This is a genomic window from Picosynechococcus sp. NKBG042902, from assembly GCF_963864045.1.
Taxonomy (GTDB): Bacteria; Cyanobacteriota; Cyanobacteriia; order Cyanobacteriales; family MRBY01; genus MRBY01.
This window is the reverse complement of sequence record NZ_CAWLTV010000076.1, coordinates 1-57671: the sequence shown is the minus strand read 5'-3', so window position 1 is coordinate 57671 and position 57671 is coordinate 1. Positions and strand designations below refer to the sequence as shown.

The following is a 57671-nucleotide window of genomic DNA, read 5'->3' as shown; positions in this document are numbered from 1 at the left end:
CCAACTGAGAACCGAGGTACACAGACATAATGGCTGGGGGGGCTTCATTGGCACCAAGGCGGTGGTCGTTACTGGCATTGGCAATTACCGCCCGCATTAAAGGCCCAAACTTATGGACACCACGGATTACCGCCCCACAGAAGACGAGGAACTGAGCGTTGTCATGGGGAGAATCGCCCGGATCCAGCAGGTTACCCTGGGTTGCATTCCCCACAGACCAGTTCACGTGCTTACCAGAACCATTGATCCCGGCAAAGGGTTTCTCGTGGAGCAAGCACATAAAACCGTGCTTTTTCGCCGTGGTCTTGAGGGTGGTCATGATCAACTGTTGGTGATCGCTGGCCACGTTTGCCGCTTCAAACACAGGCGCAATTTCAAATTGACCCGGTGCCACTTCATTGTGACGGGTTTTTGCGGGGATACCGAGCTTATACAGTTGCGCTTCCACATCCTGCATAAAGATTTGTACCCGCTCAGGGATGGCCCCAAAGTAATGATCATCAAATTCTTGGCCCTTAGCCGGAGACTTACCAAAAAGGGTACGACCAGCCAAGAGAAGATCCGGACGTTGGTGGGCGAAGTTAGAGTCAACGAGGAAATATTCCTGTTCTGCCCCACAACTGGAATTGACCCGGGCGATTTCGGTGTGACCCAACAGTTTTAAAACTTTCTGGGCTGCCTTATTCATGGCATCGATGGAGCGCAGTAGGGGCACTTTTTTATCGAGTGCTTCCCCGGTCCAGGAGACGAAAACGGTAGGAATACAAAGGGTCGAACCATTTTCGGTTTCCATGATGTAGGCCGGACTGGTCACGTCCCAAGCCGTATAACCCCGTGCTTCAAAGGTGTCACGGATCCCACCGTTGGGGAAGGAAGAACCATCGGGCTCCCCTTGTACCAGTACCTTACCGGAAAATTCGGAGATGACTTTTCCATCGCTCTGGACAGAGACGAAACCATCGTGTTTCTCTGCGGTGAGGTTGGTCATCGGGTAGAAGACGTGGGCGTAGTAGAGAGCGCCCTTAGACATCGCCCAATCGCGCATCGCTGTGGCCACAGCATCGGCCACGGAAGGGTCTAGTTTTTCACCAGAAGTGATGGTGTTTTTGATAGATTTAAAAACGGCCTTTGGGAGACTGGCCTGCATCTTACTCAGATCAAAAACATTAGTAGCCCAAGCTTCTTCGAGCTTAATGGGCGGTTCACACTTGATGGGGGTACGATTGGTAATTTGCTGAATCGCTTGAACACGGGCGGCGTTTCCAGTCATAGGTTTTTCCGTAGATCTAACCGCACCATACTACCCAAGACTAATCCTAAAAACAGATAAGATCTATACAGAAATCGAATTCACTTTTGTTTTTTCATCTGCTTTTTGGGGGATTTTTCCAAGCCCAATACCACTGGATCACAAGTTTTTCTAATTCTACCCAAACAAAGAGTAGGGTACTGACCCCCAAACAAATTAACAGTTGCTGGCCAGAGAGACGTTGGGTATCGAAAAATAGCCGTAGGGGTTCGACATAGATCAGCATGAGTTGGAGGATTGTTGTGGCGGCCACGGCAATGATTAGGTAGGGATTCCTTAGGGGATTACTGGTTAGGGTCAGTTGGGTGCGGGAACGGACGGCGATCGCATGGCCCATTTGCGAAAGACAGAGGGTCGTGAAGACCATGGTTTTCCAATTATCGGGGTGGGCATTGTAGCTATAGGCCATGAGAGCAATGCTGATCACGGAGAAAATCAAGCCAATGCGCAGAATATAAGCGCCTAGCCCCCGCGCAAAAATACTTTCCTGGGGATTAAAGGGACGGCGTTGCATCACATCAGGTTCAGCGGGTTCGATGGCGAGGGCCAGGGCGGGTAAACCATCGGTGACGAGGTTCATCCAGAGGATTTGCAGGGGAATGAGGGGCACTTCGGATAAACCGATCAAGGGAGCAGCGGCAATGGTAATTACTTCGCCAATGTTGCTACCGAGAATGTATTGGATAAAGTGACGAATATTCGTGTAAACGACCCGGCCTTCTTCGGTGGCGGCGACAATGGTGGCGAAATTATCATCAAGGAGCACCATGTCACTGGCTTCTTTACTGACATCGGTGCCCGTGATGCCCATGGCAATACCAATGTCAGCTTGCTTGAGAGCGGGGGCATCGTTGACCCCATCTCCGGTCATGGCGACAAATTTACCGCGACTTTGGAGAGCCTGGACGATGCGCAGCTTATGTTCTGGGGCCACCCGTGCATAGATACTCACGGTTTCGACCATGGCTTCTAGATCGACCTGGGAAAGTTTACTAAGCTCTAACCCTGTGAGGGCCTTGGCGTCTGGGGTCGCAATGCCCAATTGTTGGGCGATCGCCTGAGCCGTAAGTTGGTGATCACCGGTGATCATCACGGGCCGAATCCCGGCGGCACGACATTTCGCCACGGCCTCTTTGACTTCCGGACGGGGCGCATCCATCATCCCCACTAGGCCCAGCCAAACCATTTCCTGTTCCGCATTTACCTCGGCTTGGGCTTCTGGTACATAGGTTAAGCAACGTTGGGCAAAGCCCAAAACCCGTAAACCTGCCTGGGCCATTTCATTGTTGCGCTGGAGAATCGCGGCCCGGTCTTCTGCTTGGAGGGGAAAAATACCTGTGGCGGTTTGGTAGGTTTGACAGCGCTCCAGCACCAACTCCGGCGACCCCTTGCAGCAGAGCAAATAAGCTGCCGTTGATTCAGCTTGGTCAGGGTTTGGCATGGCGCAAATAACGCTCATACGTTTGCGTTCCGAGGAAAAGGGAAATTCTCCCAAGCGGGGCCATTCTTTCTGGAGAGCTTCAGCAAAAAGATCCCCTTTGCCAGCCAGACTCAGTAAAGCCCCTTCTGTGGGGTCGCCAATAATCAGCCAATCCTGGTCGTCTTGTTTTAAAACGGCATCATTGCAGAGGACACAAGCCCGTAATAATTGCTGCACTTCGGGATGTTGAGTTGGATTGAGGTTTTGATCCTGGGACAAAAATTCGCCAATGGGGGCGTACCCTTCCCCGGTAACCCGGAGGGACTGGTCTTGGGTTTCTAGGCGCTGTACCACCATTTTGTTCTGGGTGAGGGTACCCGTTTTATCGGAGCAAATGGTATCGACAGAACCAAGGGTTTCAACGGCAGGCAGTTTTCGGATCAGGGCCTGGCGTTTCACCATGCGCTGGGTGCCAATGGCGAGGGTAACGGTGATAACAGCGGGCAGACCTTCTGGGACGACGGCCACGGCCATACTCAGGGAAACTTCGATTAATTCTTTGATGCGACTAAAATTACCCACCTGGAGGCTACCGAAAACCACCACCAAAATCACGAGGATAAGTGAGCCGGTGACTAGAATTTTGCCGAGGTGGGCCATCCGCTTTTGGAGAGGGGTTTGGCTAGCTTTGACGCTTTGGAGCATTTGGGCAATCTTGCCGAGCTCGGTGCTCATTCCAGTGGCAGTGACCAAGATCTTGCCCCGGCCTTGGAGGACTTCTGTGCCTGAAAAAACCATATTTTGGCGATCGCCTAGGGGCGTATCCGCCGCGAGCCCCACTGGACAAATCCTTTTGGTGACGGGGTTGGCTTCTCCGGTTAAGGCTGACTCGCGCACTTGGAGCTGGGCCGCTTCGAGGACGAGACCATCGGCACTGAGTTGGGAACCAGCTTCGATAAACATCAGATCCCCGGGCACCAACTGGGCCGCTTTGACTTCAGAAAATTGCCCCCCACGACACACCCGCACCTGGGGAGAAGACATTTTCTTGAGGGCGGCCAGGGCTTTTTCGGCGCGACTTTCCTGCATGAATCCCAACAGTCCATTGAGAACCACAATGGCCATAATGGCGATCGTATCCTTGAAGGGAACCGTTCCTTCCGGTAAGGCATTGGCACGGAGTTCCACAAAATCAATTACCCCAGAAATTAGGGCCACGACAATCAACATGATCAGCATCACATTTTTAAACTGATCGAGGAAAATTTCCCAAGTATTACGCCCCCGACCAGCTTCGATTTCATTGGGGCCATAAAACTGTTGACGTCGTTCTACCTCTGGCCCTTCTAGGCCCTGTTGTTCATCTGTTTGAAATACTTGGAGGACATGGGCGATCGCCTGATGGTGCCAAGGGGCCGCTGGGTCTGGTAAAGAAGTCTTTTCGTGGAGATCACTCACAATCACAATCCAAAAAAAATATCGCTCAAATATTATCCGTAATCATAAAGGTTATCGCTCGAATATTGCTTTAAACTGGCAAAAATTATGAATTTTTGTTATACTATTAGTAGCGGTCATTTTTCGACAGTAGCAAGACAAAATGTAACGGCTTTTGGCGAGAGTCAAGCAGGTAATAGAAGTTGTGAAATAATAAAAGTAAGGGACTTTGTATTCTGTATCAGAATTGATTTTTCGCTAAATTTTTTGGGGCAATAATCGACTGTGACGTCAGCTCCAATGATGTGAACAAGTACCCGCCGAAAGCCGATGACCTAGGCAACAAAAAGACCGTCGAAAAACTGGCTCGGTTTTGTGCAAAATTGGCAGGAGGAAATCAATATGAAACGCCTATTATTAGCCCTCGCAACCCTCACAATGCTCTTGGTAATCGCCAAGCCAGCTAGGGGCGAGAACCCAGACCATGTCAAACGTCTGTTGGAAACAGGTGCCTGCCAAGGCTGTAACCTCATTGGCGCGGATCTCAGGGAAGCGCACTTAATTGGGGCCGATCTGCGGGATGCGAATCTCAGTTATGCCAACCTCGAAGGGGCCAACCTCGAAGGAGCCGATTTAACTGGCGCGAACCTTTATGGGGCCGACTTTACCGATGTTTTTCTGACTAACGCGGTCTTAAACTATGCGCGAATCAACCGGGTAAATTTCACCGCAGCACGGATGTATGACACCCATGTTTTTGGGGCTGTAATGGAAGATTTAACCTTAACCGATGCGGAATTGTTTAATACCGATATCAGCGTTGGTGGTAGCTACGAAGACTTTGAATTGCCCGAACAACAATAAAGAGTAATCTGCTATTGTCCTTTCAAGGCTGATCGGCGAAAGGCACCATGGCAAGCTCCCGAATATTTTCTCAGAAAGATTTTTATCTACTCGGCATTTGGGTGGGGTTAGGAACGTTATTGCGCTTCTGGAACCTCACCCTTAAGTCTGTGTGGGGAGATGAGTGGGCCACTTTAGTCTTTAGCTTGGGCCATGGTTTCCGGGAGATCGCCTTAGACCAGTTAATTTCTGCGGATCTTCTCCTGGCACCACTCCGCTATGAAACTGGTACGAATCTTGCGACAGTCAGCGAGATGCTCCTCAGTGAGAGTAACCATCCGCCTTTGTACTACTGGCTGACCCACCTCTGGCTCGATTTGTGGAGTACAGATGGGGAATTAATCAGTATTTTTGTGGGGCGATCGCCGGCTGCTTTTTTTGGGGTTTTACTCATTCTGGTGGTGTTCGGGGTGAGTGCTTGGGTTTTTAAAAATAAATGGGCGGCCCACGGTGGGGCGATCGCCATGGCCCTGTCCCCCTACGCCGTTTATCTTTCCCAGGAGGCCCGTCACTATACCCTGGCCATGATTTGGATGACCCTGTCCTATGGATGCGTTGCGAAAATCATTCAAGCTCAACAACGATCACAAAAAATTCCGTTTCAAGTGTTATTAGGCTGGCTAATTGTAAATACTTTAGGGGTAGCCAGTCATTATTTCATGGTGCTATCGCTCTTTGCGGAAGGACTCGTTTTACTCTTTTGTTATGGTCAGGATTTAAGAAAAAATTGGCCCCAAAAATCTCTTGCAAAAATCTTTTTCCCAGGCTATTGGCAACGGATTTTTTGTGGGGCGATCGCCTCGGCAATTGTCGTTTTTCTGCTGCTCAACCACTGGCAAAGCCAAAATAATGACGAACTGATTTCCTGGCTCAATCAAGACTACGGTTGGGGGTTGGAAAATCTGCTGCCACCGCTCCGTTCCTTGGGGTGGGCCTTGGGGATGATTTTTATGCTACCCATCGAAGCAGATCAAACTTGGTTAGTGGTGGCCGCGGCGATCGCCCTTTTGCTGATTTTGCTCTGGTTTATTCCTAATCTGACGGCGGCATTCCAACAAGGCTGGGCACATTTAGAAGTCAAAATTTTTACAGGCATTATTATTGCGAATCTGGTCACAATTCTTGGCATTACCTATGTTCTGAAATTGGATATTACCCTAGCTCCCCGCTACCATTTCATTTATTTCCCAGCGTTAACGATTCTATTGGGATTTTTCCTGGCGCAGATGGGGCAAAATATTGCCTGTTCTAAGTTATTCTGGCCCCAAAATTGTCGTCTCAGTGCCCTAATGATTGTGGGTTTAATGGGTTTAAGTAGTTTGTGTGTCAATGTCGATCTTGCTTACCGGAAACCCGAAAATAATCAGGCGATCGCCCAAATCCTCCAACAAAATTTAGACTGGAATGACCCTCAAATTTTTGCGACCCATTACTACGAAATTGCCGTAACCCGCACCCAGATGGGCCTTGCCTGGGCTTTGCATCACCTCGATCCCAGCCTGCAACCCCGGTTTTTAATTCTCGATAACTTTTTCAAACAGGATACAGCCGCCAAAGTCCTTGCTGAAACTGCGACTCAGCTCACGACACCAACCCAGATCTTGATGTTTAATACGCATTTTGCGCCCCCAGAATCCATCTGTCCGTTGCAACCAGAAGCAGGGCAAAAAGTGACTGGATATCGCTATCGTTTGTATTTTTGCGATCCTTCTTCTAATTAATTTCCCCATCACCAAAAAAAAGAGACCTACCCGTGGTAAGTCCCTTGTCAGTTAAGTTAGATATTTTGAAAAACCAAATGAATCTTAGGATTCAAACAAGACGTTAGGCTGCCGCTAGGTTAGCCGCCACAAAATCCCAGTTCACAAGACTGGTGAGGAAGGTGTTGATGTAATCGGGGCGACGGTTTTGGTAGTCGAGGTAGTAGGCGTGTTCCCAAACGTCCATGGTGAGGAGGGGAGTTTGGCCTTCGGTCATGGGGTTGCCAGCGTTGCCGGTTTTAGTGACCTTGAGGGTGCCATTGTCGAGGACGAGCCAAGCCCAACCACTACCAAACTGGGTGCCACCAGCGGTTTTGAAAGCCTCAACGAATTTATCGAAACTACCGAAGTCGGCGTTGATTTTGTCGGCGAGGGCACCAGTGGGTTGACCACCGCCACCGGGCTTCATGCAGTTCCAGTAGAAGCTGTGGTTCCACGCTTGGGCAGCATTATTAAACAAACCTGCTTTGGCGGGATCTGCAGCTACGGCTTTGATTACGTCTTCGATACTTTTGCTATCCATGTCGGTGCCAGCTACGGCATCGTTGTACTTGGAGACATAGCTCGCATGGTGCTTATCGTGGTGAAATTCTAAGGTGCTCTTCGAGATGTGGGGTTCGAGGGCAGTGTAATCGTAGGGTAATGCAGGTAGTTCGTATCCCATGGTGGTGTTTTCCTCGTTGGAGTTTGCAGGATGCTTCAGAGATTTCCTATCTCAGGAAGATTCTGAAGTGAGAGTTGTTCGTAGAACGTACTGATTGAGATCTTAGCATGAACATTTACCGACCCTGGGTAGAGACATCCGCACCCTGATCCGCTGTGGGGCGATCGCCAAAACCTGATTTTTTACTGCGACAGTTGGGCACAATGCACCACGACAAAAGACCCCTGGGCGATTGGGCACCAGAGGTCTTGGATTTTCTGAAGATAGTTTTTTCGATGGAGATAACCGGACTCGAACCGGTGACTTCTTGCATGCCATGCAAGCGCTCTACCAACTGAGCTATACCCCCTTAGGCACGGATAATATATTGCCCTAACTATTTTAGGCTTGTCAAGCTTTGGGGGAAAAAGTTTTGGCTCGCCCTAGCTCATTTGGGCTTCGGGGACGGTTTGCTGATGGTTTTGGGTGATTTCGACATAGATATGTTCGAGCTGAATGCCTTGGCGGGCAATGGAATCGATGGGAATGCCCTGAAAAATATCGAGAATGTCTGAAAGTTCTAGGGCTTCTGGTAGCCAAAAGGCGAGATCGCCACCATAGTCCCGTTGGGTAAAGCCGGCGGCGGTGCCTTTGGCGATCGCCCCTTCTCTGTCCGTCGTTTGCAGCAGGACAACTTCCTTGGCGGGAATCCGTTGGCGTAGTTCCGGAAGCGTCCCCTCGGCGATAATTTGTCCCCCTTTCAGAATGCCAATGCGCTGGCAGAGTCGCTGGGCTTCGTCTAAAAGATGGGTTGTCAGCAAAATCGTCATGCCTTCATCCCGGAGCCGCTGGATCAGTTGCCAAATTTCATAGCGGGTTTCGATATCTAGGCCCGTGGTCGGCTCATCTAAAATCAGCAATTGGGGTCGGTGCATCAGGGCAATGGCAATGTTCATCCGCCGTTGCATTCCCCCACTGAGGGTTTCTACGGGGGCACCGTGGCGATCGCCAAGTCCTACAGCCTCTAGACAAGCGCCGATCTGCGCCTGACAATCCTGTTTCGACAGCCCATAGATGCGACCATAAAACCGGAGATTTTCTGCACAGGTCAGGGTTTTGTAGAGCAAATTTTCTTGGGGGGCGACACCGATAATCTTTTTCGTGGCTTCAGAAAGGGGAGAAGCGGCGATTTCAATGGCACCACCGTCAGCCTGGAGTAAATTACACAGGATATTAATGGTTGTGGTTTTCCCGGCTCCGTTCGGCCCCAGGAGGCCATAAATTTCCCCGGTGTCGATCCACAAATCGAGGCCCTGGAGCACCGGGCGTTGGCCATAGGCTTTTGTGAGGTTGTTAATTTTCAACATAGGCGATCGCCTTTTTTCCCAATCTTAACCGTTGGGGAATTTGAGGGGCTATAAGTCCCGCGCTCTATCGCTTCGATGAGCGCCGGAATACTTCGGCAAGAGTTCGGCGAGGCTCGCTCACTCGAGCTGCTCAGTAACAACATGGACTCCTCAAGGTTGCTGAGTGGGGTTCGATGCCCTCGAAGCAGCCAGATTCGGTAGCCTTTTGATATGGTCTCGAATCAGTTCAGCGCTAGAACTCCCCCGTTCTTCTGGATTTCGCTCTAATTTGTCCAATTCTTGCTGAGTCAATCGAACTCGAAAAACTTTATTTCTTGCTATTGTTGCAGTCTCCTTGTACTACAATGACTGTATCAGCTAACCACTGACTAGATTGACTCAAACAAACACGTCTTAGTAGCGTGGTGAACAGCGCAAACTCTAGGAACGGTATTGAACCTTGATAATTGGTAGGGCGTTGCATCAGGAAGAATGACAATACTGTCTGAAGCCACTGATGCGTAAAACCAATTTGGTTGCGTTGTACAGAACTTTGGTTCCTTGTACATAGTCTCCGTGGGGCATCAGGAGACTCTAAACTGCCTGTGGACGTATCCATAACGGAGAATGGCAACATTCTAGGGAGGACGGATGAAGCAGGAAATTGATCGAGAGCGATCTTGAGAAGCCCGCTCTGTATGCGTAAGCATCAGAGTCGGGAGTATGTCACCCTTGCTCTGGTACACCGAGGGTTGTGACATAGAGCACCGCCTCATCATCGGGAATGCCGAGCACCTCATTAACTTGATCATCAAAGAAGCCTCCAATGCCACTGACCCCCAAGTCTAGCTGGATTGCGGCAAGGTTTAAACGTTGTCCCAATTGGCCTGCATCCATGTGTAAGTATCGATAGGCGCGATCGCCATAGCGACTGACTGCTGCCCCTAAATCTGCCGTGTGAAAGACCAAGGCCGCCGCATCTCGACCTAAATCTTGACCTAAACAAAGGTAATGCAACTCTTCGCGAAAATTTTTAAAGCGTATTTGCCGCAGTGCCTGGGCCTTAGGCGCATAGTAATAGCAACCTGCCTCTAAACCCTCGACCCCAGAAACCGCCACAAAGGTCTCGATCAAACTCAAGTCAAAATAGTCCGGATCGCCTAGTAGACCCTGTTCTCCATAGTCCTCAGGATGATAGGTAAAGTGGAGTATCAGTTGCAATTCTTCGAGGGTGAGGTCTTCCCCGGTGTAGGCCCGGGTCGAGCGCCGTTTTAACAGGGTTTCTTCTAAATCCTCCTGGTCTTCGCCCCAGTCAATGCGCTGACGATAACGATTTTCGGCATCAGTATTTGCGAGGGAAACCTTTAAGCAAAATGGAAAATTATATTTATCTTCCAACAGATTCGGTTGGTGGGGGGGCACCGAAGCCTTGGCCTGAATCATCGAAGCTTCATGGAGGGCTTTGAGTAGCTCGTCCTCTGCCAAATCAGGGTAATTGAAGGCCACCGGGGAAGGTAGGGCGGTTTTACCGTGACTGGTCGCTTGGGGTTGTGGATTGAGGGCCATAATGCTGGTCACGGCTTCTGTTTCGCCATCAAGATAGAGGAGTTGATTCATCAGGCGATCGCTAAACCCACCGATGAGATGGGGGCGAAATCCATGGGCTGTGGCCGCCAAGTTCACATTGCCTAGCAAATGGCCCGTATCTAGAAAAATGCGACGGTAAGCCCGGGCTTCATAGCGCCAAGCCGAGCGATAAAAAATTGCTGTCGTTACCAGCGCTAATTGGGTCTTTTCGAGGGCGGGATGGCGAAAGCAAGCTTCTTGGAGATTGACCCAACAATGGTTATCCCAAAAGCGCAGCAAGGTATGGGTTTGAAGCTGGTAGTGATAAAGGCCCGCCGGGAGCAATTCAGTACCCCGGGAGATGAGATATAGTTCTGCCGGATACAGACCTCCCGCTGAAGGAGCGGTTCTCAGGTAAACAAAATCTCTCCCAAAGGTTGGAATTTTAGCGGTCAGTCCATAGCTCAACAATAGTAAATAGGATAGGTTTTCCCACTGGGGCTCATTGCGGTCAAGTTCTAAATAGGGCTTGAGATCGTAACTGGTGCCAATTTTGTAGCCTTTGAAGGGACTCGGCTGCTGGGACCAGTCTAGGGATTTGCCCCGCTTGGAGAGAGTTTGGGGATCGTATTTGGTGCGTTGGTGATAATGGGCTGAGAGGGGTAAAGATCGGCTCATTTTTTCCCGAAAGCAAGAAAACTCTTCCATTATCCCCCTTGCTTCCCCCTTGACGGAAACTTTTTTCCCGGCGATCGCTTCTTTAGGTAGCATGAAAGGCAAGGCGATCGCCCTTTGGAGTTTTCGGTTATTGACTATGAAAATCACTGCTTTACGATCGATGCTGCTACTTGGTTTGTTCAGTAGTGGTGGCATCCTGCTTGCTCCCTCCCCCAACCAAGCCCAGACCCTCCTGGCCCAAGGAAATCTTACCCTTGCCTTTGGCCTGAACCAAGCCAAAAATCTCGCCCGCCAAGCCGCAGAGGATGCCAATGGTGGCCTGAGTCAATATCGGGCCGAACCTTCCATGCATGGTGATCCCTTGGCGTCCCCCTATGTGGACAATGGCGACGGCAGCTATACTTTCACCTTTCGGGGACGGCAACCGGCATCCACGGATTATGTCTACGAAACCGTCGTAACAGTCACTGACGATGGCACCGCAACCATTGATTACAACGGGCCAATTCGCTCTGATAATTTCAACAGCACCAATATCACTGCGGCGAGCCTCGACCTCAACCAGGCGAAGAACCTCGCCCGCCAAGCTGCTGAACGGGAGAATGGTGGTTTGAGTCAATATCGCGCTGAACCCTCCATGCATGGTCTAGCAGAGCAATCTCCCTACGTTAGCAACGGTGACGGCAGCTATACCTTTACCTTCCAAGGCCGTCGTCCCGAATCCCTTGATTACACCTACGAAACAGAGGTCAAGGTGCTGACGGATGGGAGTACCCAGATTCTTTACAATGGCGACGTGCGTACCAGTGACAGTAGCGTAGATTCCGGCGCGACTATTGTTGATCTCAATCAGGCGAAGAACCTCGCCCGCCAAGCTGCAGAACAAGAAAATGGCGGTTTGAATAACTACCGGGCTGAACCGACAATGCACGGCAATCCCAATGAGTCTCCCTATGTACTAAATGCCGATGGGAGCTACACGTTCACCTTCGAGGGGCGTAGACCCGGCTCCGTTGACTACACCATTGAAAGCGTTGTGACTGTTACCCCCGATGGCACCGTAACCATCAACTCCAACACGAGTCTGTAAACGGCCCATTTCACTGGGAAACAATTAACGGCGAGACCTTCCCAGGGAGGCCTCGTTTTTTTGTGTCGGGGCTGTCTTGATGGAAAATTGCTTACAATTTCTAAACTCCCTTCAACAATGTCTTGTCTTGGCCATGGCTACCTTGAATTCAGTGCCTTTATTGCAAGATCCTGAGCGATTGCAACAACGTCTCCGGGAAATTCCAACGGAGCCTGGGGTTTATTTTATGCACAGTCGTCAGGGAGATATTCTCTACATTGGCAAATCCAAAACCCTGCGGAATCGGGTGCGGTCTTATTTTCGTGATGCCCGTTTGCATTCGCCCCGCATCGAAATGATGGTGCAGCAGGTGGCGGACATTGAATTCATTGTCACGGATACGGAAGCGGAAGCCCTCGCCCTCGAAGCAAACCTGATTAAGCAGCACCAGCCCTATTACAACGTGCTGCTCAAGGATGACAAGAAATATCCCTATGTATGTATCACCTGGTCGGAGGATTATCCGCGTTTTTTTATTACCCGCAAACGCCATCTAGGGAACAAGGGTGATCGCTACTATGGTCCCTATGTGGACACAAGGTTACTGCGGCATACTCTGGGCTTAATGAAACGGATTTTTCCGTTGCGGCAACGGCGACAACCGCTGTTTAAACATCGACCCTGTTTGAACTATGACATTGGTCGCTGTCCGGGGGTTTGTCAGCAGCTGGTTTCTCCCCAGGAATATCGGCAGACGGTACAAAAGGTGGCGATGGTCTTCCAGGGGCGCAGTGGTGAACTAATTGAAACTTTAACGACCCAGATGGCCCAAGCCGCCGAAAATTTGCAGTTTGAGAAGGCGGCCCAAATCCGCGACCAAATCAAGGCAATTGGTGCGCTCAATGCCGATCAAAAGGTGAGCTTACCGGATGATCGGGTGTCCCGGGATGCGATCGCCTTGGCTGCCGATGAACGTCACTGTGCGATTCAACTTTTTCAAGTGCGGGCGGGACGACTGGTGGGAAGATTAGGCTTTTTTACGCCCCTGCCGGAGAATTTGGGGCCAGATTTAACGGTGGAATATGGCAAAATCCTCCAGCACGTTTTGGAAGCCCACTATGCCAATGTGGATGGGGTAGAAATTCCAACGGAAATTTTGGTGCAGTATCCCCTCCGGGATCAGGAATGGTTAGGGCAATTTTTAGGCGATCGCCGGGGCAGTAAAGTGCAAATTCTCCAACCCCAACGGCAACTGAAGGCGGATTTGATCGCGATGGTAGAACGCAACGCCCAATACGAACTAAGCCGCACCCAACGCACCGTCACCAAGAATTTAGCGGCTCTCGAAGATTTAGCGAGTCTCTTAGATTTACCAGAGCTGCCCAAACGCATCGAAGGCTATGACATTTCCCACATTCAGGGGTCGAATGCGGTGGCCTCCCAAGTGGTTTTTATCGACGGCATTCCTGCGAAACAGGACTATCGCCACTACAAAATTAAAAATCCTGAGATTCACATTGGCCGTTCCGATGACTTTGCCAGCATGGCGGAAATTATGCGGCGGCGCTTTAAAAAAGGCTTGGACAAAGACTGCCCCGATTTGATCATGATTGACGGCGGCAAAGGCCAATTATCCGCAGTCATGGGAGTTTTGGAGGAACTGAACCTCGCTGATAAATTAAACGTAATTAGCCTCGCCAAAAAACAAGAGCAGGTCTATCTGCCCTACGAATCCAATCCCCTTAAAAGTGAAAAGGAACAGCCTGGCATTCAACTTCTCCGCCGGGTGCGGGATGAAGCCCACCGTTTTGCTGTCAGTTTCCATCGCCAACAGCGTCTCAAATCCAGCAGGCGATCGCAATTGGATGACATCCCTGGTTTAGGCCACCACCGCAAAAAACAACTCCTCGCCCATTTCCACTCCCTCGACTATCTCCGGGAAGCGAAACCCGAACAAATCGCTGAGGTCAAAGGGATTGGGCCGCGTCTTGCTGAGGAAGTTTTCCGCTATTTTCACGCGAGTGATTAAAGGGCAAAAATTTCGAGGTTTTTCCAGGAAGCTAACTGCTTAGGTTTCGTTGCCATAGGTCGCTAACCATTGATCTAAATCAGCACGGGACTGCATATCCAATAACGCTTCCCCCAGAGCCTCCAACTGCAACCGAGACAACTGGCGCAAACGTTTGAGTACAGCAGCATCTAACAAACCAAGACGGCGGGATAAGAGTTTTGTGAGTAATGTGAATTCTCCCTCCTCAATCCCCTGCTGTAATCCCTGTTGTAAACCTTGTTGAAGTCCCTGTTGTAAGCCTTGCTCTACCCCTTGGGCGATACCCCGATTGAAAATTTTTTGATAGATCACCGATTCCTGCATAAGTTCCTCCTGGAAAAATTGCTCGATCATCGCATCTGTAAACTTAATCCCAGCTAAAATTTGCGTTGCAGCCTTGAGATTTAATTGTTCTGTCCTGTCTTCAATCCTATCCAATTGCTGACTGACTTGCTGCAACAGTTGTTCGGGAGCCTGGGTTTTTGCAAGAACCGCCAAAGGCAACAAACTCGGCAACTCAAAAAAGAGCTGTGGTTCTAGCTCCCAGAGCCGAATCACCCGGTAGCGATGAGTGGTCTGTTGTTGTTGAAAATAATCCTGAAACACTTCGGGCATCGTAGTGGGCTTGAGAAAAATAACGATTTGCTCAATCTCAAGGCGATAACGCCGATAAAGCCTCACCCAATAGTCCAACATCCGCAGGGGCATTGGTGGGTTAGAAGTAGCCACCGTTTGAAATTCAAGATGGAGAATTTTGCCAGCAGCCTCCAAGAAAAACACCCCATCCGCCCGAATTGGTTCAAGGTTCAATTCCGTATTAAGAAAGCTCACACTCTCAAGGGCTGATTCCCCCAGAAGCCAATGAACAAAAGGATGGGGATCTGTTTCCAATAAAAACTTGAGAATGTTGTCGTAGCTCATTTCACCGAGGAACGATAGACGTTCTTAACCACATCGCTGAGGCGGGCCATTGCGGTTTCAATTTCACTATCGGTAGCTGTCAAGCTAATGCGGAGACATTGTTGTTTGTGGGGCCAATCTTCGCGCAAGCCTGGAAAAAAGGGACTGCCGGGCACAGCAATCACGCCCACTGCTTTTAGTTCTTGGTACAGTTCCCAGTCGGTTATCGGCAACTCATCAAACCACAACCAAGCAAAAATCGCCCCTTCGCCCCGGTGGAGGTACCAGGGCACGTCCTTGGGCATGGTGCGATCTAAGGCCGCTTCCAGGATTTGGATTTTGTTTTGGTAATAGGGCCGGATCACCGTTTCAGCAATATTGGCCAAAGCTCCCGATTGAATCGCCCGGGCGGCGATCGCCTGACCATAGCGCGACGAATGAATGCAAGCATTGGTGAGAAAAGCCTGTAAAACCCCGATAAAACGCGGTTCCCCAATGGCAATCCCTACCCGTTCTCCCGGCAAGCCCGCTTTAGAGAGGCTCAGGCAGTGGATCACGTTACCGCCAAAGAGGGGTTTCATCTCCGTGAAATTCAGGGCTGGGAAAGGAGGGGCATAGGCCGAATCAATAAATACTGGCACATCATGGACGGCAGCCAGATCAGCAATCTTTTCGGCTTCTTCGTCGCTGAGGACATTTCCCGTGGGATTACAGGGGCGCGAGAAAATTACACAGCCGGTATTTTCATCAATATTAAGCTGACTAAAATCGGGGCGATATTTAAAGCGGTGGTTCGCCTGGTCAATGTCGAGGCTTGGTTTAAAAGCGCGGATGGCCTCTGGGTATAAACTCACGCCCCCATAGCCAGTGTAGTCGGGGCTGAGGGGAAGAATGATCGATTTCAGTTGGCCGACATTATCATATCCACCAAAGGCATTGGCCGCGAGGAAATAGAGGGACTGGGAACCGGGGGTGATGAGAATATTTTCGCCCGTTAAGTTCAGGCCATAGCGTTGGTTAAAATCGGTGGCGATCGCCTCAATCAGGGGTTCATAACCCTGGGACGATCCATAGCGACAAACCACTTCCCCATATTCCGGACTATTGAGGAGATCATTGGTGCAATCGCGCCAGAGCCGTTCCACTTCCGGGATAATCACCGGATTGCCCGCACTGAGGTTAATAAAATCTTGGCCTGCCCCTGCTTTTAGGGTATCGATGATGTCTTTCATGATCGCCCGCACGCCGGTTAAACGCGACATTTGCGTCCCAAATTTCGATAACAGAGGTGCCTGAGACATTGTTATTTAAGTGGCCTGAAAATTGAACTTTTTCATCTTACCGTTTCTCCGAAATTCTTCCGGGTTTTTGATACAAGACATCAAAATTATCTGGCTTCATTGCGAGAAAGGTTTCGGCTTCCAAGTTCGTCATTAATGGCTTGAGACTTTCCGTGAGAACGCCTTGGGGATAGGTGCGGTTTGGGCTTGGGTTTGGCGATCGCCCCATGTTCAAAAAAGCAGCTTGTTGGGTCGGGGTCGTTGCTGCGGTAGAACTGGGTGCCTGGGGTAAGCGACTGAGAAATCGTTCTAATTCTGGAGAAATCGTTTCCGTGAGGCGCAGCTTGATCGCCCCCTGGGATAGGGATTGCACATAGGCTCCCGTGAGAAACTGTTGGTAGTTTTGCCCCCTAGTTTGGTGGCGTGCCAAAAAGCTCAAGCTTACCCCCCGCACCATTTGTCGGACTGGTTCCGCTGCGTTGCCCATTACCTCTGGCACCAGGGTACTTTGGGCTAAGGCACTGTCGCGATTGCTGACATCGGTGACGCTCATGTGGGTTGCGCCGTCGGCGACGACGAGATACTTTTCACCGCCTAACTGCTGGAATGGTTTCAACTGGTGAGCCAAGCTTGGGGTTACAGTGTCTTTTGTGCTGGCAACAATCAAGGTCGGAATTTTGATTTTTTCTAAACCCTGCTCCCCAAAAATTTGATCGCTGAGGGGATTAAGGGCGATCGCCTGCTTGACCCGCTCATCCCGCAAATTCAACTGGTCATAGGGCAGTTTTGCCGCCGCACATTGGAGCCAGTCCCCTGGTGCTCTGGTTAAGGGGGTTGCCCGCTGGCAGTGGGCGCGGATAGCAATAGGATCGACAACTCCTCCGGCGATCGCCAAGGCTGTATAGCCCCCGAAAGAATGACCAATCACCGTCACATTGTCCGTCGCAAAGCGGGTTGTGAGGGTTTGATCCTGGTTGAGGCGCTCCAGTTGATCCAGCACAAATTGAATATCCTTGGGCCGATCGACAAATTCCGTCGCCGGGAGCAAAGTATCGAGATTTAAGCCCGGATTGAACAGTGACTGAATATTACTGCCCGGATGATCGAGGGTGACGACAGTATAACCATGGGAAGCCAGATGCACCGCCAAATAATCGAGAAAATGACGATTTGCCGCAAATCCATGGGACAAAACCACCAACTGAGACTGGGATTGAGGACTATCAAAAATATCAATGGGAATCGTGCGATCGCGCCTTTCATCTTGCAGAATTAAGCTTTGACGCCGCACCGTTTGGGAGCCGGGGGCCGTGGGGTTCAGGTTTGCGCGTTGGAAAATCTGCGGTTCCGTACTTTCGAGGGCGTCAGTTACCCTGGGGGCAAGCAATTGATTCTGAATATTCGGTAAATTGAGTTGCAACAAGAGGCTGGCCACCGCCGTGAGATCAATGGTCAGCTCCTGCTTGGGGTAAGCCTGCAACAAATTCAGAGCACTAATTTCGACCCCCTGACCCAACACCAGATTTACCGTCGCCTGGAGATCCTGGACAGAAGTTCCCGGTAGAGCCGTTTGAATTTGCGCCAGGATTTGTTTTCCGGTGGGCGATCGCCACAACTGATCAAAAAACTGATCCGCCATCTCTGGTTCAATTTCTAAGCGTCGCTGGAGAAATTTCTGCAAATTACCATCCAAAAACATCCCGTAGGGTCGGAGGCTTTGGGGAACTTGACCCGTTTCCGCAAAGATTTCTAAATCCCGCAATTGTAAAGTTTGTTGAAGTGGCCCTAATTTTAGCCGGAGGGTTTCAGCGGCGATCGCCTTTTCACTGGTTCCCCAGCCCAAACACAGGAGGCCAGCAATGCCCCATACCTTCAGATTTCGCAACTGCTTTTGCATATCTATCCAAATTTAATGACTATCCCCAGCCTTGCCCAGACCTGCCTTCATCTTAGAAGTTCCCAAAACAAAACCACCCCTCGATTAGAGTAGGTGGTGTCTCAACAATTAATTAGAGCAAATGGTGCATCTAAACCGCAGAGCCTACCCCTGCATATGCACCGTAGAAAAAGATACCGACAACCGCAATGACGCCCATACCAGCGACAACTGCAACGATCCAAAGTGGGATTTTTCCGCCTTCAGACATGAGAACAACCTCCGAAAAAAATAAATTAAAGGGCTGAAATTAAAGGGCTGCCAGCTTAGTTAAAGAAGTAGCTGGAAAATAGAATACCGAGCACAGCAATCAGGAGTAAACCCAGATACAAAGAAGTCCGGTTTAGTTCCACAGGCTGTCTGTTGGGATTTTGATTTCTTTCCATCGGAAGCTCCTAACGTTGAATAAACTGCATAGCGGCGATCGCCCCTAGGAAGAAAACCGAGGGTACAGCCAGGGTGTGCACCGCCAACCAACGGACGGTAAAAATCGGATAAGAAACAGGTTGGTTAGGACCGCTTGTCATAATACAAAACCTTTTAGTGAATACAGCAAAGAAAAACGCGCGTTACTTAATTGTTAAACTCATTGATCTGATCAATCGCTTTGTAACGATCAGTCACAATGGGAATCTCTTGACGAGTTTCAGTAAAGTATTGGTCAGGACGGGGTGTCCCGAAAGTATCGTAAGCCAAGCCAGTGCTCACAAAGAGCCAGCCAGCAATAAATAACATCGGAATGGTGATGCTGTGAATAACCCAGTAGCGAATACTGGTCACAATGTCAGAAAACGGGCGTTCTCCGGTAGAACCTGCCATGCGACTATTCTCCTCTCAATTGTTAATGAAAAAAAACTTATTAAACAAATTAGCCTATATCATACGGAATTAACAGACACTCCCACAATAGAATGGGTTGCCCTTAGGCCGCTTCCGTGGATGTATCGTACCGTAAAATCACCCCCTGTTGCCCAAGGATGAAGCCTTTATTCTCATTTAAGAAAACGACCCGGTAAAAGTTTGTCGGGATCTCTTCTAGGGCAGCGTCCCGGAACCAAGTGTCGCCACCATCTTTACTCACAACAACACTGCCACTACCACCGACGGCCCATAGTTCTGCGGGGGTACGATAGCCAATGTGCAACAAACCAACACTGTTGCGATACTGCGGTGTCACCGGTTCGCTCCAGGCTTCTGCATTGTCTGGATTTGTATCGTCGCTAAATTGCACAACTCCCCCACGGGCTAACAACCAGAGCTTATCTTCGCCATTAAAGCCCATGCTCTGGAGGCGACGGGAAGAATTCCGGTTATGGGGCGTCCATTCTGTGTCCCCAGGCGACCAAGTGGAATAAAAATTACCCCGGGCAGAAACGGCCACATACTTACCATCAGCAGAGCGTTCAATGGTGCGGGCAACGCCAACGGCACCTTCGACAAGGGCTTTCCAGTTTTTGCCACCGTCGGTGGTTTTGTAAATGGCCCCAAGGTCGGTGACCATTTCGGCGGTGTTTGGCCCTAGGGCGGTGATGTTGTAGGGGGCACCGGGTAATTGACTGCTGAGGGCGATGCGACTCCAGTGCTCACCACCATCGTCGGTGTGGAGCAGGATCGAAGGCCGTCCGGTAATCCAGCCTTCTTGGCCAGAGAAGCTAACACCGGTAAAACTTTCTTTTTCGTCACCAAGATCAATAACTCGCTCGGCCCAGGTTTTGCCGCCATCGGTAGTTTCAAAGAGGGTTTCTTTGGTACCGACAAGCCAGCCATGTTGGAGGTCGTCAGTAAAAGCAATGTTGGCAAAGGTCGAATCGGTATTTAAGTCGATTTCTTGCCAGGGATTTTCGCTAATGGTCGGTGCCTGGACACAGCCGATGCACAATACCAAAACGGCGATCGCCGCAATGGCTTTTTTTAAGGGTTTTAATAGACCTAAAACTGAAGTCATAGCGCAATATAAAAGCAATAAAAGTAAAAATTTGGAATTAAGACAAGGCTTTGCTATGGGGGTCTTTAGTCCAGACCATAAAGGCTCAGGAAGAAAAGGATTGCCAAGCCCATGGCCCCAAAAATGAGTAGGTTTTTTTGGTTGGAGCTGAGATTATTCACGCCAAAACCATATTTCAGATTTTCTTCAAAACCTGAGGGGGCATCCGCTGCACCAATATTGCGAAATTGGGCGCGATCAACGCTACAAACAGGACAGTTCCAAATGAGGGGCAGATCTTCAAAGGCGGTGCCCGGTGGCGTGTTGGTACGGCTTTCTCCCTTTGCAGGGGTGTAAATGTAACCGCAGCTGGGGCATTCGTAACTGGCGGGAGCCTTTTCGGCGAGGGTTTTTTCTATGGGGCGATCGCTCATCGTTCAGAGGGTATTTGACTAGCAAACCAAGGAAGTAATTATGAAAAATTATGACATAATCCGTAAACTTTCTTTAATTTATGAATCTGGCCAGCGGTATAAAGTGCAAAGTCAGCTTTTTCGTTTGCGGCGATAGATCCGGAGCAGTCACCACGGGGAAAGGCGATCGCCCTAGGGACAAATTAGGGGAGAAGCTATACTTTGATTAATTTTATGGCATTGCTGCAGATCCCTCCGGGGCAAGCTAGAACGTCCGCATGACAGATTCTTTTGATCTTACGTTGCAAATTATCATCACCGTCTTTGCGGGCATTAGTGCCCAGGTGTGTGGTGAGTTTTTAAAGATTCCGAGCATTGTGCTCCTCCTGATTTTTGGCATTGCCCTGGGGGGAGATGGCTTTGGGATCTTGCATCCGAGTGAATTTGGCGTCGGCCTGGAGGTCTTGGTCGCCCTAGCGGTGGCCGTCATCCTGTTTGAGGGAGGGTTAAATCTCAAACTCAAAGAATTAAATGAAGTTTCCGGGAGCCTCCGTAACCTCGTCACCATCGGTACTTTAATCACTTTGGTGGGGGGAGGTCTTGCGGCCCATTATCTCGCTGAGTTTCCCTGGGCGATCGCCTTTTTGTATGCCTCTTTGGTGGTGGTGACAGGGCCGACGGTGGTGGGGCCGCTCCTGAAACAAGTGGCCGTTGACCGTAAGGTGGCAACCCTCCTGGAGGGAGAAGGCGTACTGATCGACCCAGTGGGGGCCATCCTGGCGGTGGTGGTGCTCGATACGATTTTGAACGTGGATGCGGGCCTGGGAGAAGTGGCCAGTGGTTTGGCTCTCCGTTTGGGGATCGGGGCAGTTATTGGGGCCGCTGGTGGCTGGCTCATGGGTCAATTTTTGCGCCTAGCGAACTTCCTGTCTGAAGATTTAAAAAATTTGTTGGTGCTGGCGGGAATCTGGGGCCTCTTTGGTTTTGCCCAGTCGGTGCGAGGAGAATCGGGCTTAATGACAGCGGTGGTGGCAGGGATTGTCCTCCGGGCCTTTTCCATCCCAGAAGAGCGGCTACTACGGCGGTTTAAGAGTCAGCTCACGGTTCTTTGTGTGTCTGTTTTGTTTATTTTGTTGGCGGCGGATTTGTCCATTGCCAGTATTTTTGCTTTGGGTTGGGGGAGTTTCTTTACAGTGGCGGTGCTGATGTTTGTGGTACGCCCCATTAGCGTTGCCCTTTGTACAGCCAATAGCGATCTAGATTGGAAGCAGAAATTTTTTGTTGCTTGGGTTGCACCACGGGGCATCGTCTCGGCCTCGGTCGCCTCTCTATTTGCGATTATTTTGACGGAAAAAGGGTTTAATGGTGGGGCTTCCATTAAGGCCTTGGTTTTTTTGACAATTTTGATGACGGTATTTATCCAAGGCTTGTCGGCCAAATGGATTGCGCGGCAGTTAAAAATTACCTCCATTGAGGCGCGGGGAGCGGTGATCGTTGGTTCTAGTCCCCTCAGTCGCCTGTTGGCCCAGCTGTTTCAGCAGCAGGGGGAGTCGGTGGTGATCATCGATACAGACCCCAAAGCCTGTGAAGCGGCCCGCACGGAGCAGTTGGAAGTGTACCAAAGCAGCGCCCTAGATGGAGATGTGCTAGAGGAAATTGGCATTAGCTCCATGGGAGCCTTTGTCGCCCTTACCACCAACGGAGAGGTCAATTTAGTGTTGGCCCAGCGGATCATGGAAGAGTTTCATCCGCCGAGGGTAGCGGCGTTTTTTGAACAGGGGGATCCGGACAATGCGATCGCCAACAAGGGCAAAATCAGTCAGGTCTTTGGGGGCGGCTTTTCTGTCAAAGTTTGGAATCAATATATCCTCGACCAACAGGTCAAATTGGGAAAAACAACCATTGGCCCCAGGGATAAAAACCAGACTTTACCCTTCCAAACCCTCATTGATGCCGGTAAATTTTTGCCCCTGCTCATCCGTCGCCAAGCCAGCCTCATGATCGTGCGATCGCTAGAGGATCTCAAGGCCGAAGACGAACTTATTTACCTCCTCTATGACCCCCGGCCCCAGCTTCTAAAACGACTTTCGGGGGGAATGCAAGCGCCGCGTCTTCTCCTGGAAACATTACCGGAAGTGGAAAAATTACCCCGCTCTCCCCAGGCGATCGCCCCGACTGCCCTGCCTGAGCTTCCAGAGAACAGTTAAAATAGGGTCATGTTCAGCCCATAGATTGTGTGGAAATCATCGAGCAGCCATGACACAAACAACTACTGCCCCCGGCATCCAACTCACTGAAACCGCCCTCAAGCACGTCCTGATGCTCCGCGAACAACAGGGCCAAGATCTCTGGTTACGGGTGGGTGTGCGCCAGGGGGGATGTTCGGGAATGTCCTACATGATGGACTTTGATCGCCCCGACAATGTCAGCGAACATGATGAAGTATTTGACTACGAAGGCGGTTTTAAGATCATCTGCGATCGCAAAAGCATGCTTTATCTCTATGGCCTCGTCCTGGATTACAGCAATGCAATGATTGGCGGTGGGTTCCAGTTCACCAACCCCAATGCCAACCAAACCTGTGGTTGTGGGAAATCTTTTGGGGTTTAATAGAAAATCGCGTCTTTGCCCCTCATGCGGTCGGCAAGGTGCCTGTTTTTTATGAGCCCGAATGACAACTATGACCGAATTAACCATCGAACAACGGTTTGAAGCTGGTTTTAAGCGTTACGATGCCGGCGAGTCCCCGGATGCCCTGCTGCCAGAATTTATCGAAATCTGTCGGCTCGATCCGAAAAATGCCGCCGCCTGGAGCTGTGTGGCTTGGTTACATTTACTCCGGGGGAAAGCAGACCTCGCCCTCCCTGCCGCCCAACGCAGTGTCAAAATTGACCACCGCAATCCCCAAGCCCATGTAAATCTTGCCCTCGCGCTCCTTGGTACTGGGGGTAAAGGGGTACGCAAGCACATCGAACTGGTGCAAAAGGTGATGGATTTCAGTGAAGAGGTGCGCCAAGATATTTTTGAAAATATTGACGATGGCCTCACGCGGAGACCAGATTGGAAAGAGTTGGCCAAGGTGAAAAACTGGCTGTCTGAGTAAACAACAGTAGAGGTGATTATTGGCGTGAAGCATTATTTTACCGGCCTAACCGCAGATCAGTTTCGCCATCCCCTAGATCAAGAAGCCACTGCCGCCCTCCGCCGCCTCCCTGGTTTGGATCTGTTGGTACGCTCTTTTTTGGGGTCAACGGCAGAGCAGATTTTTCAGTTCAATAATCTCGCGTCGAGCATTTTGGTGGGCGATCGCCAACTGCCCCACCTCCATCACCTCCTCCAGGAAGCCGCCCAGGTACTGGATCTGACGCCGCCGGATCTCTACATCCAACAAAATCCTGTGCCCAATGCCTATACCTTTGCCATGCGGGGCCAAAAACCCTTTATGGTGATCCACACGGCCCTGGTCGAAATCCTCACAGAAGCAGAACTCCAGGCGGTTATGGCCCACGAACTGGGGCACCTCAAGTGCGAACATGGCGTCTATCTAACCCTGGCAAATCTGCTGATGCTGGCCACCAATGCCCTCCCGGTGTGGGGAAGCCTGCTTTCCCAGTCTCTGCAAAATCAGATGTTGGCCTGGTTACGTTGTGCGGAACTGAGTTGCGATCGCGCCGCTTTTTTGGTGAGTCAGGATCCGAAAATTATGATGTCGGTGCTGATGAAATTAGCGGGAGGCTCGCCGAGTTTGGCCCCGTTGTTGAACCTGGATGCGTTCATGGAACAGGCCAAAACCTACGAACATTTGAGTCAAAATCAGTTGGGTCAACTGTTGCAGGAAACTCAAACCACCCAACTCACCCATCCCCTGCCGGTGGTGCGCGCCCAGGAAATCTGGCGGTGGGCGAGTTCCCAGGAATATTCCCTCTTGCTTCAAAACAGAGATTCAGTTTATAATCACGAAGGTTCATCCAAGGGCGGATGGCGAAATTGGTAGACGCACCACACTCAAAATGTGGCGACTTCGGTCATGGGGGTTCAAGTCCCCCTCTGCCCATCTAAAAATAGTTTTGAAGTATTTAATCTAAATACTGTCGGTAACACTGCTAAAGTGAAAGCTTTTCACCTTGAGGGCCGGAACCACGGTGCTGCCGTGGCGTTCTGGGGTGGCGATCGCCTCCACATCCCGGAGTAAATCGGGCAAAGATTGATTAAAACGTAGATTACAGATCGGGTAAGCAAGTTTCCCGTTTTCGATCCAAAAAGTGCCGTCGCGGGTCATACCTGTAAATTCGAGGGTTTGGGGATTCACCGCCTGCACATACCAAGCACGATTGATAAAAATTCCCCGTTCTGTCTGGGAAATTAAATCAGCGACAGTCTGGTCACTGCCCGTCATCACCAGGGGAAAAAGGCTCCCAGTGGGTTCCTGGCCGGTTTGCTGCGCCCAGTAACGGTCATAGCTCAGGGTTCTCGGAATCCCTTCAGTGGCGATCGCCAATAGATTACAGGGCAAACCCTGACTATCAAAGGCTCCGGTTTGTAACAGGGGATGGGTCGGATCACGGTATAGATTCACCAATGGACTAAAAAGCTGTTCACCGAGGGGATGTTTGGCAAAATAACTACGTCCCTCGGCGGCAGCCCGTGCCGACATATACCAAACTAAGCGGGGGATCAGATTGGCAACTGCTCCGGCTCCCAGAACCACTGGGTAAGTACCGGGTTCAACCCGACGGGGATTTTGTGATCGCTTTGCCCGCTCCATGGTGGTCAGTACCATTTGCTCGATGGGCAACTCATCAATCCCCCAGGCTGTGCGACTCTGCCAACTGGAGCCATTGCCAATTTTGGCCGTGTAGCTAAATTCTGCCTGGGTTTGGCGATCACCTGCCCGTAAGCCCACCGAATTCCCCAGGGCATACACCTTAGCACTGGTACTTAAAATTCCTGACCCGTTTACCCCGGCTGCCTCGCTCCACTGGCATACCTGCTGAATTAATTCTCCCCGCTGTAAAGGCGATCGCTGCAACGTTGCGGCATCAAATTTTGCCGTCCGCGCTGCGTACACTTGTTTCGCTAAAAGCGGTACCCATTCAGGATCCTCTGGGGCCAGCCTCGCTAAATCTTCACTCCGCTGTAACGCCACCTGGATCTGCTCCCAGTCTTGTTCAACGGTGGTGACACTGGCACTACGGGAGCCGAAAGAACTTGTAATTGTTATTTCAAACTGATTTTTCTGCAAATTTTGTCGAATTTGGTTCTCCCCAAATCGGCCTAGGGTAGATTCCCGTTCGGCGATCGCCACCGTTACCCCGTCCGATGCTGCCGCCCGAATAATTTTTTCAATCCAGTCAAAGGCCTGAGCTTGGGAAATTAATTGTGATGCCGTCGCTACCATGTCGAGTGCTATCCATTGAAACTTTTTCTATTAAAACAACAAAAACCCTTCCACCGCAGTCGATAGAAGGGAGAATGTTTTGCGGAAAATATCTATATCATTTGAATGAATAGCCGCTCATTGAATCTGTTGGCCCAATACAGGACTTACTCTGCCCAGGCCGTATGGAAAAACTCACCCCGGGATTTATCGGTTCGTTCGTAGGTGTGGGCCCCAAAGTAATCCCGCTGGGCTTGGGTCAGATTTTGGGGTAAACGCGCCCGACGATAGCTATCAAAATAATCTAACGAGGCGCTAAAAGCTGGTACTGCAATCCCCAATTCATTTGCCGCCAAAATAACTGTCCGCCACGCAGTTTGGCGATCGATAATTGACTGTTTAAATTCCGGCGCCAGTAACAAATTCGGCAGATTTGGATTTTCCACATAGGCCGCCTTAATCTTGTCGAGGAAGCCTGCCCGAATGATACAGCCCCCCTTCCAGATCCGCGCCGTTTCACCGAGGTCTAGGTTGTAGCCATACTCCGCCGAAGCTTTACCCAGCAGGGCCATTCCTTGGGCATAGGAACACATCTTCGAGCAATACAACGCATCCCGTACTTGGTTAATAAAGGTTTTAATATCACCCCGATAAACGCGCTCCGGTGAGGGTAACTCCAAGGATGCGGCTTTCCGTTCATCTTTATAGGCTGACATCACCCTTGCATTCACGGCAGCATAGATCGTCGGAATTGGCACGCCCAACTCCAGGGAACTCACCACTGTCCAGCGTCCGGTACCCTTTTGTCCTGCACTGTCGAGGATCAGTTCTACCAGAGGCTGATTGGTTTCGGGGTCAATTTTTTTGAAAATATCAGCGGTAATCTCAATTAAGAAAGAATTGAGCTCATCGGTTTGATTCCATTCCGTAAAGACCTCATGGAGTTCCGTATGGTTTAGCTTTGCGGCGTTTGCTAAGAGATCGTAGGCTTCGGCGATCAGCTGCATATCACCGTACTCAATGCCATTGTGCACCATTTTGACGTAGTGACCCGCACCACCTGGCCCAATAAAGGTAACGCAAGGGCCATCGTTTACCTGGGCGGCAACTTTTGTCAGGATCGGTTCGAGCTCCCTGTAAGCGGCTTCTGTCCCACCGGGCATCAGACTGGGGCCGTTGAGGGCACCTTCTTCGCCACCACTGACTCCCATGCCGACAAAACCTAAGCCCGTGGCTTCAAGATCCTTGGTGCGACGTTCAGTGTCTTCATAGAGGGAATTACCGCCATCGATGATCATGTCGCCTTCTTCTAGAAGCGGTTTGAGGTCATTGATTACATAGTCAACGGGAGCCCCGGCTTTAACCATCACCAAAATTTTGCGGGGACGTTCGAGGAGTTGGACAAATTCTTCGAGGCTATAGGCGGCTTTGATGTCCTTGCCGACGGCGCGGGTCGCCATAAATTCTTCTGTTTTGCTGGCGGTGCGGTTGTACACGGCAATCGGGAAGCCATTACGTTCAACGTTGAGGGCTAGGTTTTCGCCCATTACCGCGAGGCCGATGACGCCAAAGGTTCGTTTAGTCATATTGAGTGTTGAGTTGTTTTTCTAAGCGTGTGAGGTCTTCTTTTCTTTTACGTTAGCGTGTGGGTCTGATCTTGCTCAGAATTCGGTCATTATTTGTCGTGTTTCTTAAATATCGATCAAGGATCTGTGAAAAGTTCTTCAAATTATTGTGAGTTCGTGACGGTTTAAGGTTGATTTAAGACTTCACTATGGTGGTTTTGCCTTTTTTAAAACAGTGATTATCTCGGTTTATCAAGGCTTTAGGCCATATTTTTCCAATTTTCAGTTTATCGTTGTGACCAAGATCAATGGAAGAAAATACGGAAATAAATGTCACCAAAAGACCTATAAAGTCGACAGATTCTATACATTATTGTTTTGAGTTGAAACAATTTTTATTGGAAAAATTTATCGAAAAATATTTCTTATTCTGGTTGAGGGTAAGAGTCCCAGAGGGCTGTTTTTTGGCGTAGGCTGCCGAAGTTATCACGGCCAAGGATCAGGTGATCAAGGAGGGGAATGCCGAGAATTTGGGCGGATTGTAGTAAGCGTTCGGTGAGTTGTAAATCTTCGGGGCTGGGATCGACATTACCGGAAGGATGATTGTGGGCGATGATCAAACGAGTAGCTCCATGTTTGATGACTTCGCGGAAAATTTCCCTGGGGTGGGCTAGGGTTTCGGTGGCCAAACCAATGGTGACAACCCTCGTGGCGATCAGGGTATTTTTCACATCGAGGCAGAGGACGGCAAAGCGTTCTTGGTCTTGCCACATGAGATCGTTGCTGAGGGCGATCGCCGCTGCTTCGGGACTATCAACGATGATTTTTTCGCTGGGTTTCGCCTGGAAAATTCGTTTGCCGAGTTCGATCCCGGCGAGGATCTGGGCAGCTTTGGCAAGGCCCACTCCAGGGATGCTGGTCAGTTCCTGGGGGGTCGTGTGGCGCAACACATCAAAGGGATCCCGCTTACCCTGGCTGCAGGTTTGCAAAATAAATTGGGCAAGGCCGACGGCGGAGAGGTTGCGATGGCGATCGCCAGTGCTGATCAAGATGGCAATTAATTCGGCATTGGATAAATATTTGGCCCCCACTGCCACCAGGCGCTCGCGTGGCCGTTCGCTAGCGGGAATATCTTGGATCCGGGGGCTGTAGTTCATCCAATTCTCAACAGATCAATGCACACAACTTCACGATGGGGATTTAATTATTTGTGGTCTTAGTGACCTCGATGCGATCGCCGGCTTGCAGATTAATTTCCTTCGCTAAACCGCCCCGAATTTCAATCACTTGGTCAATATTGACGGTCGCTGGTGGCCCATAGGTGGGACAAGGATCACTTTCACAGGGGGGGACATCATGGGCGATCGTCTGCACCACACCTTCCCGCAGGAAAATCATATCCAGATTAATCAAGCAATTTTTCATCCAAAAACTGACTGGGCGGGCGGGTTCAAACTCAAATAACATCCCTCGATTGTCCGGTAAAAACTCCCGGTACATCAACCCTAAGCGCTGTTGTTCTGCGGTTTCTGCCACCTCTAACCCAAACCGTTGCTCCGATCCGACGATCTTGGCTGTTGCCGTAATCGGGAGCATTTGCCCCTGGGGTCTGGGGGCGGATTGGCTCACCGGGGTCTCACTGGGAGGCGTACTGAGGCCAGAATCATCAACCGGAAATGGGACACACCCAACCAAGACGGTGCCACAGAGAGCCAGACAAAGACGGGAAGTAAAAGACATGGTGCTTCGTTAAATGGTGGAGATCGAAGGGAGGCAGTTGCCAGGCATTTTAAAACCTAGGGATCTTTTTTGAGGACATAACCGACTCCCCGCACAGTTTGAATTAGGCGTTTCTGGCCTTTTGCTTCAATTTTAAGGCGTAAATAACGAATATAGACTTCAATCACGTTAGATTCCCCTTGAAATTCATTCCCCCAGACATTTTCCAGGATTTGCTCCCGCGTTAAGACCTGTTGGGGATGGGACATCAAATATTTCAACAGTTCAAATTCTTTGACCGTTAGTTCGATGGGACGGGGAGAGTCGCTACTTTGGCCTGGCGATCGCCACACTTGACGGGTATTGAGATCTAAGATTAAATCCCCAAAAAAAAGTTGCTCCCGTTGGCCTGTTTGGGGCTGGAGATAAATTTCGAGGAGTCGTAAAAAGCGTTCCTGTTGGTAGGGTTGCAGTACATAATCATCGGCACCCGCTTCCAGGCAGATCACCCTTTCCTCAACACGATCCTGGGTCACCAGAAATAAAATGGGCCGCACAAATTGTGCTTTGCGGAGACTGCGACAAAAGTCGATCCCCCGTTGTCCCAGGAGGGGATAGTCCACAATTACCATGCCTGCTGGTAACTGTTGGAGGCGTTGTTGGGCTTGTTCTACCGTTTCAACGGTAATGGTTTGATAGCCGAGATCGGCAAGATCTAGGGTGGCCCGTTGTGTAAACTCTTGATCCGTCCCAACGAGGAGAACATAGGCTAAACCATCGGCGGCATATTGGCTTTGGGGCATATCAAGCTATCGAAATCTTCCGAACAAAGAAAAATAAATGTGGCTAAATAAAAAAGCTCAAGGGGTAATCTTTTTGATTCTAGAAAGGCTCAATTTAGGGAAAGACAAATTTTCATGAATCTTTGCTTCTGATGCCATTTCCCTAAAGAACTTTGCGGGATGTGGGTTTTGCCACATGGGGGAGTCCCCAGCCCAGCTTCTCCCGGAGGATTCGGAAAAATTCGGGTCGGTGGAGGCGTACAAAGCGGGCATTGTAAGGCGATCGCTCTAAATGGACTTGATCCTCCGGCAAGACATAGGCCCCACCGTTACCATCGACGACCATCACCAAGCGGTGGGACGTTGCCGGAAAAATATTTACCGGTTCTGTGTCCGAAAAGACGAGGGCCCGGGACGCGAGGGAATGGGGACAAATGGGGGCGAGCTGGAAAACGGGCACATCGGGGGTAACGACGGGGCCACCCGCACTGAGGGAATAGGCTGTGGAACCGGTGGGCGTCGAAATCATGATGCCATCGGCGGCAATATCAACGGGGGGCATGGCGACCAATCTGGATTTCAAAGTGGCACATTCCGGCTAGGGGTTCCCGGTGGAGCACCATTTCATTGAGACTGAGGGCTTCCCAAAGGAGTTCCCCGTCGCGGAAAAGCTGCACGGTGATCATCGAACGGTCTTCGATTTCGTATTCTCCGGCTAAAAGCTGGGCGATCGCCTCATCGAGGTGCTGGAGATACATTTCCGTTAAAAATCCGAGGTGTCCCGTATTGACCGTTAGCAGCGGGATTCCCTTTGGAGCAACTTGGCGTGCGGCTGACAAGACTGTGCCATCTCTCCCCAGAACCACGGCAAACTGCATATTTTCATCAAAGTTGGGGGGCACCAATTGCTCAATTTTGGTGTGACACACGGGCTGTTGGTGGCCCGTTTCCTGGGTTGGCGGACATTCTGCATAGCCAAGTAGACCGCCAAATCCAGTGACCGTAAACACTTCCCACCCTTTATTCCTCAAGGTTTTGGCTAATTCCTGAGCGACTTGGCAGGCAATGGGTTTGATGTCGTTATAGATAATGCCGGCTTTGGGCACAAGTAGAAGTGTCCTACAAACTTAAGGATATAAACAATAGGGTATCACTCAAACCGTTTCCCTTAATACCTATACGGTTGGCGATCGCCACCAATGAAACGTCAAGTTTTTAATTCTTCAGCAGCATCCCCCCAGGCCTCACTCCAGGGGAACACAACTGTAGTAAAACGTCCCTAAAACGGTGTCCGAATATTCGGCTTTTTCTTCCCGTTTTCTTTTTGCCCTTATTTTTCTCGTAGTCAATTTCCTTCAGCTTTTGCATAATGCGGCTGAAGTATTCCTGTAAATAACTTTCGAGGGTCGTTGTTTCGGCGGGATCAAGCCCAAAGGTTTTGTAAACATCTTCCATCGGCGCGTCCAAAGGCTTACCTGTGGCCATCACTTCTGCAAAAGCCAAGCGATCCGACGCATTTTGCCCCCATTGGAAAAAGCGGCTGACCCGGCGCATTAACCGCAGAAAACCCAGGGATAGTCGAGCGATACTGGCAGTTTGGCCAGAATAACGCTCACAAATGGCGATAATTTCTTCCCCTTTCCAAGCCCGGGTGCCCACCACTGGAAATGTTTGTTTTTCCGTGGCCGGAATTTTCACCGCCTGCACCGCAAACTTCGCAATATCCTGGGTGTTCATATAGGCGATCGGCGAACTCTCCCCAGTGATCCAAACCGCTTGATTTTCGAGAATGGGAATCGCATATTGGGCAATCAACCCCTGCATAAACCCACTCAAGCGCAGGATTGTATAATTCATGCCCGCTTCCTTGAGATATTCCTCGACGCAATATTTTGCATCCATCAAAGGCACATCACGGTGCTGCTCTGCATTAAGAATTGAAAAGAAAATAAATCGCTCGACCCCAGCTTCCTTGGCGGCTTGGATCAGGTTTACTTGTCCTTCCCAGTCAACTTCCTTAACACCAATAGAATCTGTTGCCCGGGCCGTGGCAGCATCAATGACAGCATCAACCCCTTCTAGGGCTGGGAGCAAAGACTCGGGCTGGCATAAATTTCCGCCGATTAATTCTGCGCCCCACTCCTTGAGAAAGGAAGCTTTACGGGGATTCCGGACGAGACAACGGACTTGATGTCCTTCATCCAATGCCCGTCGCGCGACTTGCCTGCCTAATGTGCCAGTAGCACCGACCACCAGTAAATTCATTTAAATTCCGGTTAAGTAACGTTTTTTTAAGATTCTATAGAATTTTATCAGAAAGCGATCGCCCCCTCCCCCCATGCAGAGAAAAAGGCCGCCCCATCCGCCAGATCTTTTTGTCTACAATCAAGGCAGTCACCATGGTTAAAAATTAAGTCCTATGTTTTTTGGTTTGCTCGGTAAAAAGACCCAGATGCCTACGCCCCAGGAGGCTTTACCCGGTCGTACCCAAACAATGCCTATCCCCGATCAGCATTTCGTCAATGGCAATCCCATTGCTCCCCCCTTCCCCGCAGGGATCGAACTTGCGATGTTTGGTCTGGGCTGTTTTTGGGGGGCAGAGCGCAAATTTTGGCAAACCCCCGGCGTTTTTAGTACAGCGGTAGGCTATGCGGCTGGCCACACCCCCAATCCGACCTATCAGGAAGTCTGCTCTGGGATGACGGGCCACAATGAGGTGGTTCTTGTTGCCTATGATCCTAAGCAAGTGTCCTACGAGACTCTCCTCAAGGTTTTTTGGGAAAGCCATAATCCCACCCAAGGCATGCGCCAAGGTAACGATGTAGGCACCCAGTACCGTTCTGGTATTTACACCTACTCCGAGGCCCAAAAAGAATTGGCCCAGGCATCCCAAGAGGCCTACCAAGATGCTTTAAAGACCAAGGGTTATGGCGCGATCACAACGGAAATTTTGGAGGCACCGGAATTTTATTACGCGGAAGAATACCATCAGCAGTATCTCGCAAAAAATCCAGGGGGCTACTGTGGCCTCGGTGGTACAGGGGTCGGCTGTCCCTTGGGTCTCGAAGCTAAATCCTAGTGACCCTCGGATTGCATAATTTTTGAACATCAGGGGCTTGGGTAAAATAGCCCCTTTTTTTTATTTTTCACCGCAGATTAGGACGCCTCTGGGGTCGGTAACTCAAACGTCAGTTGGACATAGTTTGATTCCGTTTGGTGCCGAGTTTCCTGAAGTTTAGCCAGGTATTTTTGGCAGTCTTCTTGCCAGAAAGCTGAGGTGCCTGGGCAATTTTGGTCGGTTTGTAGCCAATGTTGGAAGACCGTTTGGCGTTGATCCTGGGGCTGACTGATTTGGTAAATACGGGTGCGTTTTTTCTGGATGGTGGTGATCTTGAGGTATTTCAGTTCGAGGCCGAGTAGTTCGAGGAAGCGGCGCAGAATCATGATCGGGGTAGAATTTTTCGCGAGGCCGATGCCAACGGTGGTCTTGATGGCATCTCGATTTTCTAAGGCGATCGCCGCGAGTCGTTGCATCTCTGGATCGAGGTTGTGGAGCGGTCGATTTGCCTGGGCGAGGAGGGTGGTGATCCCTAAAATTTCCATGGTGCCGATGATTGCCCCCATTTGGGAGTGGTTAAAATCAGGCTGGAAAATTTGCCCGCCGCCCTGTTGCATCAGGTGAGTGGCGATGAGGGCATCTCGATCCGCCAGGTAAGGGCGACCCAGGGTCAGGAAATAGTGACGCCGCAGCTTTTGGTACCAGTGGTCGTCATCTTTGGCCACTAGGGAAGCGGTGACGGGGAGATTGTAGCGTTTCTGGAGTTCATATTTGCGGAGTTGTTGTCGTTCAGAGGGGCTTTTCAGGAGTTTCTTTTTCAGGCGTTGGTAGTCTTTGGTACTCAAGGGGGTTGCCTGGGCGATCGCCAAACATTCTGCTTGGTAATTGGTATCGCGAATGGAATTAATCGCCGTGGCCAATTGATTATCGGGTTGGCTTTGAGTGGCTGTTGTTTTACGGTGTTTTGGCACCGCTGACAATTGATGTCCTTCCCGCTGAAGATGAGCAAGCACGGCCTCGCGGTAGTTCACCATGCCCGCATTAATCCGCACGGCAAATTTGGCCCAACATAAGAGGGATTCGGCCTGAAAAGCAGTGTCTAAATCATCAAGGGCGATAAAGTCAGACTGTTGCAGCAGACGGATATTCGTTTGGGTGAGCCTTTGACTGGAGGTGAGTAGTGCCGGAATGGAAGTGGCCCCATTGCCGACGGTGTTAAAGCCATATTTGGCCACCCAGAGATGACGCGGAATATTTTCACGCACTCGACTCAGGGCCTGGCAGATGGAATTAACCGTTTGTACCCCCTGGGCGATCGCCCACACCGAGGTGAAATGTCCCTGCAAATCGAGACTAATCCCCGTTTCCACAGCTGGACTCGCTAAAACCACATCATACTGGGCGAGGGTTTGGTTAATTTGGCCCATGGCACCGTAGGCAGGATGTTCAGGATCCGCCAGGGATTCCGCATCAAGGCGGAGAATTTTGCGGTCAGGAAACTGATTTTTGAGGTAAATTTCGAGGGTCGAGGTGCTCCATTGGCTCTTGAGTTTTTGGGCAGATAGACAGATAAAAGGCCGCCCGCCCCCTTGGATATGTTGCACCAAGTCCTTGACTAGCCGTTTCGGTGTGCCATCGGGATAGTGATTGAGGGTGTAGTGGGTGGTGGTATCCGCTTGCCAAGTATTTTCAATGAGATAGGGCTGGAGCTTTTGGCCTCCCAAGGTCAGGAGATAGTCAATGGAGACATCGCTCAAGTCGGCATCACTGATGTAAATTTGACCTTCGCCGACAAAAACATTTTGCAGCAGGTGCTTGAGGCTCTGGAGAATATTGACCCGGTTATCGCGACAGGTGCTGGAATTTAACCCGTGCCATAGCACTTGTTCTACTTCGTCAAAAATAATCAGGGCATCGCCCCAGTGATGGGGATTGAAACGGGCCTGGGATTTGCCATGCAGAGAATCAATGCAGAGGCCATAGCCATTAATTTTTAGGTTGGGTTCCTTGGATCGATCTTTGCCCTTGGGTAAATCACGGATGTAGTCGAGGCCAAACCGCTGACAGAGTTCTTCGACGAGACGAATGCGGTGCCCAATCACAAGGACGGGCTGTTGGCGGGCGATCGCCCCCGCAACAACTGATTCTAGCCAACGGGTTTTACCAGTTCCTTTGGGAGATTTGAGCGCAATTAACTTGGCTGCTGGGGGAATTGTCAACTGCTCCGGGAGATACCGCTGGTGGAGGGTTTGGTGACGGGGATAGGTGAGTTGTTCAAGGTCTTGGGCTTTCCAGAGATCGAGGCTGGGGGCGTTTTGAAAGGCGGCTTCAAAGGCGGCCTGGCCTTGGTTCGCAATGAGATCATCCACCCCTTTCCCGGCACGACGATCCCAGGTGATCACCTTGACGGGGCAACCGGCTTGTTTGAGTAGATAACCTGTTTTTCGGATGGCACTGCGCACGGCCCGGATGGTGGTTGGTTTTTCGTCCTGGTCAAAGGCAATGTAAATGGTGCGCTGCCCGTGAATCAGTTTTTTCAGTTGGGGAATCAGTCGAGATTGGCCGATGCGGTGGCCAAATTCATCCTTGGGTGTCCGGATCGCGCCATAAATACCCGGTAAGGCGATCGCCCCGTAGCCGGCACTGAGGAGGGAGCCTGCTTTTTTTGCCCCTTCAGTAATAATCAGGGGAATTTGGGGATGTTCCTTTAGCCATTGCCAAAAGCCCCCATCGGGCTGGGTATCGTCCCAATCGTCTTGGCTAAATTCTAGTTGATGGCGGCGGGCAACCCGTTCCCACACATGGGGCGGTAGGCGTAACGCAAACAGGCCCGTACTCGTTTTTGGAGGGTGTTCGTACTTGATGGGTTTGCCTTTTTCTGGATTGACACGGGGTTGTTCCGGTTTGAAACAGCCCCAAAGGTCAGCCTTTCCCGTCAAAATATCGACGCCAGAACACCACCAGCCCCCGGCCTCGGTGTGTTGATAGCGCTGGAGGTAACTGTCCCCCAAACGACCATCATTTCGTCGGGGCAACGCCTCTGAATAGAGCAAATAGTCCAAAGGGCGATCGCCCTCTAGGGAAATAACATTCAGTTGGATGAGTTCAGGATCAACACAGCTTTGCTGCCATTCTTGAACATGATCCATGGGTTGCACCTCAGACGCTAGATGTAGGGTAACTAAGCATACTCCACTCCATATCTGGTGCGCAACTTTATTTTTAAAAAAATCTTAAGCAAATCTTAAGGCCGTAAATCCAGGGAAGTTGGGCCTGGGATCCGGGGGGCGATCGCCACCGCAACAAGATTTGTAACGGCCTTTTAAAGGGCGATCGCTGACACCGAGGACTGGGGAGTTTAGCTATCCTGGGCGGGGCGGCTCGGTCGCTCAGTGCTGGCCTGTTTTTCGGGGATCACAATTGTCCCAGTGCGGAGCTGTTCATCGAGCAGTTGGATCGCCTTGGCATATTGCGGGTCAGCCATTGTACCAATTTTTGTGCGATCTTCTTGCAATGTTTCTTGGTCAGCTTCATCAAGTTCCACGGTAAAGTCCGGCGCAATGCCTTCTTTATTGATATCCCGACCAGAGGGGGTCAAATATTTGGCGACCGTCACGGCAACCCCAGAATCATCTCCCAGGCGACGGACAGACTGGACTAGGCCCTTACCGAAGGTTTGCGTCCCTACAAGTACCGCCCGTTGATTGTCCTGGAGCGCGCCGGAAAGGATTTCGCTGGCACTGGCAGACCCTCCATCCACTAAAACGATCAGGGGTTTATCTGTTAGGGCGCGGTTACCGGCTTCCTGGCGATCCACTTCCCCGACACGGTTTACCGTCGAAACAATCCCACCACCATCAAGCCACATTTGGGCGATGTCAATGCTGGCGTAGAGCAGTCCCCCAGGATTGGAACGCAGATCTAAAACATAGCCATCGACATTTTGGGATTCTAGATCGGTGATCGCCTCGCGCATCTCTGCCGTTGCCTGGGCACTAAATTGTGTCAAGCGAATATAGCCCACATCCCCAATGGGACTCTCATTAATCCGTGCCTTTACCGGATGAATTTGAATCACTTCCCGGACAATGGGAAATTCTAATACTCGCTCATCTCGGCGAATAGTGAGGGTGACCTCCGTACCCCGTTGACCCCGGATCAAATTCACCACATCGTTGAGTTCCATCCCTTCGGTGGGCTGCTCATCCACAGCAACGATCACATCTTGGGCCATAATGCCCGCTTCAAAGGCTGGCGTCTCTTCAATGGGCGCAATCACGACCACCTCTTCTGTATCTTTATCCTTGGCGATCTGAATGCCGACCCCGGTCAACTCACCGGACGTATCAACCTGTAAATTTTCAAAATCTTGGGGGGGCATAAACCGGGTGTAAGGATCTCCCAGGAGATCTAACATTTCCCGAATTGCATCGTAGGCTTCGTCTGTGTTGGCATAGTCTTTGCTGAGAAACTCTTGCCGCACCTGACGCCAGTCATTTTGGTTAAAGGTCGCATCAACGTATTCTTTGTTGATGACATACCAAACCTCGTCCACAATTTCCTTTGGGCTGTCTTTGAGGTAGGCTTGACTTTTAGAGTAGTGCAGCCCTGCCCCTGTAACCGCCACAGTGGTTAACACTAGAGCTGTTGCACCGAGTACAAAGGGTTTAGAGTTTGACATGAAAGGCTTCAGATAATTAGTAAATTGGGACTGCCCCCATCAATAACTTGCACGACAGCCACTATACCTATGCTAATGCAGCAAACTTAAAATCGGGAAGAGCAATGAAGATTTCCCGGTTAGATCAGCATTATCTATGACAATTAAAAAAATAAAGACGAACCAAGGTTCGCCCAAAAAAATTAGCAGCTTGATTGTGTTGAATATCTCGGCCTAGGCCAATCCAGGCACGGCAGGATGGAAGAAAAAGGCCAACCCAAGCACTGTATAGGTCGCTAGCAGCAAGCTTCCTTCTAACCAGTTGGAGTTGCCGTCAGAACTAATGGAGTTGGCAATCAGTACAGCCACGGCCACGGCCACCAGCTCAAAGGGATTAAAGTCAAGATCCATCGGTTGACCAATGATCCAACCAGCAATCACTAAGACCGGGGCGACGAAGAGGGCAATTTGTAAACTAGAGCCAACGGCAACGGACACAGACAGATCCATTTTATTTTTGAGGGCAACGGTAACAGCGGTGGCATGTTCTGCGGCATTACCGATGATGGGCAGGAGGATCACCCCTGTAAAGAGAGGACTGAGGCCAAGGCTTTCGGTGGCTGCTTCGAGGGAACCGACTAGGAGTTCCGACTCAATGGCAACGGCGAGGGTAACAACCAGTAGAACCCCAACCCAGAGCCAAAGGTTAACTTTTGCCTTAGCTTCTTCTTCTGTTTCCCCTTCTTCTTCGATTTCTGCGACCCCCACATCATATAAATAGGAGTGGGTTTTCATCGAGAACAATAAAGTGAGGCCATAGACCAAAATGAGCACAACGGCTACAGCAACGGAAAGGTTTTGGAGAGTGGCTTGGCCGATACCAGCGGAGGTGTACTCTACGGCGGTAGGAATTAGGATCGCAATTACCGCCAAGTTCATAGACGAGGCATTGAGGCGGGCAGCGGTGGGCTGAAAGTCTTGTTCTTTGAACTTGAGGCCACCCAGGAGCATCGCAAAACCCATCACCAGCAGCAGGTTACTAATGATTGATCCGGTGATCGTGGCCTTGACGACATCGACTAGGCCGGACTTGAGGGCGATAAAAGCCAAAATTAATTCGGTGGCATTACCAAAGGTGGCATTCAATAGACCGCCAAGGTTGGGGCCGACGACAACGGCAATTTCTTCGGTGGCTTCTCCCATGAAAGCGGCTAGGGGCACAATGGCGATCGCCGCTGTACAAAATACAGTCACGGGACTCCATTCAAGGAAGTGGCCAGCCAAGGAAATTGGGATAAAAACGAGCAGGGCCAGGAAAAGATTGTTTTTGTTTAGCATAGAGACGTAAGGGTTGCGCTAGTGTCCAATATAGACGCGAAACCAAGAATCCGCGCCCCTTTCGGCAGAGATTCCCCAAGGCGATCGCTTCGACCCTTGATACTTGCCCTAATACGCGACTTTAAACCCTAAAAATACAGGCAATGGAGAATATTTCGTGAGGAAAAAAAATCTCCCTTGATGGGAGACGTTAGTAATCAAATTACTCTCTTAAGGAATAGGAATCAGGATAGAAATTAGGCCGGCATCCCAACTAACTTGGCGCTGAGATCCCAAAGGACATCTGCTTTGTTGTCATCGAGAGCTTCATCAGAAACTTCTTGCATAAAGGCTTCCCGTCCTTGCTGTTGGCGGTTTCCCCAACTCCAGTAAACACCCGATACATCAAAGCCAGAATCCGCAACAACTTTAGCGAGACGTTCTCCGGCCACTTCTTCAGTGACATAACCCCCGGTGATATTTTTTTGGAACCAAGGGAAGATCTTCCGAAATAGACCATAGTGGTTTCTAAAGAGGCCCGTTTCGGCAACGCAACCCGGATAGAAGGAATTGAAGATAATCCCGGTGTCTTTGTGATAGCGGTTGTGGAGTTCCCGCATGGTGAGAATATTGCAGAGTTTGCTGTCTTTGTAAGCTTTACCGGGTTTAAAGATTTTGCCGTCGATCATGGCAACAGGGGGCTTAAAGCCAGCGGCCATTCCCTGGAGATCGCCAAGGTCGGGGGGCGCAGGAATGGGAATTTTACCGCCTACTTCTTTCGGGTTCGCGGTGACAGTGCCGAGAATCACAAGGCGTTTGTCTGCAGCGGGGGAATTTTTGAGGTCTTCCAACATCAAATTGCAGAGCAGGAAATGACCCAAATGGTTGGTGGCAACGCAAAGTTCATAACCGTCTTTGTTGCGTTGGGGTTCCTTGGCGAGGGGCAGATAAACCGCCGCATTACAAACTAGGGAGTTTAGGGTTTTACCCGTTGCCCGAAAATCGGCGACGAATTTACGGACGCTATCGAAATCAGCGAGATCAAGGTGCATGATCGTCCGACTGGCTTCGGGGATACCAACTTCTTTGGCGACTCGCTCGGTTTTTTCGAGGTTGCGGCAGGCCATGACCACATGCCAGCCTTTATCGGCGAGGGCTTTGGCCCCATAGAGTCCGACCCCGGACGAGGCACCAGTAATGATCGCTGTTTTTTGTTGATCTGTCATGATTCTATGCTTTGGCGGAAATTCATCACGTTAACTGCTTGTTGAAAATCTTACTATCGTTCTTTTCCCTTAATTTCAGGGGAATTCGTCGGGGGGAATTTGTCCTGGGAATTGGGCAAGCAGTACGGGAAGGCTGAATTGGGCAAAGGCTTATGCCATGGGGCGATCGCCTTTTGATTGGGAGGACTGAAATGGCGATCGCCCGACTTTTAATATTTGTATCTCAATATTGCCCACTGCTTTACAAAGCCATATTTCTCGTAAAAACCTGGGGGAAAACTTTACTGAAATTTAGGGCCAGTTCAGGCGGGTTTAGCTTCGCGCTCTAGGAGGAGGGTCACGGGGCCATCGTTGCTGATTTCCACCTGCATCATGGCACCAAATTGTCCGGTTTCGATCTTCAGCCCACTTTGGCGCAAGAAAGCCACAAATTTTTCGTAAATTTGTTCAGCTTGATCTGGTTTAGCAGAGCCACTAAAGGATGGCCGCCGTCCTTTGCGACAGTCGCCATAGAGGGTAAATTGACTAACCACAAGGATTTCCCCTTGGATATCTTGGATCGAGGCTTGCCAGGGATTGCCCTCAGGATCCCGAAAGAGGCGTAGTTCAAGGCGCCACTGTAATTCGGCGTCGGTGTCGGTGGGGGAAATGCCGACGAGGAGCGTTAAGCCTTGGTTAATTTGGCCGACAATGTGCTGATTGACGCTGACCTGGGAACGTTGCACCCGTTGGAGAACAATTTTCATCGATTTTAGTAGAAGCCGGGTTGAATACTACAATGGAGGCGATTTGTGTAATGGGAGAACTTTAGTATGGCTGAGCGAAATGGTGGGGCCTTTGTGGGCGGTGTGCTCATTGGGGGCGCTGTGGGGGCGATCGCCGGTTTATTATTCGCACCGCGCTCTGGTAAAGATACCCGAAAAATTCTCAAAAAATCCCTCGAAGCGCTGCCAGAACTGGCGGAGGATCTTTCTGATAGTCTACAACTCCACGCCGATCAACTCTCGGAAACGGCCCGTCGCAATTGGGAAGATACCCTGCAGCGGTTACAGGAGGCGATCGCCGCTGGGATTGAAGCGAGCCAAACGGAAGCCCAACGCCTCGATGCCGAAGAAGAGGAACTCCTTCCTGTCCAAGAGATTGACCCGTCCCAAAATTAAACCGTTTCATTTACAGTGCAAGATCCCCTTTTTTGGCTACTCCTATCTTTTTTGCTTGTTGCCCTCAGCCTTACCGCTGTCCTCGCCGCTGCTTTCCCGGCCTTTTTGGAACTGGGACGGGCGGCCCGTAGCGCAGAAAAGCTCCTCGATACCCTCAACCGAGAACTGCCGCGCACCCTCGATGCTCTCCGGCGTACGGGGGGAGATATTACCGAATTAACCGATGAACTCGAAGCCAGTTTTAAAAGTGCCAGGGGGATTCTCCAGCAGACAGAAAAAGGACTGAAGCACACCCAACGACAAATTCAACAGGTGCAACGGGGGGGACGTAGCACTTGGACGGGATTCCAGACGGCTTGGCAAACGTTTTGGCGATCGCCTCGCAAAAAATCCAGGCGACGTCGTTAATTTTTCTTATTTTCTGATGTCATCGCCAAGGGAAATTTAGCCGTAACGGTAATAGGCAGCACAGGCTCCCTCGGAGGAGACCATCGGCGCACCAAGGGGACGTTCTGGGGTACAGGTTGTGCCAAAGGCGGGACATTGCTTGGGTTTTTTCCGACCTTGCAGAATTTCGCCACTGATACAAGAAGAAGGTGCTTGGGGCTGGAAATGCCTCAAATCTAGCTTAAATTTGCGAGAGGCATCAAAGGCGGCATATTTTTCGCGCAAACCGAGACCACTCTGGGGAATTTCACCAATCCCGCGCCAAGTACGGGGCACAATTTCAAAAATTTCGGTCACTAATTGCTGGGCCGTGGCATTCCCTGCGGCTTGGACGACGCGACGGTATTGATTTTCGATATGCGATCGCCCTTCTTCTAATTGTTTCACGCAGAGATAAATCCCCTGCACAATATCCAAGGGTTCAAACCCCGTCACGATCAGGGGGATTTGGTAATTTTCGGCGATCGCCTCGTATGGTTGATAGCCCATCACCGTGCAGACGTGACCCGCGAGCAAAAAACCCTGAATGGTTCGATTCGGGGCGGACAAAATCGCTTTCATCGCCGGCGGCACCAACACATGGGCGACCAAGAGGGAAAAATTGGTTAGTCCTAATTTGTCGGCTTGGTAGACTGCCATTGCCGTGGTTGGTGCGGTCGTTTCAAAGCCCACCGCAAAAAAAATCACCTGTTTATCGGGATTTTCCTGCGCCAGTTTCAGGGCATCGAGGGGGGAATACACCATTTTTACGGCTGCTCCCTGCGCCTTCACCGAGAGTAAATCGAGACTCGTCCCCGGCACGCGCAACATATCACCAAAGGAACACAACACCACATCGGGCAACTGAGCCAGGGCGATCGCCTGATCAATAAGTTCAGCAGGGGTGACACAGACCGGACAACCGGGGCCATGAATCAAGGTGATTTCTGGGGGCAGCAGTTGATCGATGCCGTATTTAACGATGCTGTGGGTTTGTCCGCCGCAGATCTCCATGATTGTCCATGGACGGGTCACAAGGGCGGCGATCGCCTGCACATATTTCTGAACCGCTGCGGGATCGCGAAATTCATCTACAAATTTCATTCACTATCCCCCCTGCAAAGGACTCCATTTCCGCCAAAGTGGCAAGGGTTTCTGTTGCCGCCACTTCATCCAAAACACTCAGGGCAAACCCCGCGTGAACCACTGCATAATCCCCTACTTGGGCTTCCGGCACATAGGCGAGGCTCACCTCCCGCACCACACCGCTAAAACTAACGCGACCCATTTTAAAAAGGGGGTCATCCCCTGTAATTTCTAAAATTTTTCCCGGCACAGCAAGGCACATATTTTCGCAATATTTTGATTGGATTGGCTACTGTTTATCCTAACGAATTTTTCGCCTTGATGTTATTAGTTTTAAGTTTTTTATTAAGCTTTTTGTTGAGGCTCTTCTGGATGATTTTCCAACAGTAAAAATCAGATCGCTTGTCCAGCAACCACCATAATCTGCCCCAAGGCGATCGCCCCATCATTGGGCGGAAATCTCTGTGGATAATAGACATTTGCCCCGCTAGACTCTAATTTTTGGATCGTTTGCTCTAATAAATATTTATTCTGAAAACAGCCACCCGCTAAGACAATATTTTTTCGAGAATTAAAACCAAGCTTAAGGGCATGCAGATAAATAGCAAAAATAATTTCTACCAAGGTGTTATGGAATTTTGTCGCAATAAAATTTTTAGGCAAGTTATTTTGCAAATCCTGAATAATTCCCTGAAGTATACCACGACTATCAATCTCTAAGATTGAATCATTTTTTGTATATTGAAACTGATAAAAATCTGGTATTTGCAAACTATCAATTGAAAATTCTAAAGCCATCGCTGCCTGTCCTTCAAAACTTTCCCTTTGCCTGAAATCAAGCAGAGAGGCAACCCCATCAAATAAGCGTCCAACACTAGAAGTGAATGGCGTATTAATGTCTTTTTCAAACATTGATAAAAGCAATTCCAATTCTGTTCCAGAAAAAGCCTGAATTGTGGGTAAATTTAACTTTTTCAATACCTGTAAATCATAGAGTTGAGACAACAAACCTAAAGCACTGCGACGGGGTTCTCGACTCGCTCGATCCCCACCCGGTAACGGAAACGGTTTAAAGTGGGCAATTCTTTCACAACTCTGTTTTGTCACCCAGAAAAACTCACCGCCCCAAATTGTGCCATCTTCGCCATATCCCGTCCCATCCCAAGCCACCCCTAACAGCGGCGATTCAAGCTGATGTTCCGCCATACAAGCATATATATGGGCATGGTGGTGCTGCACTGAAATCAAAGAAATATTCAGTTTCTGCGCGAGATTTTTAGCGTATTGTGTAGAGAGGTAATCAGGATGTAAATCACAGGCAATAATATCAGGTTGAAAGTCATAAATTTGACTTAATTTCTGCAATGTTTTTTCCATCGATTGTAGTGTTAATTGATTGGATAGATCACCAATATGCTGACTTAGAAAAATATGATTTTTTTGGGCGATCGCCACCGTATTTTTTAGATGTGCCCCCGTTGCCAAAACATTTTTCGAGAGCATTCGTTTTAAGGTGAGTGGCTCTGGCGCATAGCCCCGCGATCGCCGCAAAATTATAGGCGTATTGTTCATCACCCGCACCACTGAATCATCCACCGGACGCAAAATTCGGCGATTATGAATTAAAAAACCATCGGCAATATTTTTGAGCCTCTCTAGCGCTTCAGTTTCCTCAATGCAAATGGGTTCATCGCTGCGGTTACCACTGGTTGCAATGACTGGAAAATTCAGGCCTTTTAATAACAAATGGTGTAGCGGAGTATAGGGCAACATTACTCCTAAATTCGGATTGTGCGGCGCAACATTTTCAGCAAGATTAAATTCTTTTTTCTTCTGTAATAAAACAATCGGACTGGCTTGGGAAGTCAAAAATGCTTCTTCTAATTGTGACAGAAAACAATCATTTTTAATGGACGGCAAATCAGGATACATCACCGCAAAGGGTTTATCAGGACGTTGTTTCCGTCCACGCAATTGTTGCACTGCTTTTTTATTTCTGGCATCAACTAATAACTGAAATCCGCCTAAGCCTTTTAGGGCAACAATTTTTCCATCACGAATATATTGAATTGCTGCCTCTAAAGGTGATTGATTTGTATTTTCTTGCCCTTGGCAATGACTCAAAAATTCAAGTTTAGGGCCACAAATTGGGCAGGCATTGGGTTGGGCATGGAAACGGCGATCGCCGGGGTCTTCGTATTCCCGTTGACAGTCGGCACACATCGGAAAATCTGCCATTGACGTTAGGGAGCGATCGTAGGGCAGGGTTTCAATAATGCTGTAGCGGGGGCCGCAATGGGTGCAGTTCGTAAAAGGATATTGATAACGGCGATTTTGAGGATTAAAAATTTCTGCAATGCATTCAGAACAGGTGGCTAAATCGGGTAAAACAACGGCAATTTTTTCTCCAGTTTGACTGGCATGAATTTCAAACTTTTTAAACCCAATAGGCTCCAAATATTGATATTTTAAAGCATCAATTTTGGCATGGGGGGGCAACTCTGTTTGCAGTTTTTCGAGAAATAAATTTAAAAGCGATCGCCCACCTTCTACTTCAATAGTGACCCCCGCAGCCGAGTTATTCACCCAACCGAATAAATTGAGTGTTGTGGCTAATTGATAAACAAAGGGACGAAAACCAACCCCCTGTACTGTACCTTGAATCTCTAACCTTAACCGTCGTTTCACAAGAAATTCAAGGAATTAATACAGGTTGCCCAACAATCATTTGATACTGGCTTTGAAGATAGTTTGACCAGTTATCCATGCCCTCCCCTGTGCGCGCCGATAGTTCAAAAACTTCTGCTTGGGGACACATTTTTTTGATATTTTCTAATGCCAAATTACGGTCAAAACCCACCACTTCAGCAATATCAATTTTATTAATAATGACAACATCAGCAGACTTAAACATTGTCGGGTATTTTAATGGTTTATCCTCCCCTTCTGTCGTAGACAGTAAGACAATCCTTTTATGTTCACCAAGGTCATAGGCAGCGGGACAAACTAAATTGCCTACATTTTCAATGATTAATAAATGAACACCATCAAGGGCAAGTTTTCGGGCGGCATTTAAGACCATTGCCGCATCAAGGTGACAAAGTGTTCCTGTAGTAATTTGGGCAATCGGAATATTATTTTTTCGCAGCCGTTGGGCATCGTTATCCGTTTCTAAATCGCCCACGATGACGGCTGAATTCAGTTTATTTTTTAACTGCTCAATGGTGCGTTCTAATAATGCCGTTTTCCCTGATCCGGGACTTGAAACGACATTAATAACAAATAAATTTTTCGCTAAAAAATAGCCGCGATTACGCTCAGCTAGACGATCATTTTTTGCAAAAATAGATTGATTAATATTAATGGCATGGCTATGGTTCCCATCATGATTATGGTGATGTTCATGATCATGGGGGTGATGATGGTCATGATGCCCGTGGGAATGATCATGGGCGTGGGTATGAATTTTCACAGGTTTTTCAACAGCGTTACAACCGCAATTTCCACACATAATTTAAATCACCTCTAAGGATTTTAATTCGACTTCTTTACCACTTAAAATATGTTGACTTAAACTATTGCATAACGGACATTCATAAAATAAATTAGGGGGTATAAAGGGGCGATCGCATTGGGCACAGTAACAGGTCACAGGAACCGTTTCAATGATCAGTTTAGCCTGTTCGGCAAGGGTTCCGCCTGCCACCGCCTCAAAGGCAAAACTCAGGGCTTCTGGCACCACCCCACTCATTACCCCAATCCGCATTGTCAAACCTACAATTTTTGCAGCGTTTTTTTGCTCGGCTGAGGCACAGGCGATCGCCACGGTCTCTGTCATGATTGCGACTTCATGCATAACAATTATGACCTCTGCTGTTGCACCCATCGACGGAATTTTCGTAGAATAGTGGTGCGTCCTTCAACTTTACTATCTGCCAAAAATTGAGGTATGACTTGAATTAGATTCCAACCCGCAAAAATTTGACTATCACTAATGCTTTGATAATGACCATCAATTAAAACATTAATTTGTAAAGTATTTCGCTCAAATCGCCACAGTTCAGGAACGCCTAATGCTGCATAAATATCAGGATAGGTGCGAGATGTAATGTCAATTTCAAGGGCAAGATCAGGTGGAGGATCAATGCTTAAATCAATGCGACTTTTGCCCCGTATTTTTGCTTCATTCTTAATGTAAAAACATTGATCGGGTTCTAGTCCTTGGGATGTTTCTTTTCTAAATGTGGTAGAGCCTAAGCAACGAAATTCTATGTTGAGTTCTTCCAGTAATACTTTGATTAAATCACTAACAATTTCTTTATTATCTTCATGTTCGGCTAATGGAGTCATAATCTCTAAAAATTGATCTTTATATGCGATCCGAGCCGCACGATGTTCGCCTAAGTCTGTCAAAATTTGCTCGAATTCCTGCCAAGTAATATCCCGTAAGATAATATGCTGACCAGGGGGAACTTGAACACGTTTGAGTTCTAATAACATAACGTTTGGTTTGAGCTTTTAATCTATTATGACATTAAAAAATTGAATCACGGAAAAAAGGCGATCACCACAGTTTCTGTCATAATGGCTACTTCATGCATGGTGTGAGTCGTTCTTGCAAAAGATGAATCGCTGTTTCGATTGCTTTTTGGGTTATATCAGAATAGTTTTCCCCCAGTTTGAAATCTTGGGCAGGGATTAAAACTAAGTAAGCATCGGGCACATAATGATAAATTTCTTGGGCTAAATTCAAAAGGCTTTTGGGGTCAATAAAATGTCCAAAATTGTGTTCATTATCTCCCCGTTGAATAGGTTTAATCATTACGGTTTCAACGGGAGCCGCATCGATAAAATAAACCTGCTCCACTTGTACTAAATCTTCCACTAATTCAGGGGTGAGTTGATGGGTGGCGATCGCCTTTATATTTTCCTGATCAAAAAAAGCTTCCGAAACCTTTTGTCCTGCCCCATCATCAGAGCGTAATGTATTGCCGTAACCAATCATTAAAGTTTGTGTCATCAACTATCACGACGAATTTCTTTGACAATGGAACCATCAGGGGAAATTAATTGTAAAATCATCGGCATTTGTCCGGCAGCATGGGTCGAACAACTCAAGCAAGGATCGTAATTTCTCACCCCAGCTTCCACCCGATTTAAAATGCCTTCTGCAACAGTTTCACCGTGAATATAATGTTTGGCAATTTGGGTGACAGTGCGGTTAATGGCAAAGTTATTTTGTCCTGTCGCAATCACTAAATTTATCTTTTTGAGCAGTCCATTTTCATCCACTTGATAATGGTGAAAAAGGGTTCCCCGTGGTGCTTCACTCACGCCAACAGCTTCGGTTTGATTCACCCCCGCCTCTGCTTGTAAACGATTAGAAAATAAATCGGGATCATCAATCATCCGCTCAATTCTTTCGAGGGAACCTAATATTTCAATCAGTCTGGCATGGTGATAAACAAAGGAAGCCTGCACAATTTTGCCGTGCCGTTGTCGATATTCAATCAGTTCTTGATCAGCGGCTTCTGTGCCAAAATGTTCGCAAATATTTAACCGTGCTAAAGGCCCGACGCGGTAAACACCCGTTTCGCCAAAAAGTTTGTAATAGGGGGATTTTAAGTAGGAATCTTCCTGTAATTTTTCCCCAAGAAATTCACGGTAATTGTTCGGATCAAGGCGATCGCCCACAATATTGCCGTGGCTATCGATCATTCGCAAAATGCCGCCATAATGTTCCCATGCACCGGACTCGCCCACTAAGCCGAGATAAAGACTCGGAAAATTGCCGAAAACTGCCACTTCTTCCTGATGGGAATCAAGAATTTTTTAAATAAACTCAGGGCATTTTTAACGGTATTTTTTGCTTCCGATAAACCCTCTTTAATGTAAGTTTGTCCTTCTTTTGTTAACGGCGATCGCACGCCACCAGGGATTGACCAGGCGGGGTGAACTTTTTGGCTCCCAAGGATTTTAATAATGTCCTGTCCAAATTTTCTTAGACGAATCCCACCCCGCGCTAAATCAGGATCAGCGGCAATTAAACCAAATACATTTCTCGTTTTTGGATCGCCATCCCAACCGAAAATCAAATCAGGACTACTGAGGTGGAAAAAACTGAGGGCATGGGATTGGGTAATCTGGGCAAGATTAATCATTCGCCGTAATTTTTCTGCCGCTGCAGGAATTTTTACAGCTAATAATTGATCCCCTGTTTTAGACGAAGCAATTAGGTGACTGACGGGACAAATGCCGCAAATTCGGGACGTTAAGGCGGGCATTTCCCAAAAGGGACGACCCTCACAAAATTTCTCAAACCCCCGAAATTCCCCTACATGAAAACGGGCTTCATGCACTTCTCCTTGATCATCTAGATAAATGGAAATTTTGGCATGTCCTTCGATGCGAGTCACGGGATCAATAATGATTGTTTTAGACATTTTTTACTCCTAGATGATTTTTCAAGCGAACGCCAAAAATGTGTTGATTAAAAAGATTTGATTAAAATAGTTTTTATTTTATTATTTCATTTTAATGAATTATGGTTGTTAACCACTACACCAATTATCAACCATTAAATGATCGATGGCTTCTGGATTTTTTTCTAAATATTCTTCAAGGGCGGTTTTATCTACTTTTTGGGATTGTTGGTAGGCGGTTTCAGCTTGTAGTTCTTCCACCATTGCCCATGCTTGAATACAGTCACTCGAATCATGTCCTTTTTCTTGACAGATTAATTTTGCTTGTTGAATGGCGGCTTGCATTTCTGCGGCAAATAACAGTTCTTTGGGACGTTCTAAAAAATCACTTTTGCTAATTAAATCTTCAACGGTAATTATCCCTAAAAGTTTGTCAGTCATGACGGGGGCACTGTGCAAATTCCATTGACTAAATAGGCGGGCAACATATTCAACCGCCAGATCGGGACTCACGAAAATGCAAGGTTTGGTCATAATTTCATAGACCCGTATTGCCCTTGGATCACGACCATAGGCGATCACTTTACTGACGATATCGGTGGCGGTCAAAATGCCGTAGGCATCGTGAACATGGCGACGATCAACTATTAATACACGGGTTTTATTCACTCGCATACATTGGGTGGCACTGGCAATGGTCGCTAAACCTTTGATGGTCACCACATTGGGATTCATGATATCGGCGGCAGTCAGCATGGCAAATGTTTGGGACATAAAATCTAGCCGAATTTAATCATTTCTCGCCCGACCATCTCCGGCAATTTTCCTTCTAATAAGGGGGCGATCGCCGCTTTGATTCGGTCGGCATCGGGGGGGCAACCGGGGAGGAATAAATCGATATCAACGATTTCATGGATGGGCAAAACTCTGGGTAATAAGGGCGGCAAAATTCCTCCGGTAATTTGTTGGGGTAATTGGTGTTCTTCGGTGAGTTCTTTATAGCCCCGTTCTAAAATGGTTTGGGCATCACCTTTTTGGTTACGAATGCCCGTGACATTGGTCGTTACGGCACAGTCCCCAAAGGCAATTAATAGCTTTGTATTTTGGCGAACTTTTTCTAATAATTCCAAATTTTCTTGGTTAGCAACAGCCCCTTCAATGAGACAAACATCGACATTTTCAGGGTAATCTTTGACATCGGAACCGACGGGACTAAAGACCACATCCACATATTTTGTCAACTCAATTAAAAATTCATCGAGGTCTAAAAATGACATGTGGCAACCGGAACAACCCGCCAACCAAATTGTTGCAAATCGAATTTTTTGTTGGGTGTCTTGCGCCATTATCTTGTCCACTCCCCTTTTGTGCGTGCGGTAATTAAAAATTCTAGTTTTTGGCGATCGCCGACCTTGCTGCCGACCGTTGCCCCCTTGCGGAAAATTGCCCCCGTCGGACAAGCATCAACACACTTGCCACAACTTGTACAGGCATCCACCTCACCCCAGGGCTGATTCAGACCAGACGTAATCTTCGCCTCGCCCCCCCGGTTCGCCACATCCCACACATGAGCCCCCTCGATCTCATCACAGACCCGCACACAGCGCGTACAGAGGATGCAACGGTTGTGGTCAATCCCAAACTGATTATGGGAAATATCCACCTCCCGCTTTGGAAACTGGTAGTCAAAGCGAGAATGATCCATCCCCACCTCCACCGCCATATCCTGTAGCTCGCAGTTACCATTGGCAACACACACCGCACAGACATGGTTCCCTTCCGCGAAAAGAAGCTCCACCGTCATCCGGCGATAATTATCCAGCTTGTCCGTGTGGGTACGAACCACCATCCCTTCCGCTGCCTCCGTGACACAGGCAGGCAAAAGCCGATTCGTGCCTTCGATTTCCACCAGACACAGACGGCAAGCCCCCACATCGGACACCCCCTCCAGATGGCAGAGGGTCGGAATGTGAATTCCCGCATCCCGGGCGGCTTCGAGAATCGTTTCACCAGCACGGGCGCTGATGAGTTGGTCATTTATCTTGAGGGTATTAACTGCCATAGATTTATTGGAAATGCATCGCAACAGGACTTAGAAAGGAAAAAGCTTGAGTTGGGGAGGTTTGATCCCCCTAAATCTCCCTTAATTAAGGTAATGAAGGGGACTTAAGAGGGTAATAAGAGCGTAAATGGATAGTTATGGGGAGCTAACCAAAGATTCATATTCATCGCGAAAATAGCGCAGGGTGCTAATAATGGGGTTCGGGGCGCTCTGACCTAGACCACAGAGACTGGCTTCCTTGACCATGTGGCAGAGTTCTTCGAGCAGGGCGACATCCTCTGGGGCGGCATTCCCCTTCAGGATTTTGGTGAGGAGTCCCGACATTTGCACCGTACCCGCCCGACAGGGGACACATTTACCGCAGGATTCGCACTGGCAAAACTCCATGTAGAATTTCGCCACATCGACCATGCTGGTGGCTTCGTCCATGACGATCATGCCGCCGGAACCCATCATGGTTCCCAGTTTGAGGAGGGAGTCGTATTCGATGGGGGTATCGAGGTAGTCCGCGGGGATACAGCCGCCGGAGGGTCCCCCGGTTTGGACGGATTTCACTGTGCCGCCGTTGGGGATGCCGCCCCCCATTGCTTCGACGATTTGCCGGACGGGGGTTCCCATGGGCACTTCGATTAAGCCGTTGTTGACGACTTTTCCGGTGAGGGCGAATACTTTTGTGCCTTTGCTGTTTTTGGTGCCGATGCTGCTAAACCAGGCTGCCCCTTCGCGGATGATCGGGACGATGTTGGCGTAGGTTTCGACGTTGTTAATCAGGGTGGGTTTGCCCCAGAGTCCGGACTGGGCGGGGTAGGGGGGTCTGGGTCTGGGGGTTCCCCGTCCGCCTTCGATGGAGGCAATGAGGGCGGTTTCTTCGCCACAGACAAAAGCGCCTGCGCCGATGCGAATGTCGATGGTGAAATTAAAGGGGGAGTTAAAGATTTGGCTGCCGAGTAGTCCTAGGCGTTTGGCTTGTTTGATGGCTTTTTCTAAACGGGCGATCGCCAGGGGATACTCAGCGCGGATGTAGATATATCCGTGGTTTGCCCCGACGGCATAGGCGGCGATCGCCATCCCTTCGAGGACACGGTGGGGATCACTTTCGAGGACAGCCCGATCCATGAATGCCCCAGGATCCCCCTCATCCGCATTACAGACGATGTATTTTTGATCTCCGGGCATTTTCGCGACGGTCGCCCATTTCAAGCCCGTGGGATAGCCGCCGCCCCCCCGACCCCGGAGACCACTCTGGGTAATTTCCTCCACCACTTCCATGGGGGTCATTTCTTCGAGGGCTTGGTAAAGCTGCCGATAACCTCCCCTTGCAATGTAGGCTTCGATTTTTTCGGGGTCAATCTTGCCGCTATTTTCTAGCACCACGGGTTTTTGTAACGTAAAAAATGGCGCTTGGCGATCGCAAATTTCCAGCTTATTCGAGGGCGTTTCCCCCAATGCTACATCGACGATCTCTGGGGCAACTTCTGGCATCATCTGCTGAAAACAAGTCTCATCGCTCACATCCACCAACGGCGCAAAGCCACAGAGTTTCATGCAACCGACGGGAACCACCTCCAGGCGATCGCCCAAATTTTTCTCTTTAATCCGTTTTTCAATCTCTTCTTTTACCGCCAAACTCCCAGAGGACATACAACCCGCCGCCGTACAACAGCGAATCTGAATTTTCGTGTGGCTGTTTTGTTCCGCCTCGGCAATTTCAAACAATTCCGCTAAATCCGTCATCTTTCCCGCAAATCCTGACTACAAATACAACACCGAAACCTGATCCCTGATCCCCGTCAACTTCCCTCAGACAACTGCTTTAGCCTTGCCATCACCTGATCGGCGTTCTGTTTGCCGCACACCTCATCGTCATAAACCACCGCTGGCGCAATCCCACAGGCTCCAATACAGCGCGCCGTAACCAAAGAAATTTGATCATCAGGGGTTGTTTCCCCCGGTTTGATGTGGAGAGTTTCATCAATTTTATTGAGGAGTTCTTGGGAGCCTTTCACATAGCACGCCGTCCCCAAACAGACGACGCAAGTATGTTTTCCTTTCGGCTTTAAAGAAAATAAATGATAAAATGTCGCCACCCCATACACTCGACTGAGGGGCAGTTTTAACCCCCGCGCCACGTATTCAAGCACCTCATCTTCGAGGTAACCAAAGACTTCCTGGGCCTTGTGCAGAATCTCGATCAGGGTATCTTGGCGATATTGATTCCGTTTCATGGCGACTTCCAGCACCCGAAAACGTTTATCCGCAGGAACCGCATGGGAAATGGCCATGGTAATCGTCTCAAATGACAGTAAAAATCAGGCGGCGATCGCCTTTGCTTTCATCTTAAAAAGGATTAATCCTAAGGATCAATTAAACGCCTTGAAACCTCAGAATTCTACAGAAAAATTTAAGCTTTTTCCCTAAAATGTTAAGTCTTACAAACGAACCTTGATTGTATAAAAATCAGCACCAGCTTTTTGCGAATTAATATAAATTTGATCGCGCTATAAAACAATTATTTTGTTGTTTAATTCCGAAAAAAATTGGCAGCTCATAATTTTAATCAATGTACAAAAAATACTTAACAAATTCGCGGTAATTGTTCACCACTCAGACGTTCTAAAATGCGTGTTACCCCCAGATCATTTTCTACAACCACGGGGGCGATCGCCAAATGTTGTTCCCCACAGTTTTGGGTTGTCACGAGACCAATTTGACGGGCGTTGGGGTTGTGGTGCTGTAAAATCGCTAGGCCTTCTGCCGCCCCTGCTGCTGGCAAAATCGCCACAAAGCGGCCCTCGTTGGCAATATGTACCGGGTCAAAGCCAAAAATTTCACAGGCCCCGCGCACTGCTTCGATTACAGGAATTTGATTGCCATGGACTTTAAACTGATATCCAGCGGCGATCGCCAACTCATTCAATACTGCCCCTAGCCCGCCCCGCGTGATATCCCGTAAACAATGAATCTCAATCCTTGCTTTTAACAAATCCTGTACTGGCTCCACCAAGGGAGCACAGTCACTTTCAATGGGACTTTCAAAGGCTAACCCTTCCCGCTGGGCCATAATCGCGATGCCATGGCGACCGAGATCTCCGCTGACTAAAATCGCATCCCCAGGGGCGATCGCCTTTGGTTGAATATTAAGCCTAGATTCAATAATGCCAATGCCTGATGTGTTGATAAACAGACCATCCCCCTTACCCCGCTCCACCACCTTCGTATCTCCCGTGACGATCTGTACGCCGACGACCTGGGCCGCCTGCTGCATCGAGACCACCACCCGCCAGAGGGTTTCTAAGGGCAAGCCTTCTTCTAAAATAAAGCCCACACTAAAGTATAGGGGCCGCGCTCCCGCCATCGCCAGATCATTCACCGTGCCGTAAATCGCTAATTTGCCAATATCTCCCCCCGGAAAAAAAAGGGGCTGCACCACATAGGAATCCGTCGTAAACGCGAGTTTCTCCGCCGATACTGGTAAGGCCGCCGCATCATGGCTTGTGCAAGGCTCACCAAAGGCCGTGGCAAACATTTTGTCGATGAGGTCTTGCATCAGTTTGCCACCGCCGCCATGGGCCAACAGTACATAGGGGATATTTTGCAACGGAATTGGGCAAGTTAAGTTCATCGGGTCGAAATGCCATTTATTGTTTTTAAACTTAAGGAAGATCTGAAAAGGGTAGGACAGAGACAAAAGTCAAAGCTTGAAGGTAATACTGAAACAGGTACAAAATGTAGGATTAAACCTAGAACGTCTTTACCTGTAGTATGACTTAAAGCAATCTTTTCCAAAGCTCATCATTATACGATAAGATAATTTTATACTTAAATCCTTATAGATAGAAGTATATGTATGCTCCCTAGGATGTTATGAGCCACGTTCAAAAAATGCTAATACTTCCATCTACTCTATGGGAATAAAGATTAACGTGTTATTTCAGGCTGAGTATTTATGCTATCTCATTTCAATAAAAAGATAACTCAGTTAGTATTGAAACGCTTTGTTATAGTCTGCCTTCTGAGTAGCCCAATCGGGATTATGACTTTCATGAGCACTCAGTTAGCAAGCCGGCGTTTTCGTAAACAGCTCCAAAATGAAGTTGTACTAGAAGCCAAGCTATCAGTAGAAAACATTAACTTTACTTTTCAAGATGCTAGAGATAAAACTTTGTTATTAGCTGACTATTTTTCAGCAAAGCAAATATGGGAAAGCAGTCAACAAAATGACTCGGAGATAATTTTTTTACCTCAAGAGATTGTAGATAATTCTCATTATATTGATCATATACGCTATGTAAATCTCAATGGTCAAGAAGTAATTCGTTGGAATAGTTTACTGGGACAAGGAACATTGCCACTTAAAAACATTAACGAACGGCAATATTTTCAAAACAGTCAATACCTAGAAAAAAATCAAGTCTATGTATCATCTATTGAGTTAAATCGTGAAGGTGACAATGCACAACTCGAAATCCCCTATAAATCAGTTGCAAGGTTAATCACTCCTGTTTACAATGGCAGCCAAAAAACAGGATATGTAATCACTAATATTCTGTTGGATCCAATTCTAAGGCGGAGTGATCAAAGCTTAATTGAAAATAAATATCAAGCAGAATTTATGATGGTTAATGGTGATGGGTATTTTTTACACCACCCCAATAAGTCCTTGGAGTATGGTTTTGAACGGAATCAAGCTAATTTGACTTTTGCCAAAACAGTAAATAATGGGGCCTGGGAAATCATTCAAGATAGCTCTACGGGCATTTTAGATCGAGTACGAATCTATGGTCAATTATACCTGATCTACTACCAAAATCCCAATCTGAGGGTGGGAGTCACTACTAAACGTGACAAACTAATCTACCTCATTCCCTATAAAGAAGCCTTCGCACCAATACGAACGACAAATATAATTCTTGTTGCCCTTGGTATTTTTACTTGGGCAATTTTGATGGGAGTACTGTTTTTAATTCAAAGGCTGATTTTACAAAGAGAAAAAAGTCAACAAGAGCGTGAAATTGAAAGAAAATCTAATCAGCAAAAGAGTAAATTTCTCGCAGCTATGTCCCATGAACTTCGTACACCACTAACTGGCATCCTTGGTCTATCAGATCTAATGCTGGAAGAAATCAAGCTAGAGAATGGAAAGAAAAAGCATCAAGAATTTTTGCAGACTATCCAAACAAGTGGTCAATATTTACTGAATTTAGTGAACGAAATCTTGAATCTTTCTAAGATTCAAGCTGGACAAATCAGCATTGAATTTCATGACTTTTCTTTGCGACAATTGCTTGGAGAAGTCATTCATTCTATCGAGCCGAATATTTTAGACAAGGATATCGAAATTATTTATAGAATCAATCCTCAATTACCCAAAGCCTTTATTGGAGACAGTTTTAGACTTCGTCAGGTTATCACAAATTTATTATCTAACGCGATTAAATTCACATCATCGGGTCTTATTTTAATTACTATTGAAGAAGAAAAAAGAGATCCTCTAATAAAGGATCTTAAATTATCCCATCGAGTTATGGATCTTGAAAAAAGAGCCAATGCTAATATTCCGTCTCTGATTTTGCTTAGGTTTACCATCAAAGACAAAGGAATTGGCATTCCAGAAGATAAGCTTTCTAATATTTTTCAGCCTTTTATACAGGTAGATAGTTCTGTCGAGAGGAACTATGGAGGGACTGGATTGGGTCTATCTATTACTAAAGAATTAGTCGAATTGATGGGCGGAGAAATTGGCGTTAAGAGCGAGCTTGGTAAAGGAACATCATTTTGGTTTACACTTCCCCTCGGTCAACTCAACATTACGTTAGACGAAGACGAACTCACAGCAAAATCAATTAACAAAGAAAAAAGTGAAATTTTCGAAAATGCAAGAATTCTATTAGTAGAAGATAATATTGTCAATCAAAAGGTTTTAAAAATAATTTTAGAAAAGTTTGGCTGCCAAGTAACAATTGCGGAAAACGGCAAACAGGCGATCAATACACTTCAAGAAAATCAGTATGATTTGGTATTGATGGATAAAAATATGCCCGTCATGGATGGAATTGTTGCAACGGCTAAAATTCGAATGGATTCAAAATTCGATGATTTGCCTATTGTCGCGCTTTCGGCAAGTTCAATGGATGAGGAGATTAGGGAATGTTTAGAGGTTGGCATGAATGATTATTT

General features: G+C 48.7%; 50 protein-coding genes, 2 tRNA genes and 2 pseudogenes (1 of these 54 running past the window's edge). 13 read left to right on the top strand and 41 right to left on the bottom strand.

All coding sequences use genetic code 11. The annotated features are described in order from the left end of the window. Together AACR41_RS14225 and AACR41_RS14220 are read right to left on the bottom strand one after the other, a co-directional pair. Positions 1–1270, bottom strand: the 5' portion of a protein-coding gene (locus tag AACR41_RS14225; RefSeq protein ID WP_030006049.1) for a glutamine synthetase III family protein. It extends 905 nt beyond the left edge of the window; 1270 of the gene's 2175 nt are visible here — the first part of the coding sequence; the start codon lies at positions 1268–1270; its stop codon lies off the left edge, out of view. A gap of 94 nt (positions 1271–1364) precedes the next feature. Beyond that, on the bottom strand, positions 1365–4187 hold the full coding sequence (locus tag AACR41_RS14220) for a cation-translocating P-type ATPase (RefSeq protein WP_045441466.1): 2823 nt from the start codon (positions 4185–4187) through the stop codon (positions 1365–1367). Between the two features lie 381 nt (positions 4188–4568). On the opposite strand from AACR41_RS14220, the gene AACR41_RS14215 reads away from it, so the two are divergent. Together AACR41_RS14215 and AACR41_RS14210 are read left to right on the top strand one after the other, a co-directional pair. Then, on the top strand, positions 4569–5030 hold the full coding sequence (locus tag AACR41_RS14215; protein ID WP_030006047.1) for a pentapeptide repeat-containing protein: 462 nt from the start codon (positions 4569–4571) through the stop codon (positions 5028–5030). Between the two features lie 47 nt (positions 5031–5077). Then, a complete protein-coding gene (locus AACR41_RS14210) occupies positions 5078–6790 on the top strand; it encodes a glycosyltransferase family 39 protein (protein WP_030006046.1) in 1713 nt (570 codons plus the stop codon). A gap of 103 nt (positions 6791–6893) precedes the next feature. Here AACR41_RS14210 and AACR41_RS14205 read toward each other — a convergent pair whose 3' ends face one another. From AACR41_RS14205 to AACR41_RS14190, 4 genes are all read right to left on the bottom strand, one after another. Then, complete coding sequence (locus tag AACR41_RS14205; protein WP_030006045.1) at positions 6894–7493, bottom strand: superoxide dismutase; 600 nt, start codon at positions 7491–7493, stop codon at positions 6894–6896. A gap of 276 nt (positions 7494–7769) precedes the next feature. Further along, positions 7770–7842 (bottom strand) — tRNA-Ala (locus AACR41_RS14200). A gap of 73 nt (positions 7843–7915) precedes the next feature. After that, positions 7916–8839 (bottom strand): ABC transporter ATP-binding protein, encoded by a 924-nt coding sequence (locus AACR41_RS14195; protein WP_030006044.1) that lies wholly within the window; start codon positions 8837–8839, stop codon positions 7916–7918. 705 nt (positions 8840–9544) lie between these two features. Continuing rightward, entirely contained in the window at positions 9545–11062 is a 1518-nt protein-coding gene (locus tag AACR41_RS14190; protein ID WP_030006043.1) for a SagB/ThcOx family dehydrogenase, read from the bottom strand. Between the two features lie 49 nt (positions 11063–11111). Here AACR41_RS14190 and AACR41_RS14185 point away from each other — a divergent pair, with 49 nt between their 5' ends. Both AACR41_RS14185 and uvrC read left to right on the top strand, forming a co-directional pair. After that, a complete protein-coding gene (locus AACR41_RS14185) occupies positions 11112–12152 on the top strand; it encodes a hypothetical protein (RefSeq protein ID WP_052349584.1) in 1041 nt (346 codons plus the stop codon). A gap of 133 nt (positions 12153–12285) precedes the next feature. Next, the gene (gene uvrC, locus AACR41_RS14180) at positions 12286–14160 is read left to right on the top strand and encodes an excinuclease ABC subunit UvrC (RefSeq protein WP_030006042.1); all 1875 of its coding nucleotides are present in this window, start codon (positions 12286–12288) and stop codon (positions 14158–14160) included. A 39-nt stretch (positions 14161–14199) separates the two neighbouring features. On the opposite strand, the gene AACR41_RS14175 is transcribed toward uvrC, so the two are convergent. From AACR41_RS14175 to AACR41_RS14135, 9 genes are all read right to left on the bottom strand, one after another. After that, complete coding sequence (locus AACR41_RS14175; RefSeq protein WP_030006041.1) at positions 14200–15102, bottom strand: Rpn family recombination-promoting nuclease/putative transposase; 903 nt, start codon at positions 15100–15102, stop codon at positions 14200–14202. Beyond that, complete coding sequence (locus AACR41_RS14170; protein WP_030006040.1) at positions 15099–16382, bottom strand: valine--pyruvate transaminase; 1284 nt, start codon at positions 16380–16382, stop codon at positions 15099–15101. The genes AACR41_RS14175 and AACR41_RS14170 overlap by 4 nt, the downstream gene beginning before the upstream one ends. 37 nt (positions 16383–16419) lie before the next feature. Further along, positions 16420–18258, bottom strand: a complete 1839-nt coding sequence (locus tag AACR41_RS14165) for an alpha/beta hydrolase (RefSeq protein ID WP_045441438.1) — start codon at positions 18256–18258, stop codon at positions 16420–16422. Positions 18259–18388: 130 nt separating this feature from the next. Further along, positions 18389–18508 carry a photosystem II reaction center protein J gene (locus tag AACR41_RS14160; protein ID WP_012305869.1) on the bottom strand — a complete coding sequence of 40 codons (120 nt, stop codon included), beginning with the start codon at positions 18506–18508 and terminating at the stop codon, positions 18389–18391. Between the two features lie 55 nt (positions 18509–18563). Next, positions 18564–18683, bottom strand: a complete 120-nt coding sequence (locus tag AACR41_RS14155) for a photosystem II reaction center protein L (RefSeq protein WP_012305868.1) — start codon at positions 18681–18683, stop codon at positions 18564–18566. Positions 18684–18692: 9 nt separating this feature from the next. Further along, the gene (psbF, locus tag AACR41_RS14150; RefSeq protein ID WP_012305867.1) at positions 18693–18824 is read right to left on the bottom strand and encodes a cytochrome b559 subunit beta; all 132 of its coding nucleotides are present in this window, start codon (positions 18822–18824) and stop codon (positions 18693–18695) included. Between the two features lie 46 nt (positions 18825–18870). Further along, positions 18871–19116 carry a cytochrome b559 subunit alpha gene (psbE, locus tag AACR41_RS14145; RefSeq protein ID WP_012305866.1) on the bottom strand — a complete coding sequence of 82 codons (246 nt, stop codon included), beginning with the start codon at positions 19114–19116 and terminating at the stop codon, positions 18871–18873. Between the two features lie 103 nt (positions 19117–19219). Beyond that, entirely contained in the window at positions 19220–20242 is a 1023-nt protein-coding gene (locus AACR41_RS14140) for a photosynthesis system II assembly factor Ycf48 (RefSeq protein WP_012305865.1), read from the bottom strand. A gap of 65 nt (positions 20243–20307) precedes the next feature. Continuing rightward, entirely contained in the window at positions 20308–20655 is a 348-nt protein-coding gene (locus tag AACR41_RS14135) for a rubredoxin (protein WP_012305864.1), read from the bottom strand. Positions 20656–20912: 257 nt separating this feature from the next. Here AACR41_RS14135 and AACR41_RS14130 point away from each other — a divergent pair, with 257 nt between their 5' ends. From AACR41_RS14130 to AACR41_RS14110, 5 genes are all read left to right on the top strand, one after another. Next, on the top strand, positions 20913–22841 hold the full coding sequence (locus tag AACR41_RS14130) for a cation:proton antiporter (RefSeq protein WP_030006038.1): 1929 nt from the start codon (positions 20913–20915) through the stop codon (positions 22839–22841). 49 nt (positions 22842–22890) lie between these two features. Further along, positions 22891–23244: a HesB/IscA family protein gene (locus AACR41_RS14125; RefSeq protein WP_030006037.1), complete on the top strand. Its 354-nt coding sequence runs from the start codon at positions 22891–22893 to the stop codon at positions 23242–23244. A gap of 70 nt (positions 23245–23314) precedes the next feature. Further along, complete coding sequence (locus AACR41_RS14120) at positions 23315–23737, top strand: tetratricopeptide repeat protein (RefSeq protein ID WP_012305861.1); 423 nt, start codon at positions 23315–23317, stop codon at positions 23735–23737. 15 nt (positions 23738–23752) lie between these two features. Next, a complete protein-coding gene (locus AACR41_RS14115) occupies positions 23753–24628 on the top strand; it encodes a M48 family metallopeptidase (RefSeq protein ID WP_030006036.1) in 876 nt (291 codons plus the stop codon). Continuing rightward, positions 24607–24688: transfer RNA gene (locus AACR41_RS14110), tRNA-Leu, on the top strand. The genes AACR41_RS14115 and AACR41_RS14110 overlap by 22 nt, the downstream gene beginning before the upstream one ends. Positions 24689–24715: 27 nt before the next feature. Here AACR41_RS14110 and AACR41_RS14105 read toward each other — a convergent pair. The 7 genes and pseudogenes from AACR41_RS14105 to AACR41_RS14075 form a co-directional block, all read right to left on the bottom strand. Continuing rightward, positions 24716–26032: a TldD/PmbA family protein gene (locus tag AACR41_RS14105; RefSeq protein ID WP_030006035.1), complete on the bottom strand. Its 1317-nt coding sequence runs from the start codon at positions 26030–26032 to the stop codon at positions 24716–24718. 146 nt (positions 26033–26178) lie between these two features. Beyond that, on the bottom strand, positions 26179–27597 hold the full coding sequence (gnd, locus tag AACR41_RS14100) for a decarboxylating NADP(+)-dependent phosphogluconate dehydrogenase (protein ID WP_012305858.1): 1419 nt from the start codon (positions 27595–27597) through the stop codon (positions 26179–26181). Between the two features lie 404 nt (positions 27598–28001). Continuing rightward, positions 28002–28733, bottom strand: a complete 732-nt coding sequence (gene radC / locus AACR41_RS14095) for a RadC family protein (RefSeq protein ID WP_030006034.1) — start codon at positions 28731–28733, stop codon at positions 28002–28004. A 43-nt stretch (positions 28734–28776) separates the two neighbouring features. Beyond that, entirely contained in the window at positions 28777–29316 is a 540-nt protein-coding gene (locus tag AACR41_RS14090) for a DUF192 domain-containing protein (RefSeq protein ID WP_030006033.1), read from the bottom strand. Positions 29317–29372: 56 nt separating this feature from the next. Then, positions 29373–30098, bottom strand: coding sequence for a response regulator transcription factor NblR (gene nblR, locus AACR41_RS14085; RefSeq protein ID WP_012305855.1), 726 nt, complete (start codon positions 30096–30098; stop codon positions 29373–29375). 142 nt (positions 30099–30240) lie between these two features. Beyond that, a pseudogene (locus AACR41_RS14080) lies at positions 30241–31183 on the bottom strand (NAD(+) kinase). A 109-nt stretch (positions 31184–31292) separates the two neighbouring features. Further along, the gene (locus tag AACR41_RS14075; RefSeq protein WP_152550963.1) at positions 31293–32342 is read right to left on the bottom strand and encodes an SDR family oxidoreductase; all 1050 of its coding nucleotides are present in this window, start codon (positions 32340–32342) and stop codon (positions 31293–31295) included. A gap of 154 nt (positions 32343–32496) precedes the next feature. On the opposite strand from AACR41_RS14075, the gene msrA reads away from it, so the two are divergent. Continuing rightward, positions 32497–33156, top strand: a complete 660-nt coding sequence (gene msrA / locus AACR41_RS14070; RefSeq protein WP_030006031.1) for a peptide-methionine (S)-S-oxide reductase MsrA — start codon at positions 32497–32499, stop codon at positions 33154–33156. 77 nt (positions 33157–33233) lie between these two features. Here the strand turns inward: msrA and AACR41_RS14065 are convergent, their stop codons facing one another. The 5 genes from AACR41_RS14065 to dtd all read right to left on the bottom strand — a co-directional run bounded on the left by AACR41_RS14065 (position 33234) and on the right by dtd (position 41084). Further along, positions 33234–36284 carry a plasmid replication protein, CyRepA1 family gene (locus AACR41_RS14065; protein ID WP_030006030.1) on the bottom strand — a complete coding sequence of 1017 codons (3051 nt, stop codon included), beginning with the start codon at positions 36282–36284 and terminating at the stop codon, positions 33234–33236. A gap of 209 nt (positions 36285–36493) precedes the next feature. Next, positions 36494–37816: a carboxyl-terminal processing protease CtpC gene (gene ctpC / locus AACR41_RS14060; RefSeq protein ID WP_030006029.1), complete on the bottom strand. Its 1323-nt coding sequence runs from the start codon at positions 37814–37816 to the stop codon at positions 36494–36496. 213 nt (positions 37817–38029) lie between these two features. Beyond that, positions 38030–39133, bottom strand: a complete 1104-nt coding sequence (cax, locus tag AACR41_RS14055; RefSeq protein WP_030006028.1) for a calcium/proton exchanger — start codon at positions 39131–39133, stop codon at positions 38030–38032. A 236-nt stretch (positions 39134–39369) separates the two neighbouring features. Further along, positions 39370–40338 (bottom strand): protochlorophyllide reductase, encoded by a 969-nt coding sequence (locus AACR41_RS14050; RefSeq protein ID WP_012305847.1) that lies wholly within the window; start codon positions 40336–40338, stop codon positions 39370–39372. Between the two features lie 302 nt (positions 40339–40640). Then, positions 40641–41084: a D-aminoacyl-tRNA deacylase gene (gene dtd, locus AACR41_RS14045; RefSeq protein ID WP_030006027.1), complete on the bottom strand. Its 444-nt coding sequence runs from the start codon at positions 41082–41084 to the stop codon at positions 40641–40643. Positions 41085–41150: 66 nt separating this feature from the next. Between dtd and AACR41_RS14040 the strand changes: the two genes are divergently transcribed. Both AACR41_RS14040 and AACR41_RS14035 read left to right on the top strand, forming a co-directional pair. Next, the gene (locus tag AACR41_RS14040; RefSeq protein ID WP_012305845.1) at positions 41151–41498 is read left to right on the top strand and encodes a YtxH domain-containing protein; all 348 of its coding nucleotides are present in this window, start codon (positions 41151–41153) and stop codon (positions 41496–41498) included. 15 nt (positions 41499–41513) lie between these two features. Further along, positions 41514–41906 carry a hypothetical protein gene (locus AACR41_RS14035; protein WP_012305844.1) on the top strand — a complete coding sequence of 131 codons (393 nt, stop codon included), beginning with the start codon at positions 41514–41516 and terminating at the stop codon, positions 41904–41906. A gap of 36 nt (positions 41907–41942) precedes the next feature. Here AACR41_RS14035 and hypD read toward each other — a convergent pair whose 3' ends face one another. From hypD to hypE, 14 genes and pseudogenes are all read right to left on the bottom strand, one after another. Beyond that, complete coding sequence (gene hypD, locus AACR41_RS14030) at positions 41943–43028, bottom strand: hydrogenase formation protein HypD (protein WP_030006026.1); 1086 nt, start codon at positions 43026–43028, stop codon at positions 41943–41945. Further along, complete coding sequence (locus tag AACR41_RS14025; protein ID WP_045441432.1) at positions 43012–43272, bottom strand: HypC/HybG/HupF family hydrogenase formation chaperone; 261 nt, start codon at positions 43270–43272, stop codon at positions 43012–43014. The genes hypD and AACR41_RS14025 overlap by 17 nt, the downstream gene beginning before the upstream one ends. A 131-nt stretch (positions 43273–43403) precedes the next feature. Beyond that, positions 43404–45698: a carbamoyltransferase HypF gene (gene hypF, locus AACR41_RS14020; protein ID WP_030006024.1), complete on the bottom strand. Its 2295-nt coding sequence runs from the start codon at positions 45696–45698 to the stop codon at positions 43404–43406. Positions 45699–45705: 7 nt separating this feature from the next. After that, positions 45706–46482: a hydrogenase nickel incorporation protein HypB gene (gene hypB, locus AACR41_RS14015; RefSeq protein ID WP_228657465.1), complete on the bottom strand. Its 777-nt coding sequence runs from the start codon at positions 46480–46482 to the stop codon at positions 45706–45708. A gap of 42 nt (positions 46483–46524) precedes the next feature. After that, positions 46525–46866 (bottom strand): hydrogenase maturation nickel metallochaperone HypA, encoded by a 342-nt coding sequence (gene hypA, locus AACR41_RS14010; protein WP_030006022.1) that lies wholly within the window; start codon positions 46864–46866, stop codon positions 46525–46527. A 5-nt stretch (positions 46867–46871) separates the two neighbouring features. Further along, a complete protein-coding gene (locus tag AACR41_RS14005) occupies positions 46872–47510 on the bottom strand; it encodes a Uma2 family endonuclease (RefSeq protein WP_030006021.1) in 639 nt (212 codons plus the stop codon). 88 nt (positions 47511–47598) lie between these two features. Further along, entirely contained in the window at positions 47599–48030 is a 432-nt protein-coding gene (locus AACR41_RS14000) for a hydrogenase maturation protease (protein ID WP_030006020.1), read from the bottom strand. Then, a pseudogene (locus tag AACR41_RS13995) lies at positions 48030–49453 on the bottom strand (Ni/Fe hydrogenase subunit alpha). The gene AACR41_RS14000 and the pseudogene AACR41_RS13995 overlap by 1 nt, the downstream one beginning before the upstream one ends. 108 nt (positions 49454–49561) lie before the next feature. After that, complete coding sequence (locus tag AACR41_RS13990; RefSeq protein ID WP_030006019.1) at positions 49562–50188, bottom strand: CP12 domain-containing protein; 627 nt, start codon at positions 50186–50188, stop codon at positions 49562–49564. 23 nt (positions 50189–50211) lie between these two features. Further along, positions 50212–50778 (bottom strand): oxidoreductase, encoded by a 567-nt coding sequence (locus AACR41_RS13985; RefSeq protein WP_030006018.1) that lies wholly within the window; start codon positions 50776–50778, stop codon positions 50212–50214. After that, positions 50778–51494, bottom strand: coding sequence for a bidirectional hydrogenase complex protein HoxU (hoxU, locus tag AACR41_RS13980; RefSeq protein WP_030006017.1), 717 nt, complete (start codon positions 51492–51494; stop codon positions 50778–50780). The genes AACR41_RS13985 and hoxU overlap by 1 nt, the downstream gene beginning before the upstream one ends. Positions 51495–51629: 135 nt before the next feature. Then, complete coding sequence (locus AACR41_RS13975; protein WP_030006016.1) at positions 51630–53228, bottom strand: NuoF family protein; 1599 nt, start codon at positions 53226–53228, stop codon at positions 51630–51632. A 56-nt stretch (positions 53229–53284) separates the two neighbouring features. Then, a complete protein-coding gene (gene hoxE / locus AACR41_RS13970; protein WP_030006015.1) occupies positions 53285–53776 on the bottom strand; it encodes a bidirectional hydrogenase complex protein HoxE in 492 nt (163 codons plus the stop codon). Between the two features lie 293 nt (positions 53777–54069). Continuing rightward, on the bottom strand, positions 54070–55116 hold the full coding sequence (hypE, locus tag AACR41_RS13965; RefSeq protein WP_030006014.1) for a hydrogenase expression/formation protein HypE: 1047 nt from the start codon (positions 55114–55116) through the stop codon (positions 54070–54072). Between the two features lie 420 nt (positions 55117–55536). Between hypE and AACR41_RS13960 the strand changes: the two genes are divergently transcribed. Further along, on the top strand, positions 55537–57671 hold a 2135-nt coding region (locus AACR41_RS13960; protein WP_161768727.1), incomplete at its 3' end, for a hybrid sensor histidine kinase/response regulator.

What these genes read in the sequence shown, in the direction of transcription:
- AACR41_RS14215 (WP_030006047.1), top strand. Translation starts at nt 4,569, where the DNA reads ATGAAACGCCTATTATTAGCCCTCGCAACCCTCACAATGCTCTTGGTA.
- AACR41_RS14210 (WP_030006046.1), top strand. Translation starts at nt 5,078, where the DNA reads ATGGCAAGCTCCCGAATATTTTCTCAGAAAGATTTTTATCTACTCGGC.
- AACR41_RS14205 (WP_030006045.1), bottom strand. Translation starts at nt 7,493, where the DNA reads ATGGGATACGAACTACCTGCATTACCCTACGATTACACTGCCCTCGAA.
- AACR41_RS14195 (WP_030006044.1), bottom strand. Translation starts at nt 8,839, where the DNA reads ATGTTGAAAATTAACAACCTCACAAAAGCCTATGGCCAACGCCCGGTG.
- AACR41_RS14190 (WP_030006043.1), bottom strand. Translation starts at nt 11,062, where the DNA reads ATGAGCCGATCTTTACCCCTCTCAGCCCATTATCACCAACGCACCAAA.
- uvrC (WP_030006042.1), top strand. Translation starts at nt 12,286, where the DNA reads ATGGCTACCTTGAATTCAGTGCCTTTATTGCAAGATCCTGAGCGATTG.
- AACR41_RS14175 (WP_030006041.1), bottom strand. Translation starts at nt 15,102, where the DNA reads ATGAGCTACGACAACATTCTCAAGTTTTTATTGGAAACAGATCCCCAT.
- AACR41_RS14170 (WP_030006040.1), bottom strand. Translation starts at nt 16,382, where the DNA reads ATGTCTCAGGCACCTCTGTTATCGAAATTTGGGACGCAAATGTCGCGT.
- AACR41_RS14165 (WP_045441438.1), bottom strand. Translation starts at nt 18,258, where the DNA reads ATGCAAAAGCAGTTGCGAAATCTGAAGGTATGGGGCATTGCTGGCCTC.
- AACR41_RS14160 (WP_012305869.1), bottom strand. Translation starts at nt 18,508, where the DNA reads ATGTCTGAAGGCGGAAAAATCCCACTTTGGATCGTTGCAGTTGTCGCT.
- AACR41_RS14155 (WP_012305868.1), bottom strand. Translation starts at nt 18,683, where the DNA reads ATGGAAAGAAATCAAAATCCCAACAGACAGCCTGTGGAACTAAACCGG.
- psbF (WP_012305867.1), bottom strand. Translation starts at nt 18,824, where the DNA reads ATGACAAGCGGTCCTAACCAACCTGTTTCTTATCCGATTTTTACCGTC.
- psbE (WP_012305866.1), bottom strand. Translation starts at nt 19,116, where the DNA reads ATGGCAGGTTCTACCGGAGAACGCCCGTTTTCTGACATTGTGACCAGT.
- AACR41_RS14140 (WP_012305865.1), bottom strand. Translation starts at nt 20,242, where the DNA reads ATGACTTCAGTTTTAGGTCTATTAAAACCCTTAAAAAAAGCCATTGCG.
- AACR41_RS14135 (WP_012305864.1), bottom strand. Translation starts at nt 20,655, where the DNA reads ATGAGCGATCGCCCCATAGAAAAAACCCTCGCCGAAAAGGCTCCCGCC.
- AACR41_RS14130 (WP_030006038.1), top strand. Translation starts at nt 20,913, where the DNA reads ATGACAGATTCTTTTGATCTTACGTTGCAAATTATCATCACCGTCTTT.
- AACR41_RS14125 (WP_030006037.1), top strand. Translation starts at nt 22,891, where the DNA reads ATGACACAAACAACTACTGCCCCCGGCATCCAACTCACTGAAACCGCC.
- AACR41_RS14120 (WP_012305861.1), top strand. Translation starts at nt 23,315, where the DNA reads ATGACCGAATTAACCATCGAACAACGGTTTGAAGCTGGTTTTAAGCGT.
- AACR41_RS14105 (WP_030006035.1), bottom strand. Translation starts at nt 26,032, where the DNA reads ATGGTAGCGACGGCATCACAATTAATTTCCCAAGCTCAGGCCTTTGAC.
- gnd (WP_012305858.1), bottom strand. Translation starts at nt 27,597, where the DNA reads ATGACTAAACGAACCTTTGGCGTCATCGGCCTCGCGGTAATGGGCGAA.
- radC (WP_030006034.1), bottom strand. Translation starts at nt 28,733, where the DNA reads ATGAACTACAGCCCCCGGATCCAAGATATTCCCGCTAGCGAACGGCCA.
- AACR41_RS14090 (WP_030006033.1), bottom strand. Translation starts at nt 29,316, where the DNA reads ATGTCTTTTACTTCCCGTCTTTGTCTGGCTCTCTGTGGCACCGTCTTG.
- nblR (WP_012305855.1), bottom strand. Translation starts at nt 30,098, where the DNA reads ATGCCCCAAAGCCAATATGCCGCCGATGGTTTAGCCTATGTTCTCCTC.
- AACR41_RS14075 (WP_152550963.1), bottom strand. Translation starts at nt 32,342, where the DNA reads ATGAATTTACTGGTGGTCGGTGCTACTGGCACATTAGGCAGGCAAGTC.
- msrA (WP_030006031.1), top strand. Translation starts at nt 32,497, where the DNA reads ATGTTTTTTGGTTTGCTCGGTAAAAAGACCCAGATGCCTACGCCCCAG.
- AACR41_RS14065 (WP_030006030.1), bottom strand. Translation starts at nt 36,284, where the DNA reads ATGGATCATGTTCAAGAATGGCAGCAAAGCTGTGTTGATCCTGAACTC.
- ctpC (WP_030006029.1), bottom strand. Translation starts at nt 37,816, where the DNA reads ATGTCAAACTCTAAACCCTTTGTACTCGGTGCAACAGCTCTAGTGTTA.
- cax (WP_030006028.1), bottom strand. Translation starts at nt 39,133, where the DNA reads ATGCTAAACAAAAACAATCTTTTCCTGGCCCTGCTCGTTTTTATCCCA.
- AACR41_RS14050 (WP_012305847.1), bottom strand. Translation starts at nt 40,338, where the DNA reads ATGACAGATCAACAAAAAACAGCGATCATTACTGGTGCCTCGTCCGGG.
- dtd (WP_030006027.1), bottom strand. Translation starts at nt 41,084, where the DNA reads ATGAAAATTGTTCTCCAACGGGTGCAACGTTCCCAGGTCAGCGTCAAT.
- AACR41_RS14040 (WP_012305845.1), top strand. Translation starts at nt 41,151, where the DNA reads ATGGCTGAGCGAAATGGTGGGGCCTTTGTGGGCGGTGTGCTCATTGGG.
- hypD (WP_030006026.1), bottom strand. Translation starts at nt 43,028, where the DNA reads ATGAAATTTGTAGATGAATTTCGCGATCCCGCAGCGGTTCAGAAATAT.
- AACR41_RS14025 (WP_045441432.1), bottom strand. Translation starts at nt 43,272, where the DNA reads ATGTGCCTTGCTGTGCCGGGAAAAATTTTAGAAATTACAGGGGATGAC.
- hypA (WP_030006022.1), bottom strand. Translation starts at nt 46,866, where the DNA reads ATGCATGAAGTCGCAATCATGACAGAGACCGTGGCGATCGCCTGTGCC.
- AACR41_RS14005 (WP_030006021.1), bottom strand. Translation starts at nt 47,510, where the DNA reads ATGTTATTAGAACTCAAACGTGTTCAAGTTCCCCCTGGTCAGCATATT.
- AACR41_RS14000 (WP_030006020.1), bottom strand. Translation starts at nt 48,030, where the DNA reads ATGACACAAACTTTAATGATTGGTTACGGCAATACATTACGCTCTGAT.
- AACR41_RS13990 (WP_030006019.1), bottom strand. Translation starts at nt 50,188, where the DNA reads ATGCTGACTGCCGCCGATATCATGAATCCCAATGTGGTGACCATCAAA.
- AACR41_RS13985 (WP_030006018.1), bottom strand. Translation starts at nt 50,778, where the DNA reads ATGGCGCAAGACACCCAACAAAAAATTCGATTTGCAACAATTTGGTTG.
- hoxU (WP_030006017.1), bottom strand. Translation starts at nt 51,494, where the DNA reads ATGGCAGTTAATACCCTCAAGATAAATGACCAACTCATCAGCGCCCGT.
- AACR41_RS13975 (WP_030006016.1), bottom strand. Translation starts at nt 53,228, where the DNA reads ATGACGGATTTAGCGGAATTGTTTGAAATTGCCGAGGCGGAACAAAAC.
- hoxE (WP_030006015.1), bottom strand. Translation starts at nt 53,776, where the DNA reads ATGGCCATTTCCCATGCGGTTCCTGCGGATAAACGTTTTCGGGTGCTG.
- hypE (WP_030006014.1), bottom strand. Translation starts at nt 55,116, where the DNA reads ATGAACTTAACTTGCCCAATTCCGTTGCAAAATATCCCCTATGTACTG.